At 67.1% G+C, this 57461-nt stretch carries 47 protein-coding genes and 1 riboswitch; of the genes, 23 read left to right on the top strand and 24 right to left on the bottom strand.

The features are described 5' to 3' along the window. Nucleotides 1-43 precede the first annotated feature (43 nt). Nucleotides 44-556, bottom strand: a complete 513-nt coding sequence (locus B447_RS08480) for an RES family NAD+ phosphorylase (RefSeq protein WP_002938714.1) — start codon at nucleotides 554-556, stop codon at nucleotides 44-46. Continuing rightward, nucleotides 556-1026 (bottom strand): type II RES/Xre toxin-antitoxin system antitoxin, encoded by a 471-nt coding sequence (gene parS, locus B447_RS08475; RefSeq protein ID WP_002938713.1) that lies wholly within the window; start codon nucleotides 1024-1026, stop codon nucleotides 556-558. Before parS ends, B447_RS08480 begins: the two co-directional genes overlap by 1 nt. A 163-nt stretch (nucleotides 1027-1189) precedes the next feature. Between parS and B447_RS08470 the strand changes: the two genes are divergently transcribed. The 5 genes from B447_RS08470 (at nucleotide 1190) to B447_RS08450 (ending at nucleotide 7375) form a co-directional block, all read left to right on the top strand. Beyond that, complete coding sequence (locus B447_RS08470) at nucleotides 1190-2266, top strand: hypothetical protein (protein ID WP_002938711.1); 1077 nt, start codon at nucleotides 1190-1192, stop codon at nucleotides 2264-2266. Next, nucleotides 2263-3954 carry a single-stranded-DNA-specific exonuclease RecJ gene (recJ, locus tag B447_RS08465; protein WP_002938709.1) on the top strand — a complete coding sequence of 564 codons (1692 nt, stop codon included), beginning with the start codon at nucleotides 2263-2265 and terminating at the stop codon, nucleotides 3952-3954. The genes B447_RS08470 and recJ overlap by 4 nt, the downstream gene beginning before the upstream one ends. Before the next feature lie 244 nt (nucleotides 3955-4198). Continuing rightward, nucleotides 4199-5302: a pyruvate dehydrogenase (acetyl-transferring) E1 component subunit alpha gene (gene pdhA / locus B447_RS08460; protein WP_037982577.1), complete on the top strand. Its 1104-nt coding sequence runs from the start codon at nucleotides 4199-4201 to the stop codon at nucleotides 5300-5302. Continuing rightward, nucleotides 5295-6275: an alpha-ketoacid dehydrogenase subunit beta gene (locus B447_RS08455; RefSeq protein ID WP_002938705.1), complete on the top strand. Its 981-nt coding sequence runs from the start codon at nucleotides 5295-5297 to the stop codon at nucleotides 6273-6275. Before pdhA ends, B447_RS08455 begins: the two co-directional genes overlap by 8 nt. After that, nucleotides 6272-7375 (top strand): dihydrolipoamide acetyltransferase family protein, encoded by a 1104-nt coding sequence (locus B447_RS08450; RefSeq protein ID WP_002938703.1) that lies wholly within the window; start codon nucleotides 6272-6274, stop codon nucleotides 7373-7375. The genes B447_RS08455 and B447_RS08450 overlap by 4 nt, the downstream gene beginning before the upstream one ends. On the opposite strand, the gene B447_RS08445 is transcribed toward B447_RS08450, so the two are convergent. Beyond that, nucleotides 7360-10026 (bottom strand): bifunctional diguanylate cyclase/phosphodiesterase, encoded by a 2667-nt coding sequence (locus tag B447_RS08445; protein WP_002938700.1) that lies wholly within the window; start codon nucleotides 10024-10026, stop codon nucleotides 7360-7362. The genes B447_RS08450 and B447_RS08445 overlap by 16 nt on opposite strands. A 264-nt stretch (nucleotides 10027-10290) precedes the next feature. On the opposite strand from B447_RS08445, the gene prfB reads away from it, so the two are divergent. The 5 genes from prfB (at nucleotide 10291) to B447_RS08420 (ending at nucleotide 17312) form a co-directional block, all read left to right on the top strand. Beyond that, nucleotides 10291-11395 (top strand): peptide chain release factor 2 gene (gene prfB, locus B447_RS08440; protein ID WP_157354493.1). Its coding sequence is split into 2 segments (ribosomal slippage): nucleotides 10291-10371 and nucleotides 10373-11395, totalling 1104 coding nucleotides; the frame shifts between segments, so codons are not numbered across the junction. Nucleotides 11396-11398: 3 nt separating this feature from the next. Beyond that, on the top strand, nucleotides 11399-12670 hold the full coding sequence (locus B447_RS08435) for a hypothetical protein (RefSeq protein WP_002938693.1): 1272 nt from the start codon (nucleotides 11399-11401) through the stop codon (nucleotides 12668-12670). A 15-nt stretch (nucleotides 12671-12685) separates the two neighbouring features. Next, nucleotides 12686-13405, top strand: a complete 720-nt coding sequence (locus B447_RS08430) for a hypothetical protein (RefSeq protein ID WP_002927874.1) — start codon at nucleotides 12686-12688, stop codon at nucleotides 13403-13405. A 4-nt stretch (nucleotides 13406-13409) separates the two neighbouring features. Beyond that, entirely contained in the window at nucleotides 13410-14498 is a 1089-nt protein-coding gene (gene trmA, locus B447_RS08425) for a tRNA (uridine(54)-C5)-methyltransferase TrmA (RefSeq protein WP_002938683.1), read from the top strand. A 21-nt stretch (nucleotides 14499-14519) separates the two neighbouring features. After that, the gene (locus B447_RS08420) at nucleotides 14520-17312 is read left to right on the top strand and encodes an AAA family ATPase (RefSeq protein ID WP_002938681.1); all 2793 of its coding nucleotides are present in this window, start codon (nucleotides 14520-14522) and stop codon (nucleotides 17310-17312) included. Between the two features lie 80 nt (nucleotides 17313-17392). Here B447_RS08420 and B447_RS08415 read toward each other — a convergent pair whose 3' ends face one another. After that, the gene (locus B447_RS08415; RefSeq protein ID WP_002938679.1) at nucleotides 17393-18493 is read right to left on the bottom strand and encodes an MBL fold metallo-hydrolase; all 1101 of its coding nucleotides are present in this window, start codon (nucleotides 18491-18493) and stop codon (nucleotides 17393-17395) included. A 516-nt stretch (nucleotides 18494-19009) separates the two neighbouring features. Here B447_RS08415 and B447_RS08410 point away from each other — a divergent pair. Continuing rightward, on the top strand, nucleotides 19010-19759 hold the full coding sequence (locus B447_RS08410) for a helix-turn-helix domain-containing protein (protein ID WP_198291761.1): 750 nt from the start codon (nucleotides 19010-19012) through the stop codon (nucleotides 19757-19759). A 167-nt stretch (nucleotides 19760-19926) separates the two neighbouring features. Here B447_RS08410 and B447_RS08405 read toward each other — a convergent pair whose 3' ends face one another. From B447_RS08405 to B447_RS08395, 3 genes are read right to left on the bottom strand one after another with little or no spacing between them, the layout of a single operon-like run. After that, on the bottom strand, nucleotides 19927-20985 hold the full coding sequence (locus tag B447_RS08405) for an alpha/beta fold hydrolase (protein ID WP_002938674.1): 1059 nt from the start codon (nucleotides 20983-20985) through the stop codon (nucleotides 19927-19929). Between the two features lie 52 nt (nucleotides 20986-21037). Continuing rightward, nucleotides 21038-21805, bottom strand: a complete 768-nt coding sequence (locus tag B447_RS08400) for an SDR family NAD(P)-dependent oxidoreductase (RefSeq protein ID WP_037982557.1) — start codon at nucleotides 21803-21805, stop codon at nucleotides 21038-21040. Between the two features lie 17 nt (nucleotides 21806-21822). Continuing rightward, a complete protein-coding gene (locus B447_RS08395) occupies nucleotides 21823-23472 on the bottom strand; it encodes a flavin-containing monooxygenase (protein WP_002938671.1) in 1650 nt (549 codons plus the stop codon). A gap of 389 nt (nucleotides 23473-23861) precedes the next feature. On the opposite strand from B447_RS08395, the gene B447_RS08390 reads away from it, so the two are divergent. Next, nucleotides 23862-24797, top strand: coding sequence for a transporter (locus B447_RS08390; protein ID WP_002938669.1), 936 nt, complete (start codon nucleotides 23862-23864; stop codon nucleotides 24795-24797). Nucleotides 24798-24837: 40 nt separating this feature from the next. Here the strand turns inward: B447_RS08390 and cobF are convergent, their stop codons facing one another. The 4 genes from cobF to B447_RS08370 are packed head-to-tail and all read right to left on the bottom strand — an operon-like array spanning nucleotide 24838 to nucleotide 28034. After that, complete coding sequence (gene cobF / locus B447_RS08385) at nucleotides 24838-25623, bottom strand: precorrin-6A synthase (deacetylating) (protein WP_002938668.1); 786 nt, start codon at nucleotides 25621-25623, stop codon at nucleotides 24838-24840. Beyond that, nucleotides 25610-26434 carry a precorrin-4 C(11)-methyltransferase gene (cobM, locus tag B447_RS08380; protein WP_002938666.1) on the bottom strand — a complete coding sequence of 275 codons (825 nt, stop codon included), beginning with the start codon at nucleotides 26432-26434 and terminating at the stop codon, nucleotides 25610-25612. Before cobM ends, cobF begins: the two co-directional genes overlap by 14 nt. A gap of 2 nt (nucleotides 26435-26436) precedes the next feature. Then, nucleotides 26437-26817 carry a cobalamin biosynthesis protein gene (locus tag B447_RS08375; RefSeq protein WP_002938662.1) on the bottom strand — a complete coding sequence of 127 codons (381 nt, stop codon included), beginning with the start codon at nucleotides 26815-26817 and terminating at the stop codon, nucleotides 26437-26439. Beyond that, nucleotides 26814-28034 (bottom strand): bifunctional cobalt-precorrin-7 (C(5))-methyltransferase/cobalt-precorrin-6B (C(15))-methyltransferase, encoded by a 1221-nt coding sequence (locus B447_RS08370; RefSeq protein ID WP_002938660.1) that lies wholly within the window; start codon nucleotides 28032-28034, stop codon nucleotides 26814-26816. The genes B447_RS08375 and B447_RS08370 overlap by 4 nt, the downstream gene beginning before the upstream one ends. Here B447_RS08370 and B447_RS08365 point away from each other — a divergent pair. Continuing rightward, nucleotides 28033-28842 carry a cobalt-precorrin-6A reductase gene (locus tag B447_RS08365; RefSeq protein WP_002938657.1) on the top strand — a complete coding sequence of 270 codons (810 nt, stop codon included), beginning with the start codon at nucleotides 28033-28035 and terminating at the stop codon, nucleotides 28840-28842. The genes B447_RS08370 and B447_RS08365 overlap by 2 nt on opposite strands. Here B447_RS08365 and cobJ read toward each other — a convergent pair. The 11 genes from cobJ to B447_RS08310 all read right to left on the bottom strand — a co-directional run bounded on the left by cobJ (nucleotide 28806) and on the right by B447_RS08310 (nucleotide 42464). After that, nucleotides 28806-29567 carry a precorrin-3B C(17)-methyltransferase gene (gene cobJ, locus B447_RS08360; RefSeq protein ID WP_002938650.1) on the bottom strand — a complete coding sequence of 254 codons (762 nt, stop codon included), beginning with the start codon at nucleotides 29565-29567 and terminating at the stop codon, nucleotides 28806-28808. The two genes, B447_RS08365 and cobJ, sit on opposite strands and share 37 nt — an antisense overlap. Beyond that, on the bottom strand, nucleotides 29564-30361 hold the full coding sequence (gene cobI, locus B447_RS08355; protein WP_002938647.1) for a precorrin-2 C(20)-methyltransferase: 798 nt from the start codon (nucleotides 30359-30361) through the stop codon (nucleotides 29564-29566). The genes cobJ and cobI overlap by 4 nt, the downstream gene beginning before the upstream one ends. Before the next feature lie 2 nt (nucleotides 30362-30363). Beyond that, nucleotides 30364-30993 carry a precorrin-8X methylmutase gene (locus B447_RS08350; protein WP_002938645.1) on the bottom strand — a complete coding sequence of 210 codons (630 nt, stop codon included), beginning with the start codon at nucleotides 30991-30993 and terminating at the stop codon, nucleotides 30364-30366. Beyond that, nucleotides 30993-32228: a cobalamin biosynthesis protein CobG gene (locus tag B447_RS08345; RefSeq protein ID WP_232431589.1), complete on the bottom strand. Its 1236-nt coding sequence runs from the start codon at nucleotides 32226-32228 to the stop codon at nucleotides 30993-30995. The genes B447_RS08350 and B447_RS08345 overlap by 1 nt, the downstream gene beginning before the upstream one ends. Nucleotides 32229-32301: 73 nt before the next feature. Beyond that, nucleotides 32302-32982 (bottom strand): energy-coupling factor ABC transporter permease, encoded by a 681-nt coding sequence (locus tag B447_RS08340; RefSeq protein ID WP_002938641.1) that lies wholly within the window; start codon nucleotides 32980-32982, stop codon nucleotides 32302-32304. Between the two features lie 42 nt (nucleotides 32983-33024). Beyond that, nucleotides 33025-33561: a vWA domain-containing protein gene (locus B447_RS08335; RefSeq protein WP_002938639.1), complete on the bottom strand. Its 537-nt coding sequence runs from the start codon at nucleotides 33559-33561 to the stop codon at nucleotides 33025-33027. A gap of 128 nt (nucleotides 33562-33689) precedes the next feature. Further along, a complete protein-coding gene (locus B447_RS08330; RefSeq protein ID WP_002938638.1) occupies nucleotides 33690-34709 on the bottom strand; it encodes an ATP-binding protein in 1020 nt (339 codons plus the stop codon). Then, on the bottom strand, nucleotides 34706-38476 hold the full coding sequence (cobN, locus tag B447_RS08325; protein ID WP_002938637.1) for a cobaltochelatase subunit CobN: 3771 nt from the start codon (nucleotides 38474-38476) through the stop codon (nucleotides 34706-34708). Before cobN ends, B447_RS08330 begins: the two co-directional genes overlap by 4 nt. A gap of 1 nt (nucleotide 38477) precedes the next feature. Then, nucleotides 38478-39554 carry a cobalamin biosynthesis protein CobW gene (gene cobW, locus B447_RS08320; RefSeq protein WP_002938636.1) on the bottom strand — a complete coding sequence of 359 codons (1077 nt, stop codon included), beginning with the start codon at nucleotides 39552-39554 and terminating at the stop codon, nucleotides 38478-38480. A 64-nt stretch (nucleotides 39555-39618) separates the two neighbouring features. Beyond that, complete coding sequence (gene cobO / locus B447_RS08315; RefSeq protein WP_002927840.1) at nucleotides 39619-40230, bottom strand: cob(I)yrinic acid a,c-diamide adenosyltransferase; 612 nt, start codon at nucleotides 40228-40230, stop codon at nucleotides 39619-39621. Nucleotides 40231-40387: 157 nt separating this feature from the next. After that, nucleotides 40388-40608: riboswitch (cobalamin riboswitch) on the bottom strand. Between the two features lie 68 nt (nucleotides 40609-40676). After that, nucleotides 40677-42464 carry a methyl-accepting chemotaxis protein gene (locus B447_RS08310; protein WP_002938632.1) on the bottom strand — a complete coding sequence of 596 codons (1788 nt, stop codon included), beginning with the start codon at nucleotides 42462-42464 and terminating at the stop codon, nucleotides 40677-40679. Between the two features lie 273 nt (nucleotides 42465-42737). On the opposite strand from B447_RS08310, the gene lysS reads away from it, so the two are divergent. From lysS to B447_RS08295, 3 genes are all read left to right on the top strand, one after another. Next, entirely contained in the window at nucleotides 42738-44237 is a 1500-nt protein-coding gene (lysS, locus tag B447_RS08305; RefSeq protein WP_002927836.1) for a lysine--tRNA ligase, read from the top strand. Nucleotides 44238-44333: 96 nt separating this feature from the next. Continuing rightward, on the top strand, nucleotides 44334-45146 hold the full coding sequence (locus tag B447_RS08300; RefSeq protein WP_002938630.1) for an undecaprenyl-diphosphate phosphatase: 813 nt from the start codon (nucleotides 44334-44336) through the stop codon (nucleotides 45144-45146). A gap of 1 nt (nucleotide 45147) precedes the next feature. Further along, nucleotides 45148-46008 carry a putative RNA methyltransferase gene (locus tag B447_RS08295; RefSeq protein ID WP_002938628.1) on the top strand — a complete coding sequence of 287 codons (861 nt, stop codon included), beginning with the start codon at nucleotides 45148-45150 and terminating at the stop codon, nucleotides 46006-46008. Here B447_RS08295 and B447_RS08290 read toward each other — a convergent pair. Next, nucleotides 45984-46814, bottom strand: a complete 831-nt coding sequence (locus tag B447_RS08290) for an ion transporter (RefSeq protein WP_002938627.1) — start codon at nucleotides 46812-46814, stop codon at nucleotides 45984-45986. The genes B447_RS08295 and B447_RS08290 overlap by 25 nt on opposite strands. Before the next feature lie 107 nt (nucleotides 46815-46921). On the opposite strand from B447_RS08290, the gene mnmC reads away from it, so the two are divergent. From mnmC to B447_RS08255, 7 genes are all read left to right on the top strand, one after another. After that, entirely contained in the window at nucleotides 46922-48844 is a 1923-nt protein-coding gene (mnmC, locus tag B447_RS08285; protein ID WP_002938626.1) for a bifunctional tRNA (5-methylaminomethyl-2-thiouridine)(34)-methyltransferase MnmD/FAD-dependent 5-carboxymethylaminomethyl-2-thiouridine(34) oxidoreductase MnmC, read from the top strand. Continuing rightward, entirely contained in the window at nucleotides 48841-49944 is a 1104-nt protein-coding gene (locus B447_RS08280) for a PAS domain-containing sensor histidine kinase (RefSeq protein WP_002938625.1), read from the top strand. Before mnmC ends, B447_RS08280 begins: the two co-directional genes overlap by 4 nt. Before the next feature lie 13 nt (nucleotides 49945-49957). Beyond that, nucleotides 49958-50626, top strand: coding sequence for a response regulator (locus tag B447_RS08275; protein WP_002938624.1), 669 nt, complete (start codon nucleotides 49958-49960; stop codon nucleotides 50624-50626). A 142-nt stretch (nucleotides 50627-50768) separates the two neighbouring features. Beyond that, nucleotides 50769-51209, top strand: a complete 441-nt coding sequence (locus B447_RS08270; protein WP_002938621.1) for a phasin family protein — start codon at nucleotides 50769-50771, stop codon at nucleotides 51207-51209. A 208-nt stretch (nucleotides 51210-51417) separates the two neighbouring features. After that, on the top strand, nucleotides 51418-53145 hold the full coding sequence (locus B447_RS08265) for a nitrite reductase (RefSeq protein ID WP_002938619.1): 1728 nt from the start codon (nucleotides 51418-51420) through the stop codon (nucleotides 53143-53145). Nucleotides 53146-53349: 204 nt separating this feature from the next. Next, nucleotides 53350-54720: a type IV pili methyl-accepting chemotaxis transducer N-terminal domain-containing protein gene (locus B447_RS08260; protein ID WP_002938617.1), complete on the top strand. Its 1371-nt coding sequence runs from the start codon at nucleotides 53350-53352 to the stop codon at nucleotides 54718-54720. A 79-nt stretch (nucleotides 54721-54799) separates the two neighbouring features. Next, entirely contained in the window at nucleotides 54800-55714 is a 915-nt protein-coding gene (locus tag B447_RS08255) for an HPP family protein (protein WP_002927811.1), read from the top strand. 33 nt (nucleotides 55715-55747) lie between these two features. On the opposite strand, the gene gltX is transcribed toward B447_RS08255, so the two are convergent. Further along, on the bottom strand, nucleotides 55748-57160 hold the full coding sequence (gltX, locus tag B447_RS08250; RefSeq protein WP_002927810.1) for a glutamate--tRNA ligase: 1413 nt from the start codon (nucleotides 57158-57160) through the stop codon (nucleotides 55748-55750). Between the last annotated feature and the right edge of the window lie 301 nt (nucleotides 57161-57461).

Raw genomic sequence — 57461 nt, 5'->3', positions numbered from 1 at the left:
GCCACTCCGGCAGCGGCGCGTGCCCATGCGGGCAGCGCCGCCGTCACCACAAGCGTGCGTCGGGCCGATAAGGCAGGCGCCGTGTGCGCAGCCGGCGCGCATCGGGGTGAGACGGGTTGAGCAGATAGTTCCAGCCCACGGGCACAACAACCGACGGCACACGCAGCAGCAGGGTGTCATTGCGCTCGACCCAGTCATCACCGAGGTGCTGCGATGGCGTACGGCCCACCGACCAATCCACGTTGTCCATGTCCCAGCCCACGGGCGGGACAAGCGTCTCGGCCTCGAGCACTGCTGCCGCCGGAAGCGTCACCTCGACAGCCACCAGTTCCCGCGGCGGGCGCAACGGCGTGTGCACCCGCTTCTCCAGCTGCGCAAGCGCGAGACTATCGGCGAGATAGATCACCGGTCTGCCGACACTGTTCCAGCGCCCCCCGACCGCAGCCGCACCATTGCCTGCGCAGGCGAGATCCTCGGCCGCACAGAGCAGCGCACCCGTATCGAGATCGATCCAGTCCTGCGCCAGCCGCCACAATGTAGCCGTGCGCGCCGCCATCAGGCGACGGTACCGGCCATGATTCGGCGCAGCGCGTTCATCACCGCCTGGTGCCCCGGGGTGGTGGCGAGCAGTTCGATCGGTATGGCGCCACCCAGCACGGGGACGGGAGCAGCCAACCACTCGCGCGCAGCGGCCTCGTCGCCAAACACCCGGGTCGCCGCACGCTCGACGTCGATCAACCGCGCGACGCGGTCGGAATCGTCCTGCGACAGAGGCTTGCCCTCGCGCACGCGGCGGTCATAGGTTGCAGGTGCCACACCCAGCAACTGCGCCAAGCTGCGCCCGCTGCGTCCGAAGCGATGTGCGAAGGCCTCGAGCGAGCCGGTCTCGAAACCTTCGCGCACCATGTGGTCACGCTCGAGCGCGGACGCTGCATGAAGGTAACGATCAATGTCTGCCCCGCTCAGGGTGGCGCGTGCGGCGTAGGCGGCTGAAGGCGCTCGAACTGGGGTGGGCGTGGGCTTCATGCTGGGCTCCTGCAATCATCTGATTGATATCAACAGATCAATTGAAGACCCTTCAGTATCTCGTGTCAAGCCTGATCGCGGCTGCGCCACCGCCATGACCACGCAGGCGAGCAGTGCCCATCACGCGTGCTAGACTCGCGCGGCTTCCAAGGTTACGTCTCCGATGCATATCCAGCTCTTGATCCCCGGCCTGCTGTGGCCTACCGCAACCCTGCTCGGACCGGCCTCGGGCCTGACGCTCGACGGGCTGGCCGGCCTGCTTGGCCGAGGTTCGCGCTCGGTGCTCGCGTTCGAGCCCTACGACCGCCAGCTGGCGCGGCTGTTCGGACTCGAAGGCGGACCGCTGCCGCTGGCCGCATTGCGCCGCAGTGGCGAGCCCGATGCCCCGCCCCCGGCGGAGGGTGACCACTGGCTGTGCGCTGACCCGGTCAACCTCTCCTTCGCCCGCGAGCATCTCCTGCTGCAAAGCTTCGACGACAGCCAGCTTGATGCGGAGGAAGCCGCTGAACTGGTCGCTGCGCTCAACGAGGTCTTCACCGACCTCGGCCAGTTCGAGGCCTGCACGCCGACACGCTGGTACCTCAGGCTGGCGCAAACCTCCAAGGCCACGCTATACCCACTGGACGACGTTGTAGGCCGCCCGGTCAAGCACTTCCTTCCCGAAGGCGAGGACGCCCGCCTGTGGCAGCGCACCATGAATGAAGCGCAGATCGTGTTGCACAATCATCCGCGCAGCCGCGCCCGCGAGGCATCCGGCCTGCGCGCGGTAAATAGTATCTGGCTGTGGGGCGCCGGCGCACTCGAACACGCACCACAGGCACCGGCAGCGCTGGTGCAGGCCACCGACCCGCTCAGCGTCGGCCTGGCACGCAACTGCGGCCTCCCCGTCGCCATGCCCGATGTCTCCGCTGCACTCCGACAGGACACGCTGGTCGTACTCGACGGCTTGCGACTCCCCGCCCAAGCGCTGGATCTCGATGCATGGCGCACTGGTCTCGAAGCACTGGAGCGCGACTGGTTCGCGCCACTCGCCACTGCACTGAAACGCGGCCGCATCGACAGCCTGCACATCACCGCCCCCGGCGACCGCGCGACGCTGCTCGTCGCCAACCAGCGTAGCGAGCGCTGGAAGTTCTGGCGCAAGCCCTACGCATTCGACGACCTGCTGAAGTCGCTCACCCCAGCTCCCATGCCGCTGCCTGAGGCAACGCCGCCACCGCCCCCCCACGAAGCCCGATGACTCGCATCCAGCCCCGCCCCGTCCCCCAGCAGGCCTTCGCCCGCCTTGCCGATGCCGGCCTGCACCCCCTGCTCGCCCGCCTTTACGCCGCGCGCGGGATCAGCCGCGCCGACGAACTCGACACCAGCCTGAAGAACCTGCTGCCGCCCGAGGCGCTCACCGGCACGGCAGAGGCAGCGCAGTTGCTGGCCGACGCCATCGAAGCTGGCGCGCGCATGGTCATCGTCGCCGATTACGACTGCGACGGCGCCACCGCTTGCGCCGTTGGCATGCGTGCGCTGCGCGCCTTTGGTGCCGACGTGCATTACCTGGTGCCTGATCGCGTAACCCTGGGATACGGCCTCACGCCTGCGATGGTCGACATCGCCGCACGCCTCGAGCCAGACGTGCTGATCACCGTCGACAACGGCATCGCCAGCGTCGAGGGCATCGCCGCAGCGCGTGCCCACGGCATGGCCACCGTGATCACCGACCACCATCTGCCCGGCGACGTGCTGCCCGAAGCCGACGTGATCGTGAACCCCAACCAGCCCGGCTGCGATTTCCCGAGCAAGGCACTGGCCGGCGTGGGCGCGATGTTCTACACCATGCTCGCACTGCGCGCCGAGCTGCGCGAGCGCGGCGCCTTCGCCGGTGGCAAGGAGCCCAACCTCGCCGAGTTGCTCGACCTGGTCGCGCTCGGCACCGTCGCCGACGTGGTCAAGCTCGACCGCAACAACCGCATCCTGGTCGCACAGGGTCTGGCACGCATGCGCGCCGGGCGCATGCAGGCGGGCATACGCGCCCTGTTCGCACTCGCCGGGCGCGATCCGGCTCGCGCCAGCACGATGGATCTCGGCTTCATGATCGGTCCGCGCCTGAACGCCGCGGGGCGGCTCTCCGACATGAGCCTTGGCATCGAGTGCCTGATCACCGACGACCCCGGCCGCGCGATGAACATCGCCCAGGAACTCGACAAGCTCAACCGTGAGCGGCGCGGCATCGAGGCCGGCATGCAGGAGGAGGCACTCGCCCGGCTCTCCGGTTTCGAGGCAGGCAACCGCGCCACCGTGGCGCTGTTCGAACCCGACTGGCACCAGGGCGTGATCGGCATCGTCGCCGGCCGCATCAAGGAGCGCCTGCACCGCCCGACCATCGCCTTTGCGCGCGCCAACGACGGTGAGCTCAAGGGCTCCGGGCGGTCGATTCCGGGCCTGCACCTGCGCGACGCGCTCGACCTCGTCACCAAGCGCCACCCGGAACTCATCGTGCGCTTCGGCGGCCACGCCATGGCCGCGGGCCTGACCATCCGCGAATCCGAACTCGCACGTTTCGACGCTGCTTTCGAAGAGGTCGTCAGCGAACTGCTCGAACCCGCGCAGCTCGAGCGTCGCATCGAGACGGACGGCAGCCTCGAATCCGGCTATTTCGCACTCGACGCCGCCCGCATGCTCGACAACGAGATCTGGGGCCAGGGCTTTGCGGCGCCGGTGTTCGACGACGTCTTCCGTGTCGAGCGCCAGCGCCTGCTGAAGGACAAGCACCTCAAGCTCGAGCTGTCGCGCAGCGGTGCGCGCTACGAGGCGATCCGCTTCAACCACGCCGACGGTGCTGCCGCCCAGATCCATGCGGCCTTCCGTCTCGGCGTCAACGAGTACAACGGCGTCGCCAGCGTGCAATTGATGCTGGAGCATTTCGAGGCGGCCTGAGCGCGCACCAGCCGGTCATTGGCTGCTGGCGTGACACCGGTCACGGCCCGACCTCGTTCGGCCCGCGGGCATGCGGGAACATCCATGCCCGCGTGCGCTCCAACCCGGCAAACGGACCAGGTCGCGGCACCGCAAACCGGTAGCCGCCGACACTCGCCCCCGGATGCGGAAGGCAGCCCAAGGAGACACCCCCCGACGGGCACAGGTGCATGCGGGATCGACCGAGACCGAAGGGGAGCGCGCCATGAGCACTGTTACCCGGTTCCAGATCGACCATCGCCGTTTCCTCGACCCGCAGGGCGAGGCGCTCGGGCCGCTGCCCGACTTCGCGCGCGATCCGGCGCAACTCGTGCCGATGTACCGCGCGATGTACCTTACCCGGACCTTCGACGCCAAGGCCATCGCATTGCAACGGACCGGCAAGCTGGGCACCTTCGCCTCGGCGCTCGGCCAGGAGGCCATCGGCGTCGGGGTGGCCAGCGCGATGCGCAGCGAAGACGTGCTCTTCCCGTCCTACCGCGAACACGCCGCACAGCTCGTGCGCGGCGTGCGCATCGACGAAAGCCTGCGCTACTGGGGCGGCGATGAGCGCGGCAGCGACTTCGCCGCGGCACGCCTGGATTTTCCCAACTGTGTGCCGATCGCCACCCAGGTGTGCCATGCCGCGGGGGCAGCCTACGCCTTCAAGCTGCGCCACGAGGCCCGTGCCGCGGTGAGCTTCCTGGGCGACGGCGCCAGCTCCAAGGGCGATTTCTACGAAGCGCTCAACTTCGCCGCCGTATGGCAAGCGCCACTGGTCGTGGTGCTCAGCAACAACCAGTGGGCGATCTCGGTACCGCGCAGCGCACAGAGCGCCACCGCCACGCTGGCGCAAAAAGCCATCGCTGCCGGTATCGAAGGCGTACAGGTCGATGGCAACGATCTGGTGGCGGTGCACCACTGTGCCCGCGAAGCACTCGCCAAGGCGCGGGCGGGTGGTGGGCCGACCCTGATCGAGGCCGTCACCTACCGCCTCGGCGACCACACCACCGCCGACGACGCCTCGCGCTACCGCGACCCGGCCGTGGTGCAGGAACAATGGTCCTTCGAGCCGCTCACCCGCCTGCGCAACCATCTGCTCAAGCTTGGCGCCTGGGGGCCGGACAAGGAAGAAGCGCTCGCACGCGAATGCGCCGATACCGTGAATGCCGCCGTCGAAGCCTATCTCTCGACCCCACCGCCTGTGACCACAGCAATGTTCGAGCACCTGTTCGCAACACTGCCCGCCGCGCTCGCCGCCCAGCGCGACGAGGCGCTGCGCTTCGCACCTGGCAGCGCGGGCAGAAACACGGGAGGCGATCATGGCTGAGATCAACCTTGTCGAGGCGGTCAACCTCGCCCTCGCCCACGAACTGGCACGCGACGAAGCGGTCGTGCTGCTCGGCGAGGACATCGGTGCCAACGGCGGCGTGTTCCGCGCCACGGTCGGGCTGCAGCAACGCTTCGGCGCCGGCAGAGTGATCGACACCCCGCTCGCCGAGACCGCGATCGTCGGCACCGCGATCGGCATGGCGGCGATGGGCCTCAGACCGGTGGCCGAGATCCAGTTCTCCGGCTTTCTTTACCCGGCGCTCGACCACTTGATCAACCACGCCGCACGCCTGCGCAACCGCACGCGCGGCCGGCTCGCCTGTCCGCTGGTCGTGCGCACGCCCTGCGGCGGCGGCATCCATGCGCCCGAACACCATTCCGAGAGCCCCGAGGCGATGCTGGCCCACACGCCCGGCCTGCGCGTGGTGATGCCCTCGTCACCCGCGCGTGCCTACGGCCTGCTGCTTGCGGCCATCCGCGACCCCGATCCGGTGATGTTCCTTGAACCGACGCGGATGTACCGCCTGTTCCGCCAGGAGGTCGCCGACGACGGCGAGGCGCTGCCGCTCGACGTCTGTTTCACCCTGCGCAGCGGCAGCGACCTCACCCTGGTGAGCTGGGGCGCGATGCTGCACGAAACCCAGGCCGCCGCCGATGCGCTCGCCGCCGAGGGCGTATCGGCCGAGGTCATCGACGTCGCCACGCTGAAGCCGCTCGACACCGCCACCATCCTCGAGTCGGTGGCACGCACAGGGCGCTGCGTGATCGTGCACGAGGCTGCACGCACAGCAGGCCTGGGTGCAGAGATCGCCGCCTGCCTCGCGGACGAGGGCCTGTACTCGCTGCTGGCGCCGGTACAGCGCGTCACCGGCTACGACACCGTGATGCCGCTGTCGCGGCTCGAGAACCAGTACCTGCCCAGCGTCGAGCGCATCGTCGCAGCGGCGCGCAAGACCCTGGAGGCATCATGAAGATCTTCAAGCTGCCCGACCTCGGCGAAGGCCTGCAGGAAGCCGAGGTCGTCGAATGGCACGTCAGTGTCGGTGACGAGATCGCCGCAGACCAGCCCCTGGTCTCGGTCGAGACCGCCAAGGCCATCGTCGACATCCCCTCACCTTTCGCCGGGCGCGTGCAGAAGCTCTACTGCGAGGCCGGCAAGGTCGTGCATGTGGGCGCACCGCTCGTCGGCTTCGAGGGCGCAGCCGAGGAAGAGGACGCTGGTACGGTGGTGGGCGAAGTGCAGGTCGGCCGCGAGGTCAGGGCCGAAGCACCCGCCCCCGTCGCCCACGCGGGCGGGGCCATCCGCGCCACACCCGCGGTGCGCGCGCTCGCCCGCCAGCTCAAGGTCGAACTCGAGATGGTCACGCCGTCCGGGCCCGACGGGGTCATCACCACTGCAGACGTGCAGCGCGTGGCGAAGATCCTCGCCGAGGTCGGCCCTGCCGAGCCGCTGCGCGGCGTAAGGCGCGCAATGGCCCAGAACATGGCGCTGGCCCAGAGCGAGGTGGCCGCCGCCACCGTCATCGACGATGCCGACATCCACGCCTGGGCTGCGGACGCAGATGTCACCGTGCGCCTGCTCCGCGCGCTGGTTGCCGGCTGCCGGGCCGAGCCCGCGCTGAACGCCTGGTACGAAAGCCACACCATGGCCCGCCGGCTGGTGAGCAGGATCGACGTCGGCATCGCGCTCGACTTGCCCGAGGGCCTGTTCGTGCCGGTGATGCGCGACGTCGCCAACCGCGACCCGGCCGACCTGCGCGCCGGGCTGGACCGCATGCGGGCGGACGTGCAGGCGCGCCGGATCCCGGCCGAGGAGTTGCGCGGCAACACCATCACGCTGTCCAACTTCGGCATGATCGGCGGCAAGTACGCCTCGCCGATCGTGCTGCCGCCCACCGTAGCCATCCTGGGCGCCGGACGGGTGCACGAGCAGGTGCGCCCGGTCGATGGCAAGCCTGGGGTGCGCCGCGTGCTACCGCTCAGCCTGTCCTTCGACCACCGGGTGGTCACCGGCGGGGAAGCGGCGCGCTTCCTGAGGGCAGTCATCGACGATCTTCAACGTGGGGACTGAGCCGCCGCCTGTGGTGACATCGCGTCCAGGAACGCCTCCAGCTGCACCGCGCCAAGCGGGCGGCTGAACAGGAAACCTTGATAGGCCCGGCAACCGATCTGCAGCAGGCAGTCGCGCTGGGCTTCGGTCTCGACACCTTCGGCGACCACCACGAGGCCCAGTGTCTCGCCCAGCACCGTGATCATGGTCGCAATGGCCGCATCGTTCGGATCGACCAGGATGTCACGTACGAAACTGCGGTCGATCTTGACCTGATCCAGCGGCAAGCGCTTGAGGTAGGCCAACGAAGAGTAGCCCGTGCCGAAATCGTCGAGGGAAAAGCGCAGCCCATGCGCTCTCAGCACCTCCATGCGGGAGATGATCTGCTCGATGTCAGTGATCAGCGTGCTTTCGGTCAGTTCGATCTCCAGCCGCTGCGCGCAAGCGCCGCTGCGTTCCAGGGCTCCGAGCACATCGGCCACGAAATCCGGCTGCAGGAACTGACGCGCACTCACATTCACGGCGATCGACAATTCCGCGCGCCCGGGCACCGATGCCCACGCCGCCAGCTGGACACACGCAGTCTCGATGACCCAGCGACCGAGCGGCACGATCAGGCCATTCTCCTCAGCGATCGGGATGAACTCGGCCGGCGACACCAGACCACGCTCGGGATGCCGCCAACGCACCAGCGCCTCCACCCCGATCACCTTTGCGCTGCCCCTCACCTGGGGCTGATACTCGAGCACGAACTGCCCCTTCTCGAGCGCGCTCCACAGCCCGGCCTCGATCTCTGCACGGATCTGGGCGTCGGCCTGCATCTGCGGGTTGAAGAAGCGCATCGCATCACGGCCGGCATACTTGGCCTGGTACATGGCGAGGTCGGCCCGCATCAACGGCTCCTCCAACGCCTCGCCGGCCTCACCGCCAAACAGCGTGACGCCGATGCTGGCCGACACACGGCGTTCGCAGTTGCCCACCGCGAAGGTCTTGCGCAAGGCCTGCAGGATCTTGCCACCAATGGCCTCTGCGACGCGGGCCGCCGCGTCCTCGCGTTCGTCGAGGTTCTCCAGCATGACCACGAACTCGTCTCCGCCGAGCCGAGCCACCGTATCCTCCTTGCGCACGCATCGACCCAGTACGCTCGCCACCTCCTTCAACAGGGCATCGCCCTGCTGGTGCCCGACCGTGTCGTTGATCGTCTTGAAGTTGTCGAGGTCGATGAACAACAGGGCGCCACGGCTGCCGAGCTTCGCACCGGCCGCCTGGGCTGCCTCCAGCCGTTCGAGCAGCAGGCGCCGGTTGGGCAGTCCGGTGAGTGCATCGTAATAGGCAAGCTGCCGCACTTCGGCCTCGGCCGACTTGCGCGCGCTGATGTCCCGCGCGGAACAGAACAGCACCCGCCGACCGTCAACCTCGAGCGCAAACGCGGTGATCTCCACGGGAAACGTGCCGCCATCGCGACGGCGGTGAACGGTCTCGAAGGTCAGCACCTCCGACGACTCCAGCAAGCGCTCGGTGATCTCCCGCAACCCATCGGCCGAGAAACCTGCATCCCACTGCGTCACGTTCATTCCGATCACGTCGGCACGGGGGTGCCCGATCATGCGGCAAAAGGCATCGCTGGCCTCCACCACGGTGCCCGCGGCATCGGTGATGTGAATGCCATCGCTCGCGTTCTGCAACAGAATGCGGCTGCGCTGATTGGCGCGCTCGGTGGCCCTGACCAAGCGCCACAACAAGCCGCCTGCGACCAGCGTCACGGCGCAGAACGTCAGAAAGAACACGATCGCCTTCCAGCGGTCGTAATGCCACTGGGCAAGGTAGTCGTCCTCGCCCCAGCCCACGACCACGAAGGCCGGCATGGAGGCGAGCTTGCGGTAGGCATTGATGCGGTTGATGCCGTCTGCGGTCTGCGCACTGTAAAAGGATTGTGCCTGCACGCCCGCCGCGACGATGTCGCGCAGTTCCAGAGAACCGCCACGCGCGCCTACTCCGCCGGCATCGGTCTCAAGGGGAGGAAAGCGCGCGATCAGGCTCATGTCCAGGTCGCGCATCAGCGCAATGCCTCGGCTGCCGAGGCTGAGGCCGGACAGCAAGCGCTCGAAGTACGCCACCGGCACCACCGCGGTCACCACCCCCGCAAACTGCCCCGAGGCGTCGTTGTAGCGCCGCGAGAAGACATTGCCCCAGGTGCCCGCAACACGGCCATAGACGAGCTTGCTGGCGCGTGTGACGCCATCATCCACGCTCCGATGCTCGTAAAAATAGCTGCGGTCGGCATAGCTGACCCGGGTATCGGACGTCACCGCGTGGCCGAGGATCACCCTGCCCTCGGCGTCGGTGACCTTGAACTCGGCAATCGGCGCCAGCCAGTCGTGGAAACGCGCGATACGCTCGCTCAGCAGTGCGTGGTCAAGGCTGCCGTGTTCGAGCAGCGAACGTTCGAGATCACCCTGCACTTCGCGCAGGCTGAGGTCGATCTCGCGGATGGACGAACTTACGCTCTGGTCAAGGAGCAGCGACAGATTCTCCACGGTCACCCGGACTTCTTCCTCCTTGCGCTCCTTCGCCACCTCAAGGGTGTATGCAAGCAAACCGGCAATGAACAGGTTCAGCGCCAGCACCGTCGCAACCAGTGCGATATGGATCGTTCTCTTGTTCCGCTGCATGGCACCCAGTTGCAAGTAAAGGAGGCGCCCGGCCAGGACAGGGCCGCAGCACACCTGAGCGCATGTTATCGGGCAGGCGCTGCGGGTTCCAGTCCGGCTTGGCGGCGAGCGTCGGAGGAACCCGGTGCCTGACCGCCGGTCCCCGCGCTGCGCCAGGTTCATGACACGTCGTTCAGGGGTCATGGCAGTGACAGCGAGGCCTGCAGGCAGGCGCGCGCTCCGGCTATAATGCGCGGTTTCCCAGATTGAGCCGGAGCCGCAGCCATGGAAGCCGAACGCCAGAACGCCATCGCCGAAAAACTCGCCGACCTCGCCGCCCGCGGTCGCGAACTACGGAGGTATCTTTGACTACGATGTGAAAGCATCGAAGCTCGAAGAAGTTAACCGCGCGCTGGAAGACCCTGCCGTCTGGAACAACGCCGAGCGCGCGCAGGAGCTCGGCAAGGAAAAGCGCCAGCTCGAAGACGTGGTACTGACGCTGCAGAAGATCGACGCGCAGTCGCGCGACCTCAAGGATCTCTTCGAGCTCGCCGAGGCCGAGGACGACGACGACACCTTCGAGGCGGTCGAGACCGATCTCGGCGAGCTGCAGGGCGAGATCGAGAAGCTCGAATTCCGTCGCATGTTCAGCAACCCGATGGACCCCAACAACTGCTTCATCGAAATCCAGGCCGGCGCCGGTGGCACCGAGGCCCAGGACTGGGCGGGCATGCTCGAACGCATGTACCTGCGCTACGGCGAGAAGAAGGGCTTCAGCGTCGAGCTGATGGAAGAGACCGAGGGCGAAGTCGCCGGCATCAAGAACTGCACGATCAAGCTCTCGGGCGAATACGCCTACGGCTATCTGCGCACCGAGACCGGCATCCACCGCCTGGTGCGCAAATCGCCGTTCGACTCCAACGCCCGTCGCCACACCAGCTTCACCTCGGTGTTCGTGTTCCCGGAGGTCGACGACTCGATCGAGATCGAGATCAACCCCGCCGATCTGCGCATCGACACCTACCGCGCCTCGGGCGCCGGCGGCCAGCACATCAACAAGACCGACTCCGCAGTGCGTATCACCCACGAGCCGACCGGCATTGTCGTGCAGTGCCAGAACGACCGCTCTCAGCACAAGAACAAGGCCGAGGCCATGTCGATGCTCAAAGCGCGCCTGTACGAGGCCGAACTGCGCAAGCGCCAGTCCGAGCAGCAGAAGCTGGAAGACTCCAAGAGCGACATCGGCTGGGGCCACCAGATCCGCAGCTACGTTCTCGACCAGTCGCGCATCAAGGATCTGCGTACCAACTACGAGGTCGGCAACACCCAGGCCGTGCTCGACGGTGACCTGGACGACTTCATCGCCGCCAGCCTCAAGCAGGGCGTCTAAGGTTTGACCGAAGCGCCCCTCACCGACTTTCTCGCTGCAGGCGTGGACGCCGACGAAGTGCCCGAACTGGCGGCACTGGCGTCGGCACGCCCGTTGCTGGAGGCCTTCATCACGCTCTTCCGCGGCACCGAGGCCGAGGTGCTCATGCGCCTGCTCGTGCTGCGCGAGATCGGCCGCGAGGCCGACAGTCCGCGCTGGTCGCCCGAGGCCCTGCGTGCGCGCTTCACCTATCTCGACCCGGTCAAGCTCGAGACGGTATTGAAGCGCCTGCGCGACAATGCCCTGCTGGCCATCGGCGAGGACGGCCACTACGCCCTCTCCGACATCGGTCGCAATGCGGTCGCAGCGATCGCCATGTTGCTGCGCTTCGGCGAGGAGGAAGACGCCGAACTCGGCTTCCTCACCGCCCAGCTCGCCGGCCTGCAGGCGGTGGGCAGCATCACCCCCGAGGCGCTCGGCCACCTGCTGTCCAAGCTCAACGACCTCTCCTGGCACTTCGAGGAGGCGATCGCCTCCGGCTCGGAATTCCGCATCCTGGACGCCCGCCGCCGCCTGTCTGCCAACGGGCGCTGGCTCGACCGCGGCACCGACATCCTCAACAAACTGCTCGCCGACCCCGAGGTCGACTTCGACATCGCCCGCATTGCGCAGCGCATCGGCCTGGCGCAGTCGCGCCTGGCGCGGGTGGACGCCTCCTTCCAGCGCGCACTCAACAAGATCGAAGCCCAGCGCGTCACCCTGGGTGGCTCGGGCATCTCGTCCTCCGATGTCGCCGCCTGGCTACGCAGCCTGGATGCCCACCGCATTGCCGGGCTCGCAGCCGACGCCTGCGCGGCCGTGCCCGAACTCGCCCTGCTGGCGGGTGGCCACGAGCTGCTCGACCGCGCCGAGGCCATGCTCGAAGGCGAGTCCGCCGCTACCGACACGCAAGCGGCACTGCCACCGCCCGATGCCGAGCCCGCAGGCGTCACGCTGCAAGCCGAAGACCTGCGCCTGCTCGAGCACTTCACCCACCGCCTCGGCACCCTGCCAGTGCCGCAGCCGCTGCACCAGGTCATCGCCGGCGGCGGCTTCGCGCCGGCGAGCTATCGCCTGTCGCTGCTTGCCCTGCTGGCCGACGGCGCCGAGGCCGGCCCGGAAGACGGCCCGGTCGGCAGCTTCATGCGCCTGCCGATCGAGGTCGCATTCAGCGACACCCTGACTGCAGTCGGTGAAGACGAAATCGCGGCGATGACGCTCGGCGAGGTGCGTCCGCGCGCCACCACCCCAGCCTGAGCCCCCAGGATTTCCATGGAACACGAACTCAAGACCCTCACCACGCGGCTGCTCGCGCAGCGCTGGCTTCCGCGCAACGACAAGCTGGTGCGGCGCGCCCTGGTCGATGAGACCTTCCGCCATGAACTCGACCGCCGCCTCGCCGATGTCGGCCTGCGCCTGCTCGACAACCCCTATGCCGCCCACGTCGGTGTTGCCCTGCAACCCGAACTCGCCGAACCGGTGTTCGGCGCCGGCCGCGAGTACGCCGCCAGCAACATGGGCCTCACGCGCGACGAGATCGCCCTGCTCGTCATCATCTGGTCGCTGATCGTGCTGCCCAAGCGCGAGCGCCAGGTCACCCGCCGCGAGCGGGTGGACGACGGCCAGACCGACATGTTCGGCGGCGACAAACCGGTCGCGCATGGAGACGCCGTCTCGGGTACGCTCACAGAGGCCTCGCTGATCGCCGACTTCGGCCCCCGCCTCGGCGGACGCACCAAGGTGCGCAACTTCATGCTCGGCAAACTCGCCCGCCTCGGCTTCATCGAACGCCGCAACGGCCTCATCAGCGAAGGTCCGCTGCTCGACCTCGCGCTCGACTACCGCGTGATGGCCGATCGCATCATCCACGGCACGCTCGGCGAGGTACTCGCCGCCGCCGGCCATCCCATGCCCGAGGCCAACGCCTTCGCCCATGCCGATCGCCTCGCCGACGCCCTGCCCGACGACGAGGTTGCCGAGGAGGCGCGCTGAACCCATGCCCCTGCCCGTCATCGACCCCGCGCACTACGAAGCACAGCTCGCCACCAAGCTCGCGCGCTACAGCGCCGACTTCGCCGAGTTTGCACTGCCCGAACCCACGGTCTTCCGCTCGGCGCCGCTGCACTATCGCCTGCGTGCCGAATTCCGCCTGTGGCACCACGACGGCCGCATCGACTATGCGATGTTCGACAGCGCCGATCCTAAGCAGCCCATCCTGATCGACAGCTTTCCTGCCGCCGCCGAACCCATCGCCGGCCTCATGCCGCGCCTGCGCGACGCCATCCAGGCCAGCGAGGCCTTGCGCCGCAAGATCTTCCAGGTCGAGTTCCTCGCCACCCTGAGCGGTGAATGCCTGGTGAGCCTTGTCTATCACCGTCCTCTCGACGAGGCCTGGGAGGCCGCTGCGCGCGCGCTCGCCGCCGCGCTGGGCATTCAGGTGATCGGCCGCAGCCGCAAGCAGAAGATCGTGCTCGAGCGCGACTGGGTTCAGGAAGCGCTCGTTGTCGACGGCCAGCGCCTGCGCTACCAGCAGTTCGAGGGCAGCTTCACCCAGCCGAACGCTGGGGTTAACCAGCACATGCTGTCATGGGCGCGTGCGCAGGCCAGGGGCCTGGGTGGCGACCTGCTCGAACTCTACTGCGGCAACGGCAACTTCACCGTGGCGCTGGCGCCGCTGTTCGACCGCGTGCTCGCCACCGAGATGAGCAAGACTTCGGTGCGCGCCGCCCACACCAACCTCGCCGACAATGGCATCGGCAACGTCACCATGGTGCGCATGGCGAGCGAGGAGATCAGCGACGCGCTGGCCGGTGGCCGCGAGTACCGCCGCATGCAGGGCGTCGATCTCGCCGGCTACCGCTTCTCCACCCTTTTCGTCGACCCGCCGCGTGCCGGCCTCGATGACGGCACGATCGCGCTGGCGAAGCGTTTCGACAGCATCCTCTACATCTCCTGCAACCCCGAGACGCTGCGCGCCAACGTGGCCGCGCTCGCCGCCACCCACCGCATCGCGGCCGCGGCGGCCTTCGACCAGTTCCCCTACACCCACCACCTCGAGTGCGGGCTGCTGCTGCAGCGGCGCTGAACCTCACCGCGACCCAGGCCCATGTTCCACATCAAGACCCTCGAGCTCGTCCACTGGGACTTCTGGCGGCGCTTCACCCTGCCGCTCGACGCCCAGATCATCACCATCGTCGGCCCCAACGGCTCGGGCAAGACCACGCTGCTCGACGCCCTGCGCACCCTGTTCGCACTGCGCTGCTCGGGCAAGCGCGACTTCCGCCGCTATGTGCGCCGCGCCGACCGCAGCTTCGCCTGGATCCGCGCCGTGGTCGCAAACCAGCCCGGCCACAGCGGCAAGCGCCCCTTCTTTCCCTGCCTGGCCGACGAGGTCACGCTCGCCTGCCGCATCCGCAAGGCTGGCGGCGAATGGATCCGCGACTACACCATCGTCGATGGCAACGTGCCCATCGAGGCGCTCGAACAGACCAATGACTGGGTCGGCCTGCGCGACTACCAGAACCGGCTGGCCTGGGGCGGCCTGACACCGGCCATCACCAAGGTGCTGGCGCTCGAACAGGGCGACACCGACAAGCTGTGCGAATACTCGCCCAAGGCGTTGCTGGAGCTCGTCTTCGACGTCTTCGGCGACAAGGAGGTGCTGGACAACTACCAGGCCGCACGCGAGGAGCAGAAGTCGGCCGAACGCGAACTCGACGAGCTCAGCATCGACCTCGACCGACTCAAGACCCAGGCTGAGGAGAAAAAGGCAGAGGCCAACCGCTTCCTGGAATGGAAGCAGCTCGCCGACGAAGTGCAGGCGCTGGAAGCCGAGATCGTCCCCCGACTCGAGATTGCCGAACTCGAGCGCGAGATCGCCAGCGAACGCGAAGCCCTGCAGCGCGTTGGCCGCGAGCGCGCCGAGAAGCTCGTCGAGCAGCGCGAATCGCGCCAGCGCCTCGAACTGGTGCGGTCCGAGCAGGAAGCCGTGCAGGCCGAGCGCAAGCGCCTCAGGGAGGCGGACAGCGCATCCGAGCAGCACTATCTCGCCGCCCACGACCGCGTGCGCGACCTGGAGAAACTGCTCGCCGAGCGCGACGTGCTGCGCGCCCAGCTCGCCAGCGAGCATGGCGCCGACGCGCTCGCGCTCGAGAAGGAGCACGAGGACGCCGACGCCGCGCTCGCCGGCCTGCGCCGCAAGGAACGCGAACTGCTCGCCGCCTTCGAGGACAAGACCGACACCCTGCGCGGCGAGCGCAACCGCGCCGGCCCGCCGGGCGACGCCGAGGTCGCGCGCTTCCGCGTCAAGCTGACAGCCGAAGGCATCGCCCATCGCAGCCTCGCCGAAGTGGTCGAAGTGACCGACCCGGCCTGGCAGGCTGCGCTCGAAGCCATCCTGCGTCCATACCGCCACCTCATCCTGCTCGAGCGCGAAGGCGACCGCCATGCCGCCTGGGCGATCGGCGAGCGCGAACGCTTCCGCCACTTCATCGTCGCCGAACGCGAGCACGCACCACCGCCGCGCGGCATGAGCCTGGCCGAAGTGGTCGAGTTCAGCGCCGCGGTGCCGCGCTGGCTCACCGATCTGCTCAACCGCATCCGCCGCGTCGACAATGCCGAGGCGGCACGCGACCTGCCGCGCGAGCAGGAATGGATCACCCGCGACGGCTACCACCGCGAGCGTCGCGGCGCCCGCCATCTCGGCCGGCCGCAGGAGTTCCACTTCGGCGAGCTCGCCCGCCAGTCGCGCATCGCCGCGCTGCAGGATGAAATCAGCGCGCTCGACAAACAGCTCCAGGCCCTGCGCCCCAAGCTCGACGCCGCCGCCGCGCGCCTCACCACCATCCGCCAGGGCCTGCTCGGTCTGCAGTCGGCACAACTGCTCGCCGCCCGCAGCGAGGCCTACGCCAGCGCCGAAGGCGAGCTGCCTGCCGCACGCAAGGCGCTCACCGAAGCCATCGCCGCACGCAGCGACACACGCGGCGAGATGGACCGTCTATCCGACAAGCTCAACGGCATCCAGATCGAACTCGAACGCCGCAACCGCGAGCTCAAGGCGGTCGATCTGCGCCTGGCGGACATCGCCCGCGAGCACGGCCCGCGCCGCCACGCCCAGGCCGAGCGCATCGTCAAGCTGCGCCACCGCCGGCACGGCATGGCCGCACACTGGCTGGAGCCCAACGAACTCGCCCTGCTTGCCGACAAGTACGGCGACGCACGCGGCGCGCGACTCCAGCTCGATCGCCTGCGCCGCCACCTCGACGAAGGCGACTGGATCACCGACCCTGCCGTACTGGTCGTGCGCGACCGCCTCGGCGCCGACGTCGCACTGCGCGAGCGCGACTACCTCAACCGCCAGGGCTACTGCACCACCGCACGCCTGCACACCGACAATGCGCGCGCCGCCTACATCGCCAAACTGCGCGCCACGGTGCGCCAGTACGCGAAGAACCTGAAGGCGCTCGGCGAACTCGCCAACGTCAACGTCGACTGCCCCACGCCGCACCTGGAAAACGACGACCTCTCGCTCGCCCAGGCCGGCCTCGAGGTACGTTTCGACTTCGACCGCAAGGGCGCAGTGGGCCTCAACGACGGCGAGGCCTCGGGTGGCCAGCAGGTCATGAAGTCGCTGATCCTGCTCATCGGCCTGCTCATGGACGAAGCGCGCCCTGGCGGCTTCGTGTTCATCGACGAACCCTTCGCGCATCTGGACGTCGCCAACATCGACCGCGTCGGCACCTTCCTGCGCGCCACCCGTGCGCAGTACCTGATAACAACGCCGGTGACCCACAACGCCAACGTGTTCGCACCCGCGCAGCTCACGCTGGTGACGCGCAAGAAACAGCCGGCGAGCGACTGGGCGCCGCCGATCGGAATCCTGCAGCGCGCTGTGGACTAAGGCACCTCCCTTGCTGCCCCGTCGCCCAAACCCGGAGCCAGCAGAGCACCCCTCACATCGGGGAGCTCTGCTGGATGTGCTCAGCGGCTATCGCGGATCGGGCCGAACTCCACCGGCACCCAGGCGAACCCTTCGGCCTCCGCGCGCATACGCCCCAACCCCGGGAATGGCAGATGCGCCCCGGCAATGCGCCAGCCCTCTTCGACCGCTCGGGCAAACACCGCACGCCGGGTAGTGATCGCCGCGTCCTGGTCGGTGTCGAACTCCAGCGCCACTTCCGGATGGCGGAACTGCACCGAGTGGCTGTGCACGACGTCGCCCCACACCAGCAGCTTCTGACCGCCCGAATCGAATAGGTACGAGGTATGCCCCGGCGTATGCCCGGGGGTCGGTATCACCGTCACACCCGGCAACAGCGCGTCATTCCGCCCAAAGCTACGAAAGCGACCAGCAGCCTGGTAAGGCTCGACCGCCTGTCGCGCCATGGTAAAGAATGGTCGGTTGCCCTCCGGCGCCGCCTCCGCGACGGCTTCGCTCAGCCAGTAGTCGACATCCTCCTGTGCAGCCCACACGGTCGCATTCGGGAAGGCGACGCTGCCATCGGCACTCAGCAGGCCACACACATGGTCGGGATGGAGGTGGGTAAGCAGAACGGTATCCACCGCCTCCGGGGCGTAACCGGCGGCACGTATGTTGGCGGCGACCTGTCCCAGGGTGGGACCAAAGCAGGCCGCCGAACCTGCATCGACCAGGATCAGACGCTCGCCGGTATGCACCAGGTAAGCGTTGACGGCCGTCTGCACGCCTTCAGTGTGTTCAAGGAACATGCGCGCCAGCAAGGACTGGATCTGCTCCACCCCCATGCCCTTGAGCAATCCGACATGCAGATCGACGAAGCCGTCGTACAAGGCGATGACTTCGAAGCTGCCAAGCCCAAGGCGATAGTAGCCAGGCACCTGTGTCTTGATCTGGGCTGGAGGCGCAGCAAGAGCGCTCGCCCCGCCAAGCGGAACGCCGCTCAGCGGCGCAGCTGCGAACAAGGCGACGCCGAGTGCGATGCTGGCTGCCGCGCGGGCCAAGGTACCGCGTTGCGACCGCGCCGGTGCCGCTGCGCGGGCGAGGAAGAGGTGTTGAGGCCGCAGCGTACTGCCGTGCCGTGTTGCGGAGGGGGGCAAGACCATTCTTGGCTCCTTTGCATGCTTGAGTAATCTGCAGTGCTCGTGGCGATCGTCTGAGGACGGGCAATGCCGCACCAGTCACGTCCTGTGCCAATCAGCACCGACCGCAGAGGTCGGGCCGTACAGTGTGCCCCATCATGCCGTCAGGATGTAGCCCGATAACGCTCATGTACTTCTTTCGTGGTCACGGGCGAACGAATCGGAGCCGTAGCGGACAAGGTGTTGTCAGCGGACTCACCGGCCCCACCCTCGTTCCCAATCCAAGCAATGGCTACGGAATCAGAAATTTGAATCGCCCAATACAGCATTTCTTGTATTCTTGTTTCCCCTTGATTCAGGCACGGTTTGCTCAACGCGCTTTTGCCCCGAACGAGTCGCCCTATGCCTACTCTGATTACACCGCGAGACCTTCCCACCTGGGTTCCAGGGCAGATCGTTTCCGCCAGTGATGGTTTGGGGTGGAAGGATGTTGGGCACAGGGCGTACCTATACACCGGCCTCGATGTTCCGATCCCGGCAATGGATCACTACATGGTGGTGCGTTATCGAAGCGGTCAGACTCCAATGGATCGCCGGGTGGAAGGACGATGGACGCGCAAGCGCTGCACGCCGGGGGACTTCTCCCTCCTCACCCGTTCCGAACAGTCCCACTGGCACTGGACGGAATGCATCAATGTGTCCCACACCTACCTATCCGACGCCCTGATGACCCGGGTTGCAACCGACATCACCGACCGCCCGGTTTCGGAGGTACGTCTGCACGATATCCTTCAGGCTCAGGATTCGGTGGTTACGGGTATTGTCGATGCGATCACCACCGAAGCGGAGCACCGAGGACTCGGAGGCAGTCTCTATGCGGAATCCCTGGCTATTCAATTGGCCGTGCATCTCTTCCGCAAGTACGCACTGATCAATTTCCGCAACGATGTTCCGGTCGGTCCCTTGTCATCGAGCCGCATGCGCCGACTTGACGAGTACCTCGACACCCACCTGCATGAGGGTGTCACGATTGAGCAGATGGCAGAGACGGTAGGGCTGGGTGTGTGGACTTTCTCGCGCCACTTCCGCGCCACCAAGGGTTTGTCCCCATACGACTATGTCACGCGCTGCCGTCTCGAGAGGGCCGTCCGCCTGCTGTCCACTGGTACCCAAGCCATCAAGGAGGTCGCTGCCATGTGCGGCTTTGCCGACCAAGCGCACCTCACACGAACGATGCGAGGCCGCATGGGCATCACACCGGCACGTCTCAGAAAGGAAGGCCGCGGCTGAGCGGTCGGGCGACAACTGGAACCACCGTGCCGACGCCCCGCCTCTCGCCCATAGCGACGGCCCCGGTACGCAGAAAAAAGGGCGCATCGGCAGACACCGATGCGCCCGAAGCGGCCCCGAGGAGGGAGCCCGAAGTCGTGCCTCGCCGGGGTTGGGGGGAGCGTTCTTCAGGTGCCCGTGGTCGCTGGAATGTCCAGCAGGGCACGCAGGTTGGCATCGACCTCGGACACCGCGTTGGCATCGGTTCCGAACAGGGCGAGGTGTCCGTCAATGCTGGTGAGCGGGCGGAACTCGCTGCCCGGGATGAGCTGCTGTTCGGCCAGGCAATCAGAGGGCGGGAAGAACATGTCGTGGCTGATCGGCATCACGAACGTCTTTGCCTTGATACGCCCTAGGGCTTGGGCCAAATCTCCGCCAGTGTGGCGGCTCACATCACCCCGCTGCCACTTCCAGGCCATGCAAAGCAGGTTGTTCGGGTCCATGGGACCAAAATAGCCTGTCATGAACTGATCGACGAAGGCAGCCATGTTCTCGAATCCCAATACCCGGTGTCGCCCCCCGCGGAAAAACTCCGTGCTCCACCCCATCACGGTCCACAGTTTCGCGTGCCGACGCAGACCGGCTGCCACCTCGGCTGAATCGGCGTAGGCGCCATCACGAAAGCCGGGGTCCGTGGTGATGGCCTCCACAAGCGTGTCGGTAAACACGAAGTCGTGCTCGGTGTTGCACGCGGTGCCGGCGATGGGGGCAGCTCGCTCGACCATGTCAGGGTAGCGCACGGCCCATTCGTAGGTCTGTTGGGCCCCCATCGACCCTCCAACCACCAAAGCGAGCCGCTGGATACCGAAATGCTCTTTGAGCAAACGATGCTGGGCACGTACGTCATCGCCGATACGCACGCGAGGAAAGCGCGGGCCCGCAATCCGGCTTGGTGCATTGCTGGGCGAAATGGACAGTCCGTTACCGATCTGGTTCACCACGATGATGAAGTAGCGACTCGGATCAAGGGCTCGCCCCGGGCCGATGTAGACCTGCTCCATGATCTTGCTGGTGCCGGAGTACCAGGTCGGCACGAGAATGGCGTTGTCTTTCGCCGCATTGAGTTGGCCGTGAGTGGCAACCGCCAGGGTGCAGTCGTCAAGCACACCGCCTTCCTCGAGATCCAGTTGACCGATGCTGATCGTCTTGAATGGACCATGTATCTGCTGGGTGTAGTAAGGGGTCATTTTTATATCTCCTCCGAGAAGGGCCAGCCGCGCGGACGGCTGGCCATGGGGGTCAGCGGGCCGTATAGCCGCCGTCAATCACGAGTTCGGCACCCGTTACCCAGCGCGCTTCATCCGACGCCAGATAAACGGCGCCCCAGGCAATGTCGTCAGGGGTACCGGTGCCACCCAGCGGGTGCAGGGCATCCAGATGCGCTTTGGCAGCGTCGTGCTCGAGCCCGTTGTCCTGGACGTAACGGTCGACCAAGGGGGTGAACACGAAGCCCGGGTGAATCGAGTTGAAGCGGATGCGCTCCTTTGCGTAAAGCAAGGCATCGTTCTTGGTCATTGTCCGCACGGCACCTTTTGCCGCGTGGTAGGGCGGGATGTCCCCGCCGCCGACGATGCCGTAGATCGACGATATGTTGATCACGGAACCACCGCCCACTTGGCGCAGATGGGGAATGACATGTTTCGTGCATAGGAAGACGGCGGTCACATCCACAGCCATCACCCGGTTCCATTCGGCCAGGGTCAGGAGGTCTGTAGGTATGTTCTCCCCTTCGATGCCAGCGTTATTGACCAGTACGTCAATACGTCCGAAATGGGTGGCTGCGATCCGCATCGCTTCGCAGACCCGTTGCTCATCGGTCACGTCGCCTTGCACGAAGAGTGCCTTGCCTCCGGACGAGCACATGGCGTCCACCACAGCCTGCCCTTGAGGATCGCGGTCGAAGATGACGACTGACGCCCCCTCCTCGGCCATACGCCGGGAGATGGCGAGTCCGAGTCCACTGCTGCCGCCAGTAATGACGGCTGTCCTGCCGGAAAGTCGATCCATGATGTTCTCCTTTCCGCTCAGCGCATCGCGAAGCCAGGGTAGCCCTTGCTGGCCAGTTCGTCGCATTGGCTGTTGTAGTTGCCTACCCCGCCGATGTACGAGATCAGACGGCGCGGCTTGCCGTCCACATTCGAACCCATGTACCAAGAGTCCGTCTTGACCACCAGCGTCTTGGCGGCGGTCTCATCGTGGTGTCGTACCCAGTCGTCCTCGAACTCCTTCGTCGCCTCCACCACCTTCTTGCCGTTCTTGCGGGCATAGGCGATGCAGTCGGTGATCCAGTCCACCTGTTGCTGAAGGCAGGTGGTCATGTTGCAAAGGGCCGCTGATGGAGCGAGGGGCGCGCCAGTGGTAAACAGGTTGGGATACCCGTGCACCTGCAGGCCCATGGCGGTGCGGATCTCCTTGCCCCACTGTTCCTTGAGGGAGCGGCCGTCACGGCCGCGGAAGTCGATCCGGGTCAGCGCTCCGGAACCGGCGTCAAAACCGAGGGCGAGGATGATCACGTCAACCTCGTGCACCTTGCCGTCGGCGGTCTGAATGCCCTCAGGTACGACGCGCTCGATCGGGGCTCTTTGACAATCCACTGCCTCCACATTGGGCTGCAGATACACCTCCAGGTACTTGTTCTCCAACGGGACGCGGTGGGTGCCAAAGCCGTACTCCTGCGGGATCAGCAGATCGCAAAGGTCTTCCCGGTTCTGCAGGCGTTCGCGCATCTTGGCTCGAACGAACTTCGAAACCTCCTCGCTGACCTCCTCATCGACGAACATCTCGGGGAAGGACGCCAACCACAGAGCCAGAGAGCCATCGTTCCACAGGCGCTCAAGAACCTCCGCACGCTGCTCAGGAGTCTGCTCGTGCCACGGACCGGCGTCGAAGTCATAGTCAAAACCGGCAAAGGTCGTGCGGACACGCTTCTTCAACTCGTGGAAACGCGATCCCCATTTCGCCCAGTCATCCCTGGTGTACTTGGGATTTCGCATCGGGATGACATACTGGGGCGTACGAACGAAGATCTTCATCGAGCCGACGTCGGGAGCGATGGTCTGGATCACCTGAATGCCGGTGGCTCCGGTGCCCACAACGGCTACCCGCTTACCCTTCAGGTCCACCGGCTCCTTGGGCCAAAGACCGGTAACGTAGAGTTCGCCCTTGAAGGACGATTGGCCGGGGAAGCGCTCGACGATCGGAGCCGAGAGCATCCCGCAGCAGGCGATCAGGAACTGCGCTGTCATCTGCTCGCCGTCGGCGGTGGCAATACGCCACACTTCCTCCTGCTCGTCATAGTGCGCCGAGGCGATCCGGGTATTGAACTGGATATCCTTCTTCAGATCGAGCTTGTCTGCGACGTAGTTCAGCCAGCGCTCCGTCTCAGGCTGGGCGGGGAAGCGCTCCGACGGCTGCCACGACTTGTATAGCTCCTCCGAGAACCAGTACTGGTAGATCTCCGCCTGAGAGTCGAACCGAGCACCGGGGTAGCGGTTCCAGTACCAGGTTCCGCCCACGCCGGAACCCGTCTCGAACCCGCGAACTTTCATTCCCATCTCCCGCAAGCGGTGCAGCTGGTACAGGCCGGCGACGCCTGCTCCGATCACGATCGCGTCGAATTGCTGCGGAACCTTCGGGTTCTTGACTGCTGAGCTTTCACTGCATGCGATGTTCATCTTGTCTCCTTCACATTCTCGAATGTATGGATTGCCCTTGAACTGGGCTCCAGTTGCGACACGGCGCAGCGCCTGAAAACGGCAGCCTGCTCCGTGTTGCGAAGGAATGTATGGGCGGAGACGACATCGCATCTTGTCGATTCCAGGCATTCCTTTGAACGAATCGTGAAAGCACCCTGCATCGCCTTTGGCGCGAGGACGGCATCAACTAGATTTTCATGCGGCCAGGCCCCGAAGCAGTTTGCGGAAGTACAGGAATGTGGCTTCGGAACGTGGCACTGCCGAACTGGAACGATCAGTCACCGACACCCACGGCGGACTCGCCTGGGCGCATATCAACTGATCACACCAGACATGAGCCCCCCCAAGAACCAAAGGAGACACTTTCCATGAGCACGAAAATCGAACGGGTAACCGCAGCGGGCAGTTTCCAACGTGTCGTCGCCCTCCTTCGCAACGACGCCAGGAAGCGCATTGCGGGCGGCGCGCTCGCGTTGGCATCGCCACTTGCATTCGCGGTCAGCGTGGACGCCGGAGACTATGACCACGCCCCTGCCGGCACCCACTTGGGACTGCTTTACTACCAATATTCCAGTGGGGAAGCCCTTTATGCGGGTGGGCGCAGAATCGACGATAACGCGCGCGTGAGGGCCCAGGTGGGTATCGTGCGCGCCGTCAAGTATGTGGACATCGGCGGCGTCACTGTGGCGCCTCAGGTCCTGCTCCCCTTCGGTTCGGTTCAGACTGCAGGTACCTTGAACAGCGCCAGCGTCCGCAATGGCATGGGAGATCTGATACTTGCCAGCACCGTATTCCTGTACAAGGACGATCGCCGGCGGGTACTCGGGGTGACGCCATGGCTGTGGTTGCCAACCGGGCAGTACAGTCGGAGCCGCACACTCAATCCTTTCGGCGAGAACCGCTGGAAGTTCGCTCTCCAGGTCGCCGGCGTGATGCCCCTGGGGCAGGCCTTCACCCTCGATCTGGTAGGAGATGTGCAGTACTACGGCAATAACCGCGACTTCGGCCCGACCCGCAGAACCCTGAGTCAGCAACACAGCTGGGATATCCAGTCGCACCTGCGCTACCACCTCTCCCCGGCCACGGCACTCAGCCTGAGCATCTCCCAATTCACCGGAGGCGAGACCAAGATCGACGGCACAAGTCAGAACGACCGGCAACGCCGAAGTCGTGCATCCATCGGCGCATCGCATTTCCTGGCACCGGACTTTCAGATCCTCGGCTCACTGGGCAAGGATCTATCGATCGAGAACGGCGTGCGCGAAGACCTTCGTGTCAATCTGCGCATGCTGAAGGTGTTCTGAGCAGCACACGCCCGTGGTTTGAGCGCCCGACGCAGGGCGCTCAGCCCCGACTGCCGCGGCGCAGCAGGTAGATATCCATGATCCAGCCGTGGCGGGCGCGCAGCTGCGCACGCAGGCGCACGATCTGGTCCGCGACCTCGCCGAGCGGACCCGCGACCAGGGCCTGCTGCGCCATGCCGACGTAGGCACCCCACCAGATCTCGATGCCAGCGCCCTCCAGGGTCGTGAAGGCACAGTTGCCATCGAGCATCACCGCCACGGTATCGGCGCCGACCGGCCAGCCCTGTTCGCGCAGGCGGCGGCCGGTTGTGATCATGACCGGGGCAGCGACGTCATTGAGCGGGATACGATGCGCCGCGGTGAGCACCTGAAGGCTGGTGATGCCGGGCACCACCGACACGTGCAGCGGGCGCTCGTGCTGCACGTGAGCGGCGATGCGCAGCGTGCTGTCGTAGAGCGAGGGGTCGCCCCATACCAGCAGCGCCACCTTGCCGCCGCCGGTTGGCAGGTGCACATCGATCTGACGCAGCCACTCTGCGGCGATCGCCTCGTGCCAGTCCGCCACCGCTGCCAGGTAATCGCCGTCTGCAGCGCGCTGCGGCAGGTCGAACTCGACGATCCGCACCGGCCCGTCGAGCACACGGGCGCAGATATGGCGACGCAGGTCGAGCAGTTCGAGCTTGTCCTCACCCTTGCGCGGCAGCAGGATCAACGCGGCCTGGTTGAGCGCCTCGATCGCCGCCAGTGTCAGGTGTGCCGGATTGCCGGTCCCGATGCCGACCAGCTGCAGCTCGAGGGCCGCGTCAACGTCCTCAACAGCCCGCATGCTGCCTCTCGCCCCGGCCTTCATCCGCCGGCGCTGCCGTCGGGCTGTTGGCAAGCGCCGACTGCGGCCGGAAGCGGCGTTCGTAGTCCGGCGCGTACAGCCGGCTCTCGTCGAAGCCCTCGGCTGCCAGCGCGGGGCCGACCAGGATCAGCGCGGTACGCTCCATGCCCTCATCCACGGCAGCAGCGATGCTCTCCAGCGTCGCACGCACGATACGCTGCTCCGGCCAGCTCGCCCGCCACACCACCGCCACCGGGCAGGCCGGGCCGTAGTGCGGCAGCAAGCTGGCGACGACCCCAGCCAGGTTGTGGATCGAGAGGTGGATGGCCAGCGTGGCGCCGGTGGCAGCGAAATGGCCAAGGCTCTCGCTGGCCGGCATCGCGCTCGCGCGCCCGGGCGTGCGCGTGAGCACCACCGACTGCGCAATCCCCGGCAGGGTCAGCTCGGCCCCCAGGCTGGCAGCCGCGGCCGCAAACGAAGGCACGCCTGGCGTCACCGTGTACGGGATGCCGAGCGCACGCAGCCTGCGCAACTGCTCGCCCATCGCCGACCACACCGACAGATCGCCCGAATGCAGGCGGGCAACGTCCTGCCCGCGCGCATGCGCGGTCTGCATCTCGGCAACGATGTCGTCGAGCGACAGCGGGGCGGTATTGATGATGCGCGCGCCCGGCGGGCAATGGCCGAGCACGGCCTCGGGAATCAGCGAGCCGGCGTACAGGCAGACCGGACATGCGGCAATGAGGTCGCGTCCGCGCAGGGTAAGCAGGTCGGGGGCGCCGGGTCCGGCGCCGATGAAGTGAATGCTCATGTCTAGGATCCTTGGGCGAGCGCACATGTGGCGCTGCGGTCGGGGGAAATGTGCCGCGCGACAAGCAAGCGCGATAGCGGTCCGGCCGTGGCCAGCGCCGCGGCCTCGGCGACACTGCCACAGCCGCGTACGGCGAGGATGCGAAGCGAGCGCGTCGGAGTATGCTGCCCGCGCAAGGCAACTTCATCGACACCGACGAGTCGGGCCCCGAGCGCATCAGCCAGCGGCTCGAGCATGGCAAGGCGGTCGAGCGGCGCCGCCAGCACATCGGGGCCCGGCAGACCAGGGCGGCGTGCACGCATCGTGACCAGTGCCGCGTCGAGCGCGGCCTGCAAGGCGGCAGCAGACGCCCCTGCCCGGCAGCCGAAGCCAGCGACGATCATCGGCAGGTGCTCCACTGCACGACCGGGTAAGCCGACTTCCAGCCCCGGCGACTGCCGAGCGCCGCCGCCTCGGCCAGCTCGATGCGCAGCAGCGTACCGCCATGGACAGCCTGCCACTGTGCGAGCAAGGCCTCCGACTCCAGGGTCACCGCGTTGCAGACCACGCGCGTACCCGGGCGTAGCCAGGCCCACAAGGCCTCGAGCAACGCCGCCGACAGCCCGCCGCCAACGAATACGGCATCGGGCAAGGGCTGGCCATCGAGCACGGCCGGCGCGCGTCCCTCGATGACCTGCAGGCAGTCGACGCCAAGCGCGCATGCATTGCTGCGCGCGCGCTGCGCACGCCGCGGGTCGGCCTCGAAGGCTGTGGCCGCATTCGCAGGGTGGGCAAGCAGCCACTCGATCGCGATCGATCCCGACCCGGTGCCGATGTCCCACAAATGCTCGCCGGGCCGCGGCGCCAAGGCCGACAGGGTGAGCGCGCGCATCGGCCGCTTGGTGATCTGGCCGTCGTGCTCGAACAAGCCATCAGGCAGGCCGCACGCGCGCGGCACCACAGCGCGCGCCTCGGCCGCGGCCTCGATGCCCACCACCACGGGATGCGCCACATCGGAGAATGCGTAGCCTGCGGCAAGGGTGGTACGCGTGCGCTCACGCACGCCGCCGAGGGCTTCGAGCACATGCAGCGTGCTGGCACCAAAGCCTTGCGCCACCAGCCAGTGCGCCAGGCTGGCGACGGCCGCGCCATCGCGCAGGGTGACGAGCATGCGCAGCCTCGGCGCCAACTGCGCGCGCAGCCGGCCGAGCGGCGCCGCATGCAGGCCCACGCAGACGGTGCGCTCCAACGGCCAGCCCAGGCGAGCCGCAGCAAGGCTGAACACCGAAGGCGCAGGCAGCGCGGTCCACTCGCCAACGGCGAGATGGCGCGCAACCACGCTGCCGCCACCCAGGCAGAAGGGGTCGCCCGAGGCCAGCATCACCACCCGCCGGCCACGCAGCGCGAGCAGCCGCTCGATGCCGTCAGCAAACGGCACCGGCCACTCGATGCGTTCGGCACCGGGGCTGGCGACCGCGGGCACGAGGCCGAGATGGCGCTGCGCCCCGATCACGAACTCGGCACCGGCGAGCGCAGCGCGGCTTGCCTCGGCCAGCCCCGCCATGCCATCCTCGCCGACTCCGACGATGGTCAGCCACGCAGGGCTGCGCGATTCATCCATGCCCGATCTCCACCACAAGCCCCTCCCCAGAGTCTCCCCCAAGCACGCTCCCAATGTCCTTGTCCTCGGCGGTACCACCGAGGCCGGCGCGCTCGCTCAAGTGCTCGCAGCAAGCAGCATACGGGCCTGCTACAGCTACGCCGGGCGCGTGCAGGCGCCCCGCCCGCAGCCCCTGCCGACGCGCGTCGGCGGCTTCGGCGGCGTCGACGGCCTGGTGCGCTACCTGGCGGACGAACGCATCACCCACCTCATTGACGCCACCCACCCCTTCGCCGCGCGCATGAGCGCCAATGCGATCGCGGCAGCCCGCCAGGCGGGCGTGCCGCTGATCGCCCTCACCCGCCCGGCATGGACCGCGCAGGCTGGAGACCGCTGGCAAACGGTCGCCGACATGCCGTCCGCCGTCGCTGCGCTTGGCGGTGCGCCCCGCCGGGTGCTGCTCGCGCTCGGCCGCATGCACCTGGCCGAATTCGCCGCGCAGCCCCAGCATCATTACGTGCTGCGCCTGGTCGACCCGCCGGCCGCGCCGATCCCCCTGCCCGACCACCACGTGGTGGTCGACCGCGGTCCCTTCGATGTCGCCGGTGACCTCGCACTGCTGCAGCGCCACCGTATCGAACTCGTCGTCAGCAAGAACGCCGGCGGCGAGGGCGCGAGCGCCAAGCTCGCCGCGGCACGCCAACTCGGCGTGCCGGTGCTGATGGTGCAGCGCCCCGTCCTGCCCGCGCGCACAGAGGTGCACGAGGCTGACGCGGTACTCGCCTGGCTGGGTCACGGCGCTACCCCCGGGGTGGCGCGCGGGGTGTAGAGCAAGGCGCCGGCCGGACGCTGCAGCAGCCGCGTCAGGCTGGAGCCGATGATCACCACGGTGCGCATGTCGGCCATCTCGGCGTGCGCAGCGCCGAGCGGGACCACCTCGAGGCGCTCGTCCGGTGTGCTCACCGCGCGCGCGAAGAGAATCAGGCGATCGTCCGTGCACACCTCGCGCAACACCGCGAGCGTGCGCGCGAAGCCCTCGGGCCTCGACCGCGAGCGCGGGTTGTAGAGCGCGATGGCAAAGTCGGCCTCGACCGCAAGGCGCAGGCGGCGCTCGATCAGCGTCCACGGCTTGAGGTTGTCGGACAGGTTGATGGCGCAGAAGTCATGCCCAAGCGGGGCGCCGGCACGCGCACTGGCAGCCAGCATCGCAGTGATGCCGGGCAGCACCTGTACCTCGACATCGCCCCAGGCGGCCGGCCCATGCTCGAGCGCCTCGCACACCGCGGACGCCATGGCGAACACGCCAGGGTCGCCCGAGGACACGACCACCACCCCACGACCGGATGCGGCCAAGGCCAGCGCGTGCCGGGCGCGCGCCAGCTCCTCGCGATTGTCCGAGGCATGGCGGGCCTGGCCGGCGCGCACCGGCACCCGGTCCACATAGGGGAAGTAGCCCACCACGTCGCTGGCGGCCTCGAGGGCGGCGGCCACCTGCGGTGTCACCAGCGCCTGCCCGCCCGGGCCGAGCCCGGCGATTGCCAGCCAGCCGCTCATGGACGCCGCCCCTGGCCGTGGATGAGCAGGATCGAGAAATACGGCGTGGCATCGCTGGCGTCGCGCAGGCGCGTCACGCGCTCCTCTGGCATGGTCGCGTACTCGACCAGCCAGGCCTCGTCCTCGCGCCCGGCCGCAGCCACTGCGCGGCGCAGCTTGGGCAGGTTGCGTCCGACCTTCATCACCGCGAGCGCATCGGTGTCGCGGATACGGCGCGCGAGATCCTCCTCCGGCAGCGTGGCCATCAGCACGGTGAGCATGTCGTCGCCCCAGGTGATCGGCGTGCCACTCACCGTCCATGCCCCCGACATGCCGGTGATGCCCGGCACCACGCGCACCGGCACCACGCCCTGCAGACGTGCGTACAGGTGCATGAAGGAGCCGTAGAAGAAGGGATCGCCTTCGCACAGCACCACCACGTCCTCGCCGCTGCGGGCAATGGCGTGCAGGCGCTCGATGCATGCCGCGTAGAACTCGGCGAGCAAGGCGTTGTAGCGCGGGTCGCTGAAGGGGATCTCGGTGGTGACCGGGTACTCCATCGCAAACTCGACCACGTCGTCACGCAGCATACCCTCGACGATGCGCCGCGCACGCCCGGCACGCCCGGCCTTGCGGAAATACGCTACATGCCGGGTGCCGCGCACGAGACGGTCGGCGCGGACGCTCAGCAGGTCCTGCGCACCAGGCCCGAGGCCAACGCCATGGATGGTGCCTAGCGCGGTGGCCGCAGCCTGCGCGCCGCCCAGGGTGTCGGCCGGCACGCGTTCCATCACGGAAGGGGTGATCTTCAACATTGTCATTCCTTGCGACTCGCGAGCGCATTGACGGCCGCGACGGTGATCGCGCTGCCGCCCAGCCGGCCACGCACGATGCAGCTCGGCACTGGCAGTGCATCCCAAAGCGCATCCTTGGACTCGACCGCGCCGACGAAGCCGACCGGACAGCCGATGATGGCCGCCGGGCGCGGGCAGGCGGTGTCCTCGAGCATGTTGAGCAGATGGAAGAGCGCGGTGGGCGCGTTACCGATGGCCACCACGGCGCCTTCCAGATGAGGCCGCCACAACTCCAGCGCAGCGGCCGAGCGGGTTGTTCTCATGGCCTGCGCCATGCCGGCCACGGCCGGATCGGACAGCGTGCACAGCACGACGTTGTCCGCCGGCAGGCGCGCACGGGTGATGCCCTCCGACACCATGCGCGCATCGCACAGGATCGGTGCTCCGGCGGCGAGTGCGGCCCGCGCACGGACGGCGAAGCCGGGCGAGAACTCGATGAACGGCGCGAGCCCGACCATGCCCGCAGCGTGGATCATGCGCACCGCGACCGGCTCCTCATCGGCATCGAAACGGCCGAGCTCGGCCTCGGCGCGGATCATGGCGAAGGACTGGCGGTAGATCGCCGCACCGTCGGTTTCGAATACATGGGGCATCAATGAACTCCAAGACGCTCGAGCACGGCAGCCGGGCTCAGCCCCGCCGCGTGCACGGGCTCGCCGGGACGGGCGTCGAAGGCAAGATCGAAGGCCGTACCGCGACCGGTCAGGCAGATGGCTGCAGGGCCCGCGTGTGCGCACCCCTTGGCGCAGCCGGAGACGTGGATCAGGCGCGGCGCATCCGCCAGTGCCGCAGGCAGCGACAGGCCACCCTGCGCAGCTGCTGCCGCCAGGCGCAGCGCGAGCGCGCGGGTGTCGACGCCCGCCTGCACGCAATACGGCGCGCCTGCGCAGGCTTCGACCTGCCAGCCGGCTGCCGCCAACGCGTCGCTGTCGGTACAGGCGCTGTCGAGCTTGTGAGAAACACCGGACCGGGCCGCCTCGAGCAGCAGCTGCCGCCAAGGCGTGATCCGCACGGCCTTGGCGCCGCTCGCGACCACGGCATCGGCCAGCGCAGCCGCATCGGCCTGGCCGAACGGCAGGCTGCATACCCACCCCAGCGGATGCGCGCCCGGGGCAAGGCGGGCTGCCGCAGCAGCAGGCAACAGCGCTCCGCAGGCCCAGGCTGGCAGGGGTGCCCGGTGGCGTACCATGCGCCCGGCGGCAGCGCCGCCACTTGCCGCGAACCAGTGAGCGAGGGCGATAAGTGCGTCAACCGCCGCATCGGCAGTGACCTCAACGCCTTGCACCCTCCCTGCGGCGCGCAGGATCAAGCCACCCTGTTCGCCACGCTCGATGCGGAAGTCGCCCGGGTCGCCGAGCAGCCGGGGCGCGTCGCCGGCATCGATCACGAAGCCGACCTTGGCCGGCAGGTCGGGGAGTTCATCCAGGCGCCCCGCCAACTCGATGGCAAGGCGCTCGGTGTCGTCGCCCGCCACCCAGTCGGGCGCCACCAGCAGGTTCCGCCGCCCCTCCAGGCGAGCATCGGCGTCGAGCAGGCCGAGCTCGCCGAAGGCGTCGAGCAGCTGCGGCCAGGCCGCTTCGGGCACGCCGCGTACCTGCAGGTTGGCGCGGCTGGTAAGGTCAACCAGGCCGGCGCCATGCCTGCGAGCTGCCGCGCAGATGCCAAGGATCTGGTCGCGGGTGAAGCGGGCGAGCCGCGGACGCAGCCGCAGTACCAGGCCATCGCCCGACATCATCGGCCGCAGCGCGCCCGGGCACCAGCCCTGCACGCGCGGCGCAGCCATCGTCCCGACACGGGCTCCTGCCAGCGCGGTCGCGTTATCTGTCATCTTCAGTCTGCCAGTTCAGAGGCGGCACGCCTCCAGCGCCGAATCGTCACGCCGCCGGAGGCTGTGCCCGAGCTCAGCGCGCGCCTTCGTACAGGCGCTTGTCGACAGCCATGCTGCCCTTGAGCTGATGAAGCGCCTTCGCCGCGGCGAGCACGCCAAGGTCAACGAGCGGCTCGAGCACGACCACCAGCATGTAGGCAGCACCAAAGCTGAACACATTGCTCAGGTTGTCCGCGCCCACGCCCTGGCCATAGAGCGCCCAGAACGCCACCCAGGCGACGATGCCGCCCTGGTAGGCCAGCGACAGCCTGAACACCTGGCCATAGCTCAGGTCCACGTAGGGCGTGTTCGCTGGGATGATGCGGCGTGCGAGCGCAGCGATGGCAAACAGCGGCACCAGCAAGGTGGTGACGTTCATCGTGTACTGCGGCAGGTCGTCGGGAGCGAAGAACAACCCCTGGGCGAGCAGCCCCAGCGCCAGGCCGATCGCCGTGGGCGCCGCGCCGAAGAGCAGCAGCAGCGTAGAGCCAAGGATGAGGTGGACCTCGGAAACGCCGACTTCCTGCGTGGGCAGGATCTCGAAGAAGGCGAAGACCAGGGCGGTGGCAAGCACGGCGCGCAGCATGATTGCCGCTGCCCCGTCACGCTTGACGGCATCCACGACGAGCTTGCCGGCAAAACCGATGGCCGCCGCAGCGGTGCCATAACTGAGCAGGATCTTGCTGCCCTCGACGATACCCGGTTCGATATGCATGGTGTTTTCTCCTGATTCAGGCACGGGTGGTGGAACGAAACGTCAGCCGAGGGCCGACGCGAAAGCGGATGCGGACAGATGCTCCGCACCCCAAAGCTGCGCGAGCTGGCGCGCACGACCGAGGGCGAACGGCCCCTCGTCGAAATCGATGACGCTGCAGTGCGTGGCATGTACCGGGCGCGGCGGCAGGCTGGCAAAGCGCACGTCCGACAGCAGCCAGAGATGGACTGTCTCGCCTGCCCGTGCGCGCCGACGCCTGGCGAGCATGCGGTCGGCGAGCACCACCGCCGAAGCGGCGGGTGACCCACCGCCGCCGGCGACGGGCGCGATCCAGCGCGTGTTGAAGGCGACCGCCTTGCGCGGCGGCTGCAGCACGCGCGCCGCAGTGCCCGAGAAGCCGATCACAGCGAGCGACTCGCGCCGCCGGTAGAGCTGAGCGGTCCACGCCAGCAGCAAACCCTTGGCGAGCGCCAGACGGCGCCCCTTCAGCATCGAGCCCGAGCAATCGAGCACCAGGCAGTGCAGGCACGCGCTGCCCACGGGGCGCGGTCGACGACGCAGGTGGGCGGGCTCGAGCACGCCGACCCCCTTGGCGGCAAGGCTGCGCGGCCAGTCGATGCGGCCACCGGCAACGCGCCACCCGCGTGCGCGCTGCGGCGCGTTCGGCGCGCGTCCCGCAGCCCCCTTGCCGGGCGCTGCGAGACGCGTCAGGGCTTTTTTGCATTGAGCGGCCTCACGTTCTTGACTGCAGCAATGGGTACGTCCTGCGCAGGCAGCGCCCCCCAGTCCTCGCCGCTGGCGGGCGGCGGCTGATCAGTGGCCGGTGCAGGCGCCGGCGGCTGCGCTGCGCGCTCGGCGTCGTCCTGGCGTCGATGGGCGAGCACCAGTTCGGCGACCGCATCGACATCGGCGACCTCGATGCGCGTGCGCCCCTCGAGCGCGGCGTGGGCGCGGGCCGCACGCAACATCACCAGGTCGGCGCGGACCCCCTCCACTGCCGCGGCATGGCAGCGTGCCGCCACGGCAGCATGGGTCTGGTCGTCGAAGCCGATGGCCGGCAGCGCGGCACGCGCCGCGACGATACGTGCGCCGAGCATGCGCTGGGCTTCGTCATGGCTGGCCACGAAGCCCGCCGGATCGGCGTCGAAGGCGAGGCGGGCACGCACGATGGCCTCGCGCGCAGCCGGCGCCAGGGCGTTGCCGATACGCACGAAGAGGCCGAAGCGGTCGAGCAGTTGCGGCCTCAGCTCGCCCTCCTCGGGGTTCATCGTGCCAACGAGCGTGATGCGCGCCGGATGCACGTGGCTGATGCCGTCGCGTTCGACGTGATTGATACCGCTCGCACACACGTCGAGCAGCAGATCCACCAAACCGTCGGCGAGCAGATTGACCTCGTCTACATAGAGCACGCCCTCGTGTGCGCGCGCCAGCAGGCCGGGACGGAAGCGTACGTCGCCGGCCTTGAGGGCAGCCTCGAGGTCGAGCGTACCCACCAGCTGTTCCTCACTGGCCGACAGTGGCAGATTGACGAAGCGCCCGCCCGGCAGCAGGGCTGCCAGCGCGCGTGCGGCGGTCGACTTGGCGGTGCCGCGCGGCCCCTCCACCAGCACGCCGCCGATCAGCGGATCGACTGTAGACAGCAGCAAGGCCGTCTGCAGCGCAGACTGGCCATGCAGGGCGACGAAGGGAAAGGCCGGCGGCAGGCCGACGCTGGCACCAGGGCTCATCGTTCCTCCACACGCTGTTCGGCAGCGAGCAAGTGCTGCTCGACACGCCCACGGTAGTCGCCGGGCGACTGCCACAGGCCTCGGTCCATGGCTTCGAGCAGGCGCTCGCAGATGCCGGCGAGCGCTTCGGGGTTGTGGCGCTGGAGGAAGTCGCGGGCAGTGGCATCCTCCAGATAGGCGTCGGTGACACGGGCGTACTGGTCGTCGCGGACGACACGCGCGGTGGCATCGAAGGCAAACAGAAAGTCCACCGTCGCCGCCATCTCGAACGCGCCCTTGTAGCCGTGGCGCATCACGCCCTCGATCCACTTCGGGTTGGTCGCGCGACTGCGCACGACGCGGCTGATCTCCTCGGCAAGCGAGCGGATCGCCGGCGAGCCGGGGTTGCTGTGGTCGCCGAAGTACAGTGCCGGCTGCTTGCCCGAGAGGTGGCGTACCGCCGCGCTCATGCCGCCCTGGAACTGGTAGTAGTCATCGGAATCGAGCAGATCATGCTCGCGGTTGTCCTGGTTCTGCATGACCAGGTCGATTCCGGCCAGCCGCTTCGCAAAGCTGTCGCTTGCGGGGGTGCCATAGTCGTCCTGGCCGTAGGCGTGCCCACCCCAGGTGAGGTAGGCGGCGGCCAGGTCGGCATCGCTATCCCAGTTACGGCCTTCGATCAGGCCCTGAAGTCCCGCGCCATAGGCCCCGGGCTTGGCACCGAAGACACGGTGACCGGCCTGACGGCGAGCCTCGACGGAGGCAAAACCGCGCGCCTCGAGCGCACTCGCCTCGCCCAGGATGCGGGCGCGGATCGGGTTCACATCGGCGGGTTCGTCGAGCGCGGCGACCGCCTGCACCGCGGCGTCGAACAGCCGGATGACGTTGGCGAAGGCGTCGCGGAAGAAGCCCGACACGCGCAGCGTGACGTCGATGCGCGGGCGGTCGAACAGCGACATCGGCAGGATCTCGAAGTCGCTCACGCGATGGCTGCCGTCGGCCCATTTCGGACGCACGCCGATGAGGGCGAAGGCCTGCGCAATGTCGTCACCACCGGTGCGCATGGTTGCCGTACCCCACACCGACAGCCCGATGGCACGCGGGAAATCGCCATGCTCCTGGACATGGCGCTCGACCAGGCGCTCGGCCGAGCGCAGGCCCAGAGTCCAGCTTGTCTGGGTCGGTACGGCGCGGGTATCGACCGAATAGAAGTTGCGCCCGGTGGGCAACACGTCGGGCCGGCCGCGGGTCGGTGCCCCGCTCGGCCCGGCCGGCACGAAGCGCCCGCACAGGCCGCGCATGAGCTGGTACAGCTCCTGCTCGCCGCAGGCATCGAGACGCGGCTTGAGCTCGGCGTCGATGCGCGCAAGCACGGCACGCGTCGCCGGCCAGGCCATGTCATCTGCAGCGGGCAGGCCGTGATCGAGCACCTGCAAGGCCAGCAATTCGAGACGTTCGCGCGTATCGCCGGTGGTGCGCCATGCGCCTGCATCCACTTGCGCCAGCGCCGCCGGGCGCCGCCCCTCCCAGGCTGCGGCCCAGTCGGCATCGAGCGGATCGAAGCCCGTACCGAGTTCGAGATCGGCTGCGAGCGCGCGCGTCAGCCCCTGGCGCGCGCCCTGCCCGTCGCCAGCGGGATGGCGTGCCAGGGCGAGCAGCGTGTCGCGGCGAAGGCGGCCGGTGGGCGAATGGCCGAACACGTGCAGGCCGTCGCGGATCTGCGCCTCCTTGAGTTCGCACAGGTAGGCGTCGGTACGGTTGAGCAGCAGCTGCTCGTCCTCGGTCGTGGCCGGCGCGGCCAGGCCGAGGTCGCGGTGCAAGTCGTGGCGCAGGATGTGGTCGAGGATCTGGCAGCGCAGCAGGTCGGCGCGGCTGCGGTCGAGCATGACCGCCTCGTAGTACTCGTCGACCATGCGCTCGAGGTCGCGCGTCGGGCCGTAGCTCTCGGCACGCGTCAGCGGCGGCATCAGGTGGTCGATGATGACCGCCTGCGCACGGCGCTTGGCCTGGGTGCCCTCACCCGGATCATTGACGATGAAGGGATACAGGTGCGGCATCGGCCCGAACACCAGATCCGGCCAGCACGTCTCGGACAGCGCAACGCTCTTGCCCGGCAGCCACTCCAGGTTGCCGTGCTTGCCCACGTGCACGATGGCGTCGCAGCGCCAGTGCGCGCGCAGCCACAGGTAGAAGGCAAGGTAATGATGCGGCGGCACGAGGTCGGGATCGTGGTAGCTCGCCATCGGGTCGAGCTGGTAGCCGCGCGCGGGCTGGATGCCAACGAAGACCTGGCCGCAGCGCAGGCCGGCGATCATGAAGCGCCCTTGACGCAGCATCGGGTCGGTTTCGGGCGCCCCCCAGCGCTGGACGATGGCCTCACGGCAGGCCGCCGGCAGGCACTCGAGGAAGCTCAGGTAGTCGGCCAGCGCCAGGCTCTGCTGCGCCGGTCGCAGCGCCCAGTTGTCGGGGTCGTTGGTGATGCCCGCGCGCAGCTGCGCCATCAGCGCCTCGCCGTCGGCAGGACGGTCGGACACCGCGTAGCCCTCGGCCTGCAGGCGATCGAGAATGGCGAGCACCGAGGCCGGGGTATCGAGGCCGACGCCGTTGCCCAGCCGTCCGTCGCGCACCGGGTAGTTGGCGAGGATGAGGGCAAGGCGCTTGTCAGCGTTGGCCAGGGTGCGCAACCGGCACCAGCGCTGCGCCAGTTCGGCCACGAAATCCATGCGCCCGGGCTCGGGGCGGTACTGCACGACGTCGCTCTGCGTCGCCTCGCAGCGGTGGTCGAGCCCCTTGAAGCTCACCGCACGCGTGATGATGCGGCCGTCGACCTCGGGCATGGCGATGTGCATGGCGATGTCGCGCGGCGCCAGCCCGTGGGGGTCGGCGCGCCATAGTGCCTCGTTGCCGCCGGAGAGCACCAATTGCAGTACCGGCACGTCGCCCGCAAGCGCATGGTCGCCGGGCTCGTCGAGCGCGGCACGCGAGAACGCGGTGGTGTTGAGGATGAGCGCTGCGCCCTGCTCGGTCGCCAGCGCACGCAGGCTGTCGATGCACTGCGGATCCTTGAGCGAGGTTACGGCGAGCGGCAGCGGATTCATGCCGCGCGCCTGCAAGGCGGCGCACAAGGCGGCGAAGGCGGCGGTATTGCCGGCCTGCAGGTGGGCACGGTAGAACAGCACGGGCACGCAGGGTGCACCGTCCTCCCAGTCGGCCTGCCAGTGCGCGAGCGCCCCGAGATCGTGCGCAGGATGGAAGACCGCCACCGCTGGCAAGGGGCGCGGCGGTTCGGGCACATCATCCAGGCCAAAGAACTGCGCACCGATGAAACGATAGAAATTGCGCGCATTCGCCGGCCCGCCCTCGCGCAGGTAGCGCCATAGCGTGCGTGCAAGCTCGACGTCGACACTGCCCTTCATGAGCAGGTTGGTGTCCTCGGTCGCATCGCCCGAGAACATCACCAGCGCGATGCCATGTGCCCGGCACACCTGGCCAACCTGCTCGGTGCCGTAGGGCCAGTAGCTCTCACCGCCGAGATGGTCGATGACGACCACCCGCGCGTGCTGCAGCACCTCGTCGAGGTAGAGGTCCACCGACGCAGGCTGACGCAGATGCAGGAGGTTGGCCAGGCGCACGCTCGGGAACCCCTCCCCGGGGCAGGCCGCGGCGAGCAGGGCCAGGGTTGTGTCGGCAGCGCTGAGGATGACGATGTCAGCCGGGTCCTGCGCGATGCGCGTGACCACCGAGTCGTCCTCCACGAAGCCTCCGGCCTGTGCCGCCAGCAGGTGCATGTCAGGCGGTCTCGACCGCTTCGGCAACGGCGAGCGCAGCCGCCAGAGCGCTGGCGTCGAGGTCCTCGCCGATCAGCACCAGGCGGGTACGCGGCGTCTCGTCCGCCAGCCAGCGCCGGTCGAAGTAGCTGTCGAAGCGCCGGCCGACGCCATGCACGACCAGGCGCATCGGCTTGCCCGGCAGGGCCACGAAGCCCTTGATGCGATAGATGGTGTGGGCCTGAACCAGATCATGGAGGATGGCAAGCAGGCGCTCGCGATCGACCGCGGGCAGCTCGACCGAGACCGACTGGAAGGCGTCGTGGTCATGGTCGTGGGCGTCGCCCTCTTCATGGTCGTGGTGGCTCGCACGCAGGTGGATGTTGTCCTCGGCGGCAGCGCCCAGGCCAAGGACGAGGTCGAGGTCGATACGCCCGTGCTCGCTCGCGACCACCTTCACTGCAGGTGGCAGTTCCTCGCGTACCAGGGCCTCGACGGTAGCGCGTGCCGTCTCGTCGGCAAGATCGGTCTTGGACAGGATCACCAGATCGGCTGCCGACAGCTGGTCCTCGAAAAGCTCGTGCAGCGGCGACTCGTGGTCGAGGTTGGCGTCGGCTCGGCGCTGCGCGTCCACCGCCTGCGGGTTGGCCGCGAACTGGCCGGCCGCGGCGGCGGGCACGTCCACCACGGTGATCACCGCGTCCACAGTGCAGGCGTTGCGGATCTCGGGCCAGTTGAAGGCCTGCACCAGCGGCTTGGGCAGGGCGAGGCCGGAGGTCTCGATGAGGATGTGGTCGATGTCGTCGCGGCGTGCGATGAGCTCGCGCATCACCGGGTAGAACTCCTCCTGAACGGTGCAGCACAGGCAACCGTTGGCCAGCTCATAGAGCTGGCCAACACGCTCGCCCCCCTCATCCTCGCAGCCGATGCCGCAGCCGCGCAGGATCTCACCGTCGATGCCGAGTTCACCGAACTCGTTGACGATGACGGCGATTCGCCGCCCGCCCGCATGGGCGAGGATGTGGCGCAGCAGGGTCGTCTTGCCGCTGCCGAGGAAGCCGGTGACGATGGTGGCGGGGATCTTGGGGCGAATGCTCATCGGGATGCTCCGGGGGCGCGAGGGTGTGATCGCAGGATGTGTGCGGCAGGCAAGCGCCAGGCGCTCAGAAGTCGATGCCGGCCTGGGCCTTCACCCCGGCCTTGAAGGCATGCTTGCGGTCGGCGATCTCGCTGACCGTGTCGGCCAGGTCGACGAGTTCGGGCTTGGCTGCGCGACCGGTAATGATCACGGTCTGCTTCGGCGGGCGCGCGCGCACCGCGGCGAGCACCTGTTCGGTGTCGAGGTAGTTGTACTTGAGCATGTAGGTGAGCTCGTCGAGCACGACGAGGCTCAGCGCCGGGTCGGCGAGCATGGCGACGGCCTGCGCCCAGGCTTCGTCGGCGGCGCGCTTGTCGGCGTCCCAGTTCTGCGTGTTCCAGGTGAAGCCGGTGGCCATCGCGTGGTAGCGCACGGCGCAGGCGCCCGGGTTGCGCTGCAGGAAGGCCACCTCGCCGGTAGCATGGGTGCCCTTGATGAACTGCACCACGCCCGCTTGCTGGCCATGGCCGAGTGCACGATAGAGGGTGCCGAAGGCGGAGGTCGTCTTGCCCTTACCGTTGCCGGTGATCAGGATGACGATGCCGCGTTCTTCCTGCGCGCGCTCGATGGCCGCATCGACCACCTCCTTCTTGCGCTGCATGCGTTCGTTGTGGCTGTGCTTCCTGTTCTCATCCATCGTTCCGCGCTCCAAGTCTTCCAAGGTGTAAGCGGAGGGCGGAACAATGGCGACAGCATGAACGCGTGCGATACCGCAGAGACTCGGATCGGGCAGGACGCGGGCGGATCATGGATCCGCTCAAGCAGTCGGCACTTGCCCGCACCCCGGGGCACTTACCTGTCTGATCGAGCGGGTCGGTCTTCTGGCTCACCTTCGTCCGGTTGCCATCGCCTTCCCGGAGCAGTGTGCTCCAGTGGCATTGATTGATGGCACCGTCAGGCTTACAGCAGCGGGGGCTGCGCCGGAATGGCGGGCCTATGGCCTCGCTTCACCGGACTTCCCGTTTCACACCCGGATGAGGACTCATCCAGGCGCTCCCGTTCGATACGGGGCGGACTATACGCCGCCGCAGTCCCACAGGGCAAGCCGTCTTGCTGCCGGCATGCCCCATGCGGGTATTCAGTTCAGTCGGCGATGAGGGATTCGGCAGGCACACCGACCCGCACATTGCCCCAGTGCCGGCCACCCACCATGATCGGCATGGCGATGTCGCACAGCACCTCGCCGGTGTCACGCAGATAGGTCTGCAACAACATCGACTCGGTATTGCGCGCCGCGCGCAGCTCGGGTGGGCGGTCGAACTTGCGGCAGGTACGGTTGCCGACCAGATCAGCCTCGTAATTGCCGGTCAACGGCTTGGAAAACTTGCTGTTGTGGGTCGACAGGTAGCTGTCGGTATTGACCGCCACGGCAAACGCTGCGCCTTGCGCGGCATTGAGGCTACCGTCGAGGATGGCCTGGCAGCGGCGGGTGAACTCCTCGCCCCAGCTCACCTTGAACTTGGGCGGGTTGGTGCCGGCCATCGGCGTATAGCGACGATCGAAGACATCGACGTGGTTGGCCGCCATCTGCTCGAGCTGTTCCTGGATGCGGTCGCGGAAGATGCGGGTCTGGTCGACCACCTGGTCAAAGGTCCCGCGGCCGATCTTGAAGCGCGACACCAGTTCCTGTACCGCCTCGGTCGCCTTGGTCAGCCCGACCGTTCGCTGCTCGCTGTCCTGCATCTGCTCGCCAACCTTGGCCGACAGCTGGTTGATGGCGGTGACACTCTCGTGCACGCGGGCATTGGTGCTGCTCAACGACTCCATCGCGCTGGCGATCTGGCTCAGCTGCTGTCCTGTGGCTTCGAACTCGCCGACCATGTGCTCGAACTGACGCGCAGAGCGCTCGACCACCGTCCGCGTATCCTGCACGTCGACATTGATGATCTCGTTCTCGCTGCGGGTGTTCGCCACCAGGCCCAGCATGCCATTGATGTTGCCTACGATCTCCTCGGTGGCCTTGTTGACGCGCTCGGCCAGCTTGCGCACCTCGTCCGCGACCACGGCAAAGCCACGCCCCGCCTCGCCGGCACGCGCTGCCTCGATCGCGGCATTGAGCGCCAGCAGATTGGTCTGGTCTGCGATCTCGCGAATCAGCACGGCGATCTGCTTGACACTCTCCGAACGCGTGGACAGGTCGTCCACCGTGGTGTTGAACCTGAGCACCTTGTCGCTGACGGTGTTGATCTTGCCCGCAATCTCCTGCATCTCGACCAGCGAATCACGCGCAATGGCAAGGTTGGCGTTGGTCGAGTCGGTGATCTGGTGCGCACTGTGGGAGACGTCATCAATCGCCGCGGTGGAGGCGGTGCTGGTTTCGAAAACCTGAGTGGTCATGCGCTCCTGCTCGCGCGCGCCTGCGGCCGACTCCTCGATGCGCAGCTTGACCTGCACGGCCTCGCGCGCAATCTTGACGCTCATGTTCCGCACTTCGCCGATGATCTCGCGCATGCGGTCGGCAAAGCGGTTGTAACCGAGGGCCAGGTCGCGGAGTTCGTCATGACTGCTCACCGGCAGGTTGCGCGAGAAGTCACCTTCGCCGCGCGCGATCTCTTCGAACACGCCACAGATGGCGCGCACCGGACGCACGATCAGGTGGCGCATGTAGAGGATGTGTCCGACCGTCATCACCAGCGCAAGGGCGCTCAGGAAGACCGCAATGACGAAGCCCTTGTCCAGCATCGCCGTAATGCCGGCCGCCGCCTCGGGCCCTCGTGCAATGAGACGCTCGATCTCGGCCGACTGCCACCAGAACAGAACGAGATAGCAGATGTTCAGCAGCGGCAGCAACAGGAAGCTGCTGAGCTTCTTGGTCAGAGAGTTCCAGAACGTCTTTTCGACGGATTCGTATAGCTCGCGGAAACTGCTCATTTCCTGGTTCCTGGGACGAATAGGATCGGTGATACCACTATCGGAGTGCAGAGCACGCACTTTAGGGCGGTTCGCGAAATATTTCCGAGAAACAATGCACGCCCCGTTGCCGCGCCGCCGTCACCCCGCGGTTGCCCCCTCCCTCTGGCAGAAAGGGATGGCAGCGCTGCCCTGCCGCAATTGCCCTGCCCCCCCTCCGCCTGCGACAATCACGCCTTTGCCGCTGGCACCGCGCCGGCGCCCACGAATTTCCATCCGACCCGAATCCACACCATGTCCGACCAGACGAACACCCCGCCGCAGGACGAAAACCACCTGATCGCCGAGCGTCGCGAGAAACTCGCTGCCTGGCGCCAGAGCGGCCGTGCCTTCCCCAACGACTTCTCGCGCGAGAACACCGCCGGCAAGCTCGACGAGCTGTATGGCGAGAAAGACGCCGAGGCGCTGGAAGCCATGCCGGTCGAGGTCAAGGTGGCCGGCCGCATCATGTTGAAGCGCGTGATGGGCAAGGCGAGCTTCGTCACCATCCAGGACCTGTCGGGCCGCATCCAGCTCTACGTGCAGCGCGACGGCGTGGGCGAGGACGTGTATGCCCAGTTCAAGACCTGGGACATCGGCGACATCGTCGGCTGCGTCGGCACGGTGTTCAAGACCAAGACCGGCGAACTGTCGGTCAAGGCCAGCGAGATCCGCCTGCTCACCAAGAGCCTGCGTCCGCTGCCGGACAAGTTCCACGGCCTTACCGACGTCGAGCAGAAGTACCGCCAACGCTATGTCGACCTCATCATGAGCGAGCAGTCGCGCTTCACCTTCGTGGCGCGCAGCCGCATGGTGCAGTCGATCCGCAACTACATGACAGGCCACGGCTTCCTCGAGGTCGAGACGCCGATGATGCACCCGATCCCGGGTGGCGCCGCAGCCAAGCCCTTCACCACCCACCACAATGCGCTCGACATGGAGCTGTTCCTGCGTATCGCGCCCGAGCTCTACCTCAAGCGCCTGGTGGTGGGCGGCTTCGAGAAGGTGTTCGAGGTCAACCGCAACTTCCGCAACGAAGGCCTCAGCCCGCGCCACAACCCAGAATTCACCATGATGGAGTTCTACGAGGCGTACGCGAACTACAAGACGCTGATGGACTTCACCGAAGGCCTGATCCGCCACGCCGCACGCGAGGCGCTGGGCACCGAATCCTTCGTGTACCAGGGGCGTGAGCTCGACCTCTCCAAGCCCTTCCACCGCCTCACCATCGTCGAGGCGATTCGCAAGTACCACCCGGGCTTCACGCTGGAGCAGCTGGCGGACGCGGCGTGGCTCAAGCAGAAGATCAAGGACTTCGGCGAGAAGGTGAAGCCGGGCGGCCTGGGCAGCCTGCAGCTGCAGCTTTTCGAAGCCTGCGCCGAAGCCGAACTGTGGGAGCCGACCTTCATCATCGACTACCCGGTCGAGGTTTCGCCGCTGGCACGCGCCTCCGACACCGACCCCGAGATCACCGAGCGCTTCGAGCTCTTCATCGTCGGCCGCGAGATCGCCAACGGCTTCTCCGAGCTCAACGACCCCGAGGACCAGGCCGCGCGCTTCCGTGCGCAGGTCGAGGCCAAGGAAGCCGGCGACGAGGAGGCCATGTATTTCGACGCCGACTACATCCGCGCGCTCGAGTACGGCTTGCCCCCGACCGGCGGCTGCGGCATCGGCATCGACCGCCTGGTGATGCTGCTCACCGACTCGCCGTCAATCCGCGACGTCATCCTCTTCCCGCAAATGCGCATGGAATGAGCGACTGAGCACGCATCACGCCCGATCGCCTGCAGGCGCCACGGCACCCTGCCGTGAGCGCCGCACTCCCGCATACACCACCGGTAAGGGCCCCCGATGGATTTCATCCAGATCGTCATCCTTGCAATCCTCCAGGGCCTCACTGAATTCCTGCCCATCTCCAGTTCGGCGCACCTGATCCTGTTCCCACGGCTCGCTGGCTGGGACGACCAGGGTCTTGCCTTCGACGTCGCCGTGCACCTGGGCACTCTGGTTGCGGTGGTGTGGTACTTCCGCGACGAAATCACCGCCATGACGAAGGATTGGGCTGCATCGCTCGTCCGCAGGCAGCGCGTCGGCGACAGCCGCCTGGCGTGGGCCGTCATCCTAGGCACCATCCCGGTCGGACTCGCCGGACTGCTGTTCAAGGGCTTCATCGAGCAGGAGCTGCGCTCGCCGCTGGTGATCGCGTGGACCACGATCGGCTTCGGCCTGCTGCTCTGGGTCGCCGACCTGCATGGCCGCAAGGTCGCCCAGCCGCGCAGCGAACATGCGCTTTCCCGCCGCGACATCCTGCTCATCGGCTGCGCACAGGCCCTGGCGCTCATCCCCGGTACCTCGCGCTCAGGGGTCACGATGACCGCTGGGCTTCTGCTCGGACTGTCACGCTCGGGGGCTGCGCGCTTCTCCTTCCTGCTGTCGATTCCGGTGATCGTCCTCGCCGGTGGCCTGAGTGCGCTCGACCTTGTCCGGGAAGAACATGCCGTGGACTGGTCGGCAATGGCCTGGGGGGTGGTGCTGTCGGCAATCAGTGCCTACCTGTGCATCCACGTCTTTCTGAAGTTGCTCGACCGCATCGGCATGTTGCCCTTCGTGATCTACCGGCTCGCGCTGGGCGGCTTGCTGCTGGTGCTTTTCTGGGGGCACTGATGTGAGCTTCGCCCGCGCGCCCTTCACTGCGCTCGCCTGCCCACTTGATGGCGCACCGCTGCAGCACGGGGGCGCTTGCTGGCGTTGCGAGGCGGGCCACAGCTTCGACATCGCGAGCCAGGGCTACATCAACCTGCTGCCGGTGCAACACAAGCGCTCGAAGGACCCCGGCGACAGCAAGGAGATGGTCGCTGCACGGCGGCGATTCCTCGAGGCTGGCCACTACCGTCCCATCGCCGATGCAGTCGCCGCCGCACTGATCGAGCTTGGCGCTGCGCACACCGACGAGCTTGCCTGCCTGGACGCGGGCTGTGGCGAGGGCTACTACCTGCGCTGCGTAGCTGAATCCGTCGGCGAGGCCCACAACCTGAGTCTCGTCGGCCTCGACATCTCGAAATGGGCAGTGCTGGCCGCCGCGCGGCGGGATCCCCACACGTGCTGGATCGTGGGCAGCAATGCCCGGTTGCCGATCCTGCCCGGCACGCTCGATGCCGTGCTGTGCCTGTTCGGTTTCCCGGTGCATGCCGAGTTCGCGCGCGTGCTCAGGCCCGGCGGCATACTGCTGCAACTCGACACCGGCCCGAGCCACCTGCTCGCGCTGCGCGAGATCATCTACCGGAGCATCAAGCCCGAGCGCATGCTCGACGATGCGCCACCTGCAGGCTTCGAGCTGATCGAGCAACGCCGCCTGGCCTTCGACTTCGAGCTCGAAGGCGCTGCACTCATCGCCGACTTGCTGACAATGACTCCGCACCTCTACCGCACCAGCCCCGCCGGGCGCGAACGCGCAGCGGCGCTCACGCGACTCGCGCTTGGCGCCGAAGTGCGCCTGCGCGCCTACAGGCGGCTCGCCAGCGCCTGATCGCCGCTTGCCGGGGCAACACCGCCGCGCTCGGCGCGCAACTCGGCAAGCTCCGTGCGCAAGGCCTTCAGCTCCGCCATCACCAGCTCATGCTCGGTTACCACCAGTTCGCGGGTCTCCTCCTGCTCGGCATGATCGCTGGTATTCATCGCGTCCACAACGATGGCGATGAACAGGTTGAGGACCGCGAAAGTGGTGGTCAGGATGAAGACGACGAAGAACAGCCATGCAAGCGGATGCACCTCCATCACCGGGCGCACGATCCCCATCGACCATGACTCCAGCGTCATCACCTGGAACAGGGTGTAGAAGGACGCACCGATGCTGCCGAACCACTCCGGAAAGTCGGTTGCAAAGAGCTTGGTCGCCATCACCGCGGCCACGTAGAACACCAGCAGCAGCAGCGTCAGCACCGAACTCATGCCAGGGATCGCGCGCAGCAGCGCATTGACCACCTTGCGCATCGACGGCACCACCGAGATCAGTCGCAGCGCGCGCAGGATGCGCAGCGCACGCAGCACCGACACGCCCTCGCCCACCGGCAGCAGCGTGACCCCCACGATCAGGAAATCGAACACGTTCCAGCCGCTGCGGAAGAAATTGTGCCGATACACGACCAGCTTGAGCACGATCTCGAGCACGAAGATGGCGAGCGCGACACGGTCCAGCATGACCAGCGCACTACCGGCCGCTGCCATCACGGTGGGCGAGGTCTCCAGGCCGAGTGTGATCGCATTGATGACGATCACTGCGATGATGAAATTCTGGAATCGGGAGGATTCGACGAGCGCTTTGAGTGCGGACATGGCGTTACCAGGGCGAATCGAAATTGAACGGCGCGCAAGCTACCATTACACGCTTTCAAACACCACCTTGACGCCGGCCCTGCGCCGGAACACCTCGCCGCCGCACAATGCCGATCATCCCCGCCCGCCTCGAGCACAGCGCCGACGGCGTTCCCTACTCCAGCACCTTCGACGACATCTACCACTCGGCCGATGGCGCGCTCGGCCAGGCGCAGCACGTGTTCCTGGCCGGCAACGCCCTGCCCGAACGCTGGCAGGGCCGCGAACACTTCGTCATCGTCGAGACCGGCTTCGGACTCGGACTCAACTTTCTCGCCACCTGGGCCGCATGGCGAGCCGATCCGCAGCGTTGCAAACGCTTGCACTTCGTCTCCTGCGAACTGCACCCCTTCAGCACCGAAGACCTTGCCCGCGTGCATGCGCGCTGGCCGCAACTAGCCGCACAAGCGGACGCCTTGCGCGCGCAATGGCCCGCACTGACGCCGGGCCTGCACCGCCTGCACCTGGACAACGACCAGGTGACGCTGACGCTTTACTTCGGCGATGCACGCGAGGGCCTGGCCCAGCTGCTAGCCCGTGCAGACGCCTTCTATCTCGACGGTTTCTCGCCCGCACGCAACCCTGAGCTCTGGTCAGCGCGCATCTTTCACCTGCTTGCCCGCCTGGCCGCACCGGGCGCCACGCTTGCCACGTGGTCGGTGGCGGGCGAAGTCCGCGAAGGCTTGCGCCGCGCCGGCTTCGAGATCCGCAAGGCTGCAGGCTTCGGCGGCAAGCGCCAGATGCTGTGCGGCATCCTCGCCAACAGCGAGACGCGCTCGCAGACGGACGAACAGGCACTGCCAGCACGCGGACATGCGCTCATCGTGGGCGCGGGGCTGGCTGGGTGCAGCATGGCCGAACGCCTCGCCGCACGGGGCTGGACGATCGAACTGATCGACCAGGCAGCAGGCCCCGCAAACGGCGCCTCCGGCAACCTTGCAGGTGTGCTGCGCCCGCTACCCAGCCTGGACGACAACCGCATGAGCCGGCTCACACGCGCCGGCACGCTGCATGGCTGGGCGCACATCGCGCGCCTGCGCGCGCGCGGCCTCGCCGTGCAGGCGGACGCCTGCGGCGTGCTCCACCTTGCACGCGACGGCGCGCAAGCAGCCAAGATGCAGGCGGTGGTCGAACGCCTGGGCCTGCCCGCCTCGCATCTGAGCCACGTCGACACGGACGCTGCCGCACGCATCGCCGGCTGCACCGTCGCCGCGGGCGGATGGTGGTTCGCTGACAGCGGCTGGGTGCAACCGCCCAGCCTGTGCGCGGCCAACCTGGCCGCAAGCGGGCAAAGCCTGCACACGCACTTCGGCCGCAAGCTGGCTCAGCTCGAGCGCCAGGGCGGGCTGTGGCACGCCTACGACGACCAGCACCGGCTGATTGCGGCGGCGCCGGTGGTCATCCTTGCGGCCGGCGTCGGCGTACTCGAACTGGACACCGGCATGCGGCTCCCGGTAGTCAGTGCCCGCGGACAGGTGTCCCTGCTGCCTGCTGCCAGTGCCAGCCCGCCGCGCGTCGTGGTGTGCCGCGGCGGCTACGTGAGTCCGGAGATCGACGGACTGCGCTGCGCGGGCGCGACCTTCGACGTCGATGACAGCGAGCCTGCGCTTCGTGCCCGCGACCATGCCGACAACCTCGGCAAGCTCGAAGCCATGCTGCCTGGCTTCACCCATGGCCTCGACGCAACTGCGCTGCGCGGCCGTGTCGGTTTCCGCCCGGCCTCCCCCGACCGCCTGCCGATGATCGGCGCCCTCCCTGCGGACGGGACAGCCGCGCCACGGGCCGAACTCGCAGGTCTGGCGCGCCAGGCGGGACTGCATGTGCTGTCAGGCTACGGCGCACGCGGCCTGGTGTGGACGACATTGGCGGCCGAGAGCCTCGCCAGTGCGCTGTGCGCCGAACCACTGCCGCTGGAGCGCGACCTTTGGGAGGCACTCGATCCGGGCCGCTTCCTGCTCCGTCCGCCGCGCCCGGGGCGTACGGCCGAATGAGCGGCCGCAACATCGCCGAGTTGCGGGCCGCGCTCGAGCTGACCGGATGGCGGCTGGCAACGACGCAACGCCTTGCCCAGGTCGGCGACTGGACACTCGACCGCGACAGCGGAAGGATGACCTGGTCGCGCGAGCTCTTCCGCATGCTCGAGCGCCCTCAGCACCTGGGCGAACCGGACATCAACGAGGTCCTGTCCTACTACACACCGAGCTCGCTCGATCGCACCCGCGACCTCTTCTGGCACGCAATCGACACCGGCGATCGTTGTTCGCTGGAGCAAGAGGTGCTGCTGCCCTCAGGCAAGCAGCGTCACCACTTCACTGTCATCGAGCCGCACAAGGACGCAAGCGGTCGCGTCGTGAGACTCTACGGCACGGTACAGGACATCACCACGCGCAAACGCCTCGAGGCCGAGCGTATCCGCCAGCTCGCCCGCGTAGCCGAGCTGTCCCGCCACATGATCGAGATCGAGGAACGCGAACGCCGCCAGCTTGCGAGCGCGCTCCACGACCGCGCCAGTCCGAACCTCGCCGCGCTGCGCATCCTGTTCGCCAACCTCGCCGACAGCCTGCCCACACAAGTGCGCGCAGCGTGCGGAACGCTGCTGGAGGACGTCGACGCACTGCTGGCGGACACCACCGCAGGCATCCGCGAGATCTGCACCGACCTGCGTCCAGCCACACTCGATTACGCAGGTCTCGAACCTGCGCTGCGGGAATATGTCGAAGCGTTCAGAAAACGCACACGGCTCGATGTGGTGTTGACAACGGCCGGTGCCGAAACGCCCGGACTCGCCGCCGAGGCCCAGACCCTGCTGTTCAGGCTGGTGAAGGAGGCTTTGACAAACTGTGCCAAGCACGCATGCGCCGGGCAGGTTCGTATCGGGCTCGAGCGCGAGCCGACGCGCACGCGCCTGTCCATCGTGGACGACGGCGTAGGCTTCGAGCTTGCCCTGCTCGGACAACCGGGCAGCACGCCCGGACTTGGGCTGATCACGATGCGCGAACGCGTGGAGCTGGCAGGCGGCCAGTTCGTTCTGATGACCAAGCCTGGAGAAGGCACTGCCATACAGGTTTCCATCCCGCACCTGACTTGTTGACGGAGCGACCATCATGAAGCTTCGTATCGTGCTTGCCGATGACCACCAGATGTTCCGCCACGCCCTGCGTGCCCTGCTTGCCCGTGACAACGGCCTGGAGGTCGTCGCCGAAGCGGCGAGTGGCGACGAAGTCCTCGCTGTCGTCGCCCGCCAAGCGGTGGATCTCGTATGCATGGACGTCGCCATGCCGGGCATGAACGGCATCGAGGCAACCCGCAGGCTGTGTGCCAGCCACCCTGGCGTTCGTGTCATCGGCCTCTCGGCCTTCGCCGACCGCCAGTTCGTCATGGACCTGCTCAACGCCGGCGCCAGCGGCTACATCACCAAGGCAGAGGCTGGCGACGAGTTGCTGCGTGCGATCCGTACGGTGCAGCAGGGCCGTAGCTACATCTGCCCCGATGTGGCTGGGGCAGTTGCAGGCGCCCTGCGAGACCGCGACAGCCTCGAGACCGCGCTGCCCCGCCTCACCGCGCGCGAACGCCAGGTGCTCCAGCTCATTGCCGAGGGCTACACCTCACCGCGCATTGCCGAACGCCTGCATGTCGCCCCGTCCACCGTCGAGGTGCACAGGCGCAACATCATGCGCAAGCTCGACCTGCACAATGTCGCCGAACTCACACGTTACGCGATCACCAACGGCATCAGCCCAAGCACCGCAGGCGAGCTCTCTCGCCTGCCCTGACCTTGCCGGCGTCCGTCCCTGGCCGATGGCTACCGGGTTCACGGTATGCAGAACAGCGCGAAGCGGGTATGGGTGCGCAACGCGCATTCATATAGCATCGCCAGAACAAGCACTTTCCTGCAACGACCGTCCGGAGGCCTTCATGATCCACCAACCCAACGTCGAGAAATTCTCGGCAAACGCCCAAGCCAGCATCGAACACCTCGAGGCCTACGCACAGATCACCCTCTCCGCCGCGGAGAAACTGCTCGCACTCAACCTCGACACCGCACGCACCTTGTGCGAGCTGGCTTCGAACAGTGGCGCACAGCTCGAATCGGGCGACCTGCGCAGCGCACTCGCGACACAGGGCGTCACCCAGAGCAAGGGCTTCGAGCACCTCACCAGCTATTTGCGTGAAGTGAGTGAGCTCTGCGTGCAGACGCAAAGCGAGGTCGTCGAAGTGGGTTCCCGCCAGTTTGCAGACCTGCAACGAACCATGCAGTCGATGTTCGAGGAGGCCGGCAAGCTGAGCAAGGTCAACCCGCTGGAGGTCATCGTGCCCGCCACAACCACCGCGTCACGCACCCGCAAGGCAGCCTGACCAGGCGTACCAGCGCCCCGCTTCAAGCCCCGGCCTGCCGGGGCTTTTTTGTCGCCGCGATTTGCGTGCTTGATGATCATCAAGCACGCAAATCGATAGAAACCGCGCCAGCACTAGGGGTCCGAAAATATTGATGTCGATCAAAGCAGGGAACTTTCAGCCTGCAAGAGTGCGCCACCGAAGCAACTTTCACAGGGGTGAGCACATCATGATCGTAGGAAGTTCCAAGCATCTTCGCGCCATTGCAATCTCGGCCCTGGCTCTGGCCTGCCAGGCGGCCTTCGCCGAGGCTCCGGCCGGCCATAGTGACGCAGCAATGAAGGAATATCAGGCTGCAGGCTCGCCCTTGGCAGAGGTGCCGATGCACCATGACATCAACCCGCTCGCACCGCGCATGTCGGAGCCCGAGTTCGACAAAGCCAGCCGCATCTTCTTCGAACGCTGCGCCGGCTGCCACGGCGTGCTGCGCAAGGGTGCCACCGGCAAGGCGCTGACGCCTGACCTTACCCTCGAGAAGGGACTCGACTACCTGAAGGTCTTCATCAAGTACGGCTCGCCGGGCGGCATGCCCAACTGGGGCACCTCGGGCGTGCTCACCGACGACGAAGTCGACCTGATGGCACGCTACATCCAGCAGACGCCGCCCGCCCCGCCCGAGTTCGGCCTCAAGGAAATGGAAGCCTCGTGGAAGGTCGTGATCCCGGTGGAGAAGCGCCCCACGAAGAAGATGAACGACCTCAAGCTCGAGAACCTGTTCTCGGTGACGCTGCGCGATGACGGCAAGATCGCCCTCATCGACGGCGACAGCAAGCAGATCGTCAGCATCATCGAGACCGGATACGCGGTGCATATCTCGCGCATGTCGGCGTCGGGCCGCTACCTGTTCGTGATCGGCCGCGACGCCAAGATCAACCTGATCGACCTGTGGATGGAGAAGCCCGAGACCGTCGCCGAGATCAAGGTCGGCCTCGAGGCACGCTCGGTCGAGAGCTCCAAGGCCAAGGGCTGGGAGGACAAGTACGCCATCGCCGGGACCTACTGGCCGCCCCAGTTCGTGATCATGGACGGCGACACCCTGCAGCCGCGCAAGATCGTGTCGACCCGCGGCATGGTGGTCGGCACCCAGGACTACCACCCCGAACCGCGCGTGGCCGCCATCATCTCCTCGCACTTCAACCCGGAGTTCTTCGTCAATGTGAAGGAAACCGGCATGGTGTACTCGGTGGACTATCGCGACCTCGAGAACCTGAGCATCAAGATGATCGAGGCCGCGCCCTTCCTCCATGACGGCGGCTTCGAGTCCTCGCATCGCTACTTCATGGACGCGGCCAACGCCTCGGACAAGATCGCCGTCATCGACACCAAGGAAGGCAAGCTCGAGAAACTGGTGGACGTGGGCAAGGTGCCGCACCCGGGCCGCGGTGCCAACTTCCTCGATCCCAAGTACGGCCCGGTGTGGGCGACCGGCCACCTCGGCGATGAAACCATCTCGTTGATCGGCACCGACCCCGAAAAGCACCCGGACAACGCCTGGAAGGTCGTGCGCACGCTCAAGGGCCTGGGCGGCGGCTCACTGTTCCTGAAGACGCACCCCACCTCCAAGAATCTGTGGGTAGACACCACGCTCAACCCCGACGAGAAGATCAGCCAGGCGGTTGCGGTATGGGACATCGACAACATCGACAAGGGCTACGAGCTGATCCCGATCGGCGACTGGTCGGGCATCAAGGCCGGCCCCAAGCGCGTCGTGCAGCCCGAGTACAACAAGGCAGGCGACGAGGTCTGGTTCTCGGTGTGGAATGGTGCGGACCAGGAATCGGCCATCGTCGTGGTCGATGACAGGACGCGCAAGCTCAAGGCCGTAATCCGCGACCCGCGCCTGATCACGCCCACCGGCAAGTTCAACGTCTATAACACCCAGCACGACGTCTATTAATATCGAGGCTACCCGGAGGGCACGATGTCCGACCGGCCTCTGGTGCCGGCACCGCCGGTCGGACAACGGACAAAAGGCCTGAATCACTTGAACACACGGTTACGACGCGGTACTTGGGCACAACGGGACTTCCTGTCCCGCTGTGCCATCTTTTTTGGACTGTCACCCCAACGCCTCGAAGAACTCGAGCGCGCAGGGCGCCTCGTGGAACTCTCCAGCCACGCAAGCCTGTATCGCAGCGGCGAGCCCGTGCGCGACGCCTGGCTGTTGTGCAGCGGCAGCGTGGTGCGCTTCCAGCCACTCGAGGATGGTGGCCGGCGGGCCATCGAAGTCGTCCAGGGCCCTCAGTTGCTCAACCTCGGTGAGACCTTCAGCGCAACGCACTACCGCTCCTCGTGCGAAAGCAGCAGCCGCTGCATTCTCGTTGCGATCGACATGCGCGTGCTGCGGCCGATGATCAGCGCCGAACCGGCCTTGAGCGCATCGATCATCGAAGCGCTCGCGCGTCGCCTGTCGGCGACGGAAACCGACAGCCGGGGGCATCATCGCAGCACCACTGGCGCCCAGCGCATCCTCGACTACCTTCTCGAGCAAGCCGGCGAGCCAGGCAGGCTGGCAGGAGAAAGCACCGTCACGCTGAATGCCACCAAGAAGGTGATCGCATCTCAGGTGGGACTCACGCCAGAGGCCTTCTCGCGCAGCCTGCGCCAGTTGATCGACCAGGGGGTGCTCGTGGTCGACAAGCGCAATTTCCACATCCAACATGCGGCCTTGCTCGATACCGGGCTCGGTGACGCCGGCCATCGCCTGAGCTTTGCGCGCAAGACACGGCGCACGGCCACGGACATGCGTAACGGTCTCCCGCCCGGGGCGCTGATCAACCTCTGCGGTCGCCTTCGCTTCCTTTCGCAGCAGCTGGCCATCGCCTCGGCCCGGCTGGTGTGGGAGATCGCACCCGCTGATGCCCGGATCCGCCTGCGCCAGTTCGACGGCGAGTTCGAACGCACCCTGGCTCGTCTGCGCAAACTGCCACTGGAAGCGGCGTTGGAGGAACCTCTGGCGGCTGTCCTGAGCACCTGGCCGGCCTATCGCCAAGCCCTGTTATCGACTGCAGCCACCGCCCAGGACCGCTTGAAGCTGTTCCGCCTCAGCGAAGCAGTGCTCAACGTCGCGGACCACCTCACCAGCGTGGCTGCGCAGTGCGCCGGTACGCCCGACGCACGCTATGTGAACGTTGCGGGAAGGAACCGCATGCTGTCGCAGCGCATCGGCAAGCTGTTCCTGTTCCGCGAACTGGTCGACACGCAGGAGGAGATCGACGACCAGATCAGCGCATCGATCGTCGAGTTCGACGCCAACCTCGACGAATTGCGCCAAGGCAGTCGCCGGCTGCCGGAACTCATCGCCCAGCTCGACGAGGTCGCGCAGCAGTGGGAGCGTTTCAGCGCCGCGCTCGCGCCCGACCCCTCGCGGATGAACAGGAACCGCCACGCGCGCCTGCTGCTGGCCGAGGGCGACCGCCTGCTGCGCTACGTGGACACGGCAGTCAAGCTGTACGAACGCCTGACGAAGTAGAACCGGGCGAAAAACCGATCACCGACACCACCAAGCAGCAATGTCATCGACACGAAGACTGACCGCCATACGCGAGCGCATGCACGAGCTCGCAGGCATTCCACACAGCAGCCAGCATGGCGGCGAGCCCTGGGTGGCAAGTCTCGGAGGCCTGCTCGGAATCGCAATCGTGGTTGCGCTCACGCAGGGCATGGTGGGCAGCGAGGCGGCCGTGTTCGTGGTGCCCTCGCTCGGCGCTGCTGCGGTGATCGTGTTCGCCGCGCCGCACAGCCAGTTCGCGCAGCCCTGGCCCCTGCTGGCCGGAAACATGCTGTCGGCACTGGTCGGCGTGCTCAGCCAGCTCATCATCCCCGACCCGACGCTGGCCGGCGCGGCAGCGGTGGGCGGCGCGATCGGTGTCATGCACCTTGCACGCTGCATACATCCGCCCGGCGGTGCGACCGCACTGGCTGCGGTCGTCGGCGGCCCGGCGATCCACGACCTCGGCTTTGCCTATGCCCTCTATCCGGTCGGCCTGAACTGCCTGATCCTGGGCGCAACCGCCATCCTCTTCAACTATCCCTTCCCCTGGCGGCGCTATCCGGCCAGCCTCACCCACTACGCACCGCTGCCCCCTGGGCGTGGTGGTGGCGGCTACCCACTGCCCGGCGACGAACATGTACGCAAGGCAATGGACGAGCTCAATGTCGTGCTGGACGTCGGCACGGACGAACTTCGCCAGGTCGTCCACCGCGCGCTGGCAATCGCGCAATCCAGCGCCGACAGCAGACTGCCCCAGGTGAAGGCCGGTCACTTCTACTGCAACGACCGCCCGGGACAACAATGGTCCGTGCGCCAGATCATCGACGAGCACCGCTCGGCAAACCCGGACGAAGACATCGTCATCTATCGGGTCGTCGCCGGACGCGGCCTGGATCGTACCGGCCGCTGCACCAGAATCGAGTTCGCGCGCTGGGTCGGCAGCGAGTTTCGCCCCCGCCGCCAGCAGCGCTGAAGCGCGACGCTCAACCGCCGCGGAAAGCCTCGGTCACAGATGGCGGTCCAGGCGCGCCAGCACGCGCTCGCGGCCAAGCACTTCGAGCACCGCATCGATCGACGGCGTCTGCGGCACGCCCAGCACGGCCACCCGCAGCGGAATGGCCACCTGCGGCATCTTCAGGCCATGCTCGGCCATCGTGTCCTTGATCGCCTGCGACAGCGCAGCCTTGTTCCAGTCGGTGCCGGCAAGGCGGGCACGCAGGCTGACCAGCGCAGCGCGCGCGGCATCGGTCAGGTGCTGCCCGATCACCTCGGGTGCGGGATGAACATCGGCCACGAACAGCTCGGCCGAGTCCGCCAGTTCGTTGAGATTGGCGACACGGTCCTTGTACAGCGCCACCACGGCCTCAAGCGCCACCCCGGTTTCGGGATTGACACCGCGACGAGCGAGGCGGTTGGCAACTTCGGCAGCGAGAAAGCCGTCATCCGCCTTCTTGATGTACTGCGCGTTGAGCCAGTTCAACTTCTCGGTATTGAACTGCGCCGCCGAGGGGGTGATATGGTCGAGATCGAACCATTCGACGAACTGATCACGGCTGAAGACCTCGTCGTCACCATGGCTCCAGCCCAGGCGCGCCAGATAGTTGATCACGGCTTCGGGCAGGTAGCCGTCGTCGTCATACTGCATCACGCTCACCGCACCGTGGCGCTTGGAGAGCTTGGTGCCATCGTCGCCCAGGATCATCGACAGGTGGGCGTAGAGCGGCACCTCGGCGCCGAGCGCGCGCAGCACGTTGATCTGGCGCGGGGTGTTGTTCACATGGTCGTCGCCACGGATGACATGGGTGATGCCCATGTCCCAGTCGTCCACCACCACGCAGAAGTTGTAGGTCGGCGTGCCGTCGGCACGCGCGATGATGAAGTCGTCCATCTCGGCGTTGGCGATCTCGATGCGCCCCTTGACGAGATCGTCCCACGCCACCACGCCATCGGTCGGATTGCGGAAGCGCACCACCGGCTGCACGCCTTCGGGCGGCTGCGCCAGGGCCTTGCCCGCCTCGGGGCGCCAGCGCCCGTCATAGCGCGGCTTCTCGCCGCGGGCGCGCTGCGCCTCGCGGATAGCGTCGAGTTCCTCGGACGACATGTAGCAGTGGTAGGCGGTGCCGGCGGCCAGCATCTGGCCGATGACCTCCTTGTACCGGTCCATGCGCTGCATCTGATAGAACGGGCCTTCGTCATGCGCCAGGCCCAGCCAGTCCATGCCGTCGAGGATGGCCTGCACCGCCTCGGGCGTCGAGCGGGCGACGTCGGTGTCTTCGATGCGGAGGACGAAGGTTCCGCCATGGCGACGGGCAAAAGCCCAGGAGAACAGCGCGGTACGGGCGCCGCCGATGTGCAGGTAGCCGGTCGGGCTGGGTGCGAAGCGGGTGCGGACAGGACGGGAGGCAATGGCTTGGGACATGGCGAAAAGGAAACTGGATGCTTGAGCGAAGCGCGGATTCTAAGCGATTGCCGCGCCGCGGGGTGCCGTAGGCGCAACGCAAGTCGCGAGCTGTTCGCGGCCGGCCCCAGGCCCCGTCGCCTTCAACCCCTCGCGGCTCGCGCCGCTCCCACGCGGGGGCGATCCGCGCCGCGGGGTGCCGTAGGCGCGACGCAAGTCGCGAGCTGTTCGCGGCTGGCCCCAGGCCCCGTCGCCTTCAACCCCTCGCGGCTCGCGCCGCTCCCACGCGGGGGCGATGCGCGCCGCGGGGTGCCGTAGGCGC

It is taken from the genome of Thauera sp. 27, from assembly GCF_000310125.2.
GTDB classification, from domain to species: Bacteria; Pseudomonadota; Gammaproteobacteria; order Burkholderiales; family Rhodocyclaceae; genus Thauera; species Thauera mechernichensis.
The sequence above is the reverse complement of the archived record's forward strand: the minus strand, read 5'-3'. Positions and strand labels throughout refer to the sequence as shown.

What these genes read in the sequence shown, in the direction of transcription:
- trmA (WP_002938683.1), top strand. Translation starts at nt 13,410, where the DNA reads ATGCCCCTGCCCGTCATCGACCCCGCGCACTACGAAGCACAGCTCGCC.
- parS (WP_002938713.1), bottom strand. Translation starts at nt 1,026, where the DNA reads ATGAAGCCCACGCCCACCCCAGTTCGAGCGCCTTCAGCCGCCTACGCC.
- B447_RS08430 (WP_002927874.1), top strand. Translation starts at nt 12,686, where the DNA reads ATGGAACACGAACTCAAGACCCTCACCACGCGGCTGCTCGCGCAGCGC.
- B447_RS08330 (WP_002938638.1), bottom strand. Translation starts at nt 34,709, where the DNA reads ATGAGCCCTGGTGCCAGCGTCGGCCTGCCGCCGGCCTTTCCCTTCGTC.
- B447_RS08400 (WP_037982557.1), bottom strand. Translation starts at nt 21,805, where the DNA reads ATGGATCGACTTTCCGGCAGGACAGCCGTCATTACTGGCGGCAGCAGT.
- recJ (WP_002938709.1), top strand. Translation starts at nt 2,263, where the DNA reads ATGACTCGCATCCAGCCCCGCCCCGTCCCCCAGCAGGCCTTCGCCCGC.
- B447_RS08420 (WP_002938681.1), top strand. Translation starts at nt 14,520, where the DNA reads ATGTTCCACATCAAGACCCTCGAGCTCGTCCACTGGGACTTCTGGCGG.
- B447_RS08350 (WP_002938645.1), bottom strand. Translation starts at nt 30,993, where the DNA reads ATGCCCCATGTATTCGAAACCGACGGTGCGGCGATCTACCGCCAGTCC.
- cobI (WP_002938647.1), bottom strand. Translation starts at nt 30,361, where the DNA reads ATGTTGAAGATCACCCCTTCCGTGATGGAACGCGTGCCGGCCGACACC.
- B447_RS08395 (WP_002938671.1), bottom strand. Translation starts at nt 23,472, where the DNA reads ATGAACATCGCATGCAGTGAAAGCTCAGCAGTCAAGAACCCGAAGGTT.
- B447_RS08370 (WP_002938660.1), bottom strand. Translation starts at nt 28,034, where the DNA reads ATGGATGAATCGCGCAGCCCTGCGTGGCTGACCATCGTCGGAGTCGGC.
- B447_RS08270 (WP_002938621.1), top strand. Translation starts at nt 50,769, where the DNA reads ATGATCCACCAACCCAACGTCGAGAAATTCTCGGCAAACGCCCAAGCC.
- cobW (WP_002938636.1), bottom strand. Translation starts at nt 39,554, where the DNA reads ATGAGCATTCGCCCCAAGATCCCCGCCACCATCGTCACCGGCTTCCTC.
- B447_RS08455 (WP_002938705.1), top strand. Translation starts at nt 5,295, where the DNA reads ATGGCTGAGATCAACCTTGTCGAGGCGGTCAACCTCGCCCTCGCCCAC.
- B447_RS08415 (WP_002938679.1), bottom strand. Translation starts at nt 18,493, where the DNA reads ATGGTCTTGCCCCCCTCCGCAACACGGCACGGCAGTACGCTGCGGCCT.
- B447_RS08365 (WP_002938657.1), top strand. Translation starts at nt 28,033, where the DNA reads ATGCCCGATCTCCACCACAAGCCCCTCCCCAGAGTCTCCCCCAAGCAC.
- B447_RS08345 (WP_232431589.1), bottom strand. Translation starts at nt 32,228, where the DNA reads ATGACAGATAACGCGACCGCGCTGGCAGGAGCCCGTGTCGGGACGATG.
- B447_RS08255 (WP_002927811.1), top strand. Translation starts at nt 54,800, where the DNA reads ATGCACGAGCTCGCAGGCATTCCACACAGCAGCCAGCATGGCGGCGAG.
- B447_RS08375 (WP_002938662.1), bottom strand. Translation starts at nt 26,817, where the DNA reads ATGATCGTCGCTGGCTTCGGCTGCCGGGCAGGGGCGTCTGCTGCCGCC.
- pdhA (WP_037982577.1), top strand. Translation starts at nt 4,199, where the DNA reads ATGAGCACTGTTACCCGGTTCCAGATCGACCATCGCCGTTTCCTCGAC.
- B447_RS08290 (WP_002938627.1), bottom strand. Translation starts at nt 46,814, where the DNA reads ATGTCCGCACTCAAAGCGCTCGTCGAATCCTCCCGATTCCAGAATTTC.
- cobN (WP_002938637.1), bottom strand. Translation starts at nt 38,476, where the DNA reads ATGCACCTGCTGGCGGCACAGGCCGGAGGCTTCGTGGAGGACGACTCG.
- B447_RS08410 (WP_198291761.1), top strand. Translation starts at nt 19,010, where the DNA reads ATGGATCACTACATGGTGGTGCGTTATCGAAGCGGTCAGACTCCAATG.
- B447_RS08265 (WP_002938619.1), top strand. Translation starts at nt 51,418, where the DNA reads ATGATCGTAGGAAGTTCCAAGCATCTTCGCGCCATTGCAATCTCGGCC.
- B447_RS08340 (WP_002938641.1), bottom strand. Translation starts at nt 32,982, where the DNA reads ATGCATATCGAACCGGGTATCGTCGAGGGCAGCAAGATCCTGCTCAGT.
- B447_RS08310 (WP_002938632.1), bottom strand. Translation starts at nt 42,464, where the DNA reads ATGAGCAGTTTCCGCGAGCTATACGAATCCGTCGAAAAGACGTTCTGG.
- B447_RS08300 (WP_002938630.1), top strand. Translation starts at nt 44,334, where the DNA reads ATGGATTTCATCCAGATCGTCATCCTTGCAATCCTCCAGGGCCTCACT.
- B447_RS08445 (WP_002938700.1), bottom strand. Translation starts at nt 10,026, where the DNA reads ATGCAGCGGAACAAGAGAACGATCCATATCGCACTGGTTGCGACGGTG.
- gltX (WP_002927810.1), bottom strand. Translation starts at nt 57,160, where the DNA reads ATGTCCCAAGCCATTGCCTCCCGTCCTGTCCGCACCCGCTTCGCACCC.
- B447_RS08275 (WP_002938624.1), top strand. Translation starts at nt 49,958, where the DNA reads ATGAAGCTTCGTATCGTGCTTGCCGATGACCACCAGATGTTCCGCCAC.
- B447_RS08280 (WP_002938625.1), top strand. Translation starts at nt 48,841, where the DNA reads ATGAGCGGCCGCAACATCGCCGAGTTGCGGGCCGCGCTCGAGCTGACC.
- B447_RS08390 (WP_002938669.1), top strand. Translation starts at nt 23,862, where the DNA reads ATGAGCACGAAAATCGAACGGGTAACCGCAGCGGGCAGTTTCCAACGT.
- mnmC (WP_002938626.1), top strand. Translation starts at nt 46,922, where the DNA reads ATGCCGATCATCCCCGCCCGCCTCGAGCACAGCGCCGACGGCGTTCCC.
- cobO (WP_002927840.1), bottom strand. Translation starts at nt 40,230, where the DNA reads ATGGATGAGAACAGGAAGCACAGCCACAACGAACGCATGCAGCGCAAG.
- cobJ (WP_002938650.1), bottom strand. Translation starts at nt 29,567, where the DNA reads ATGAGCGGCTGGCTGGCAATCGCCGGGCTCGGCCCGGGCGGGCAGGCG.
- cobF (WP_002938668.1), bottom strand. Translation starts at nt 25,623, where the DNA reads ATGCGGGCTGTTGAGGACGTTGACGCGGCCCTCGAGCTGCAGCTGGTC.
- B447_RS08450 (WP_002938703.1), top strand. Translation starts at nt 6,272, where the DNA reads ATGAAGATCTTCAAGCTGCCCGACCTCGGCGAAGGCCTGCAGGAAGCC.
- B447_RS08470 (WP_002938711.1), top strand. Translation starts at nt 1,190, where the DNA reads ATGCATATCCAGCTCTTGATCCCCGGCCTGCTGTGGCCTACCGCAACC.
- B447_RS08480 (WP_002938714.1), bottom strand. Translation starts at nt 556, where the DNA reads ATGGCGGCGCGCACGGCTACATTGTGGCGGCTGGCGCAGGACTGGATC.
- B447_RS08405 (WP_002938674.1), bottom strand. Translation starts at nt 20,985, where the DNA reads ATGACCCCTTACTACACCCAGCAGATACATGGTCCATTCAAGACGATC.
- cobM (WP_002938666.1), bottom strand. Translation starts at nt 26,434, where the DNA reads ATGAGCATTCACTTCATCGGCGCCGGACCCGGCGCCCCCGACCTGCTT.
- lysS (WP_002927836.1), top strand. Translation starts at nt 42,738, where the DNA reads ATGTCCGACCAGACGAACACCCCGCCGCAGGACGAAAACCACCTGATC.